Annotated in this window: 56 protein-coding genes (2 of these 56 cut by a window edge); 34 read left to right on the top strand and 22 right to left on the bottom strand. The window is 68.1% G+C overall.

Going from position 1 to position 54,861, the window contains the following annotated elements:
• The 10 genes from BLT64_RS08740 to BLT64_RS08695 all read left to right on the top strand — a co-directional run.
• Positions 1-1,036 carry the 3' portion of an NAD-dependent epimerase/dehydratase family protein gene (locus tag BLT64_RS08740; protein ID WP_041530313.1) on the top strand. Its footprint begins 182 nt before the window's first position, so 1,036 of the gene's 1,218 nt are visible here — the last part of the coding sequence; the start codon falls outside the window, past its left edge; the stop codon is at positions 1,034-1,036.
• Positions 1,033-1,887 carry a glycosyltransferase gene (locus BLT64_RS08735; protein ID WP_011749085.1) on the top strand — a complete coding sequence of 285 codons (855 nt, stop codon included), beginning with the start codon at positions 1,033-1,035 and terminating at the stop codon, positions 1,885-1,887. The genes BLT64_RS08740 and BLT64_RS08735 overlap by 4 nt, the downstream gene beginning before the upstream one ends.
• Positions 1,884-2,705, top strand: coding sequence for an NAD-dependent epimerase/dehydratase family protein (locus BLT64_RS08730; RefSeq protein WP_011749084.1), 822 nt, complete (start codon positions 1,884-1,886; stop codon positions 2,703-2,705). The genes BLT64_RS08735 and BLT64_RS08730 overlap by 4 nt, the downstream gene beginning before the upstream one ends.
• A gap of 222 nt (positions 2,706-2,927) precedes the next feature.
• Entirely contained in the window at positions 2,928-3,185 is a 258-nt protein-coding gene (locus tag BLT64_RS08725) for a hypothetical protein (protein WP_230999618.1), read from the top strand.
• 47 nt (positions 3,186-3,232) lie between these two features.
• Positions 3,233-3,685 carry a GAF domain-containing protein gene (locus BLT64_RS08720; RefSeq protein WP_011749082.1) on the top strand — a complete coding sequence of 151 codons (453 nt, stop codon included), beginning with the start codon at positions 3,233-3,235 and terminating at the stop codon, positions 3,683-3,685.
• Complete coding sequence (locus BLT64_RS08715) at positions 3,663-4,058, top strand: GFA family protein (protein WP_011749081.1); 396 nt, start codon at positions 3,663-3,665, stop codon at positions 4,056-4,058. The genes BLT64_RS08720 and BLT64_RS08715 overlap by 23 nt, the downstream gene beginning before the upstream one ends.
• A gap of 49 nt (positions 4,059-4,107) precedes the next feature.
• Complete coding sequence (locus BLT64_RS08710) at positions 4,108-4,734, top strand: LysE family translocator (RefSeq protein WP_011749080.1); 627 nt, start codon at positions 4,108-4,110, stop codon at positions 4,732-4,734.
• Entirely contained in the window at positions 4,731-5,378 is a 648-nt protein-coding gene (locus tag BLT64_RS08705) for an RluA family pseudouridine synthase (protein WP_011749079.1), read from the top strand. The genes BLT64_RS08710 and BLT64_RS08705 overlap by 4 nt, the downstream gene beginning before the upstream one ends.
• 74 nt (positions 5,379-5,452) lie before the next feature.
• Complete coding sequence (locus BLT64_RS08700) at positions 5,453-6,391, top strand: MBL fold metallo-hydrolase (RefSeq protein WP_011749078.1); 939 nt, start codon at positions 5,453-5,455, stop codon at positions 6,389-6,391.
• A 108-nt stretch (positions 6,392-6,499) separates the two neighbouring features.
• Positions 6,500-7,336 carry an isocitrate lyase/PEP mutase family protein gene (locus BLT64_RS08695; protein ID WP_011749077.1) on the top strand — a complete coding sequence of 279 codons (837 nt, stop codon included), beginning with the start codon at positions 6,500-6,502 and terminating at the stop codon, positions 7,334-7,336.
• Here the strand turns inward: BLT64_RS08695 and truB are convergent.
• Genes truB through rbfA form a run of 3 tightly spaced genes read right to left on the bottom strand, consistent with a single transcriptional unit; the run spans position 7,333 to position 9,392 of the window.
• Positions 7,333-8,229 (bottom strand): tRNA pseudouridine(55) synthase TruB, encoded by an 897-nt coding sequence (gene truB / locus BLT64_RS08690; RefSeq protein ID WP_011749076.1) that lies wholly within the window; start codon positions 8,227-8,229, stop codon positions 7,333-7,335. The genes BLT64_RS08695 and truB overlap by 4 nt on opposite strands.
• Position 8,230: 1 nt before the next feature.
• Positions 8,231-8,986 (bottom strand): phosphodiester glycosidase family protein, encoded by a 756-nt coding sequence (locus tag BLT64_RS08685; protein ID WP_011749075.1) that lies wholly within the window; start codon positions 8,984-8,986, stop codon positions 8,231-8,233.
• On the bottom strand, positions 8,976-9,392 hold the full coding sequence (gene rbfA / locus BLT64_RS08680) for a 30S ribosome-binding factor RbfA (protein WP_011749074.1): 417 nt from the start codon (positions 9,390-9,392) through the stop codon (positions 8,976-8,978). The genes BLT64_RS08685 and rbfA overlap by 11 nt, the downstream gene beginning before the upstream one ends.
• A gap of 69 nt (positions 9,393-9,461) precedes the next feature.
• Here rbfA and dapB point away from each other — a divergent pair, with 69 nt between their 5' ends.
• Genes dapB through trxA form a run of 6 tightly spaced genes read left to right on the top strand, consistent with a single transcriptional unit; the run spans position 9,462 to position 19,076 of the window.
• On the top strand, positions 9,462-10,268 hold the full coding sequence (gene dapB, locus BLT64_RS08675; RefSeq protein WP_011749073.1) for a 4-hydroxy-tetrahydrodipicolinate reductase: 807 nt from the start codon (positions 9,462-9,464) through the stop codon (positions 10,266-10,268).
• A 45-nt stretch (positions 10,269-10,313) separates the two neighbouring features.
• Positions 10,314-11,732 (top strand): bifunctional tRNA (adenosine(37)-N6)-threonylcarbamoyltransferase complex ATPase subunit type 1 TsaE/phosphotransferase, encoded by a 1,419-nt coding sequence (locus tag BLT64_RS08670; RefSeq protein ID WP_011749072.1) that lies wholly within the window; start codon positions 10,314-10,316, stop codon positions 11,730-11,732.
• Positions 11,729-12,400, top strand: a complete 672-nt coding sequence (locus BLT64_RS08665) for a nucleotidyltransferase family protein (protein ID WP_011749071.1) — start codon at positions 11,729-11,731, stop codon at positions 12,398-12,400. Before BLT64_RS08670 ends, BLT64_RS08665 begins: the two co-directional genes overlap by 4 nt.
• Positions 12,393-15,335, top strand: a complete 2,943-nt coding sequence (gene addB, locus BLT64_RS08660) for a double-strand break repair protein AddB (protein WP_011749070.1) — start codon at positions 12,393-12,395, stop codon at positions 15,333-15,335. The genes BLT64_RS08665 and addB overlap by 8 nt, the downstream gene beginning before the upstream one ends.
• Positions 15,325-18,699: a double-strand break repair helicase AddA gene (addA, locus tag BLT64_RS08655; protein WP_011749069.1), complete on the top strand. Its 3,375-nt coding sequence runs from the start codon at positions 15,325-15,327 to the stop codon at positions 18,697-18,699. Before addB ends, addA begins: the two co-directional genes overlap by 11 nt.
• 53 nt (positions 18,700-18,752) lie before the next feature.
• Entirely contained in the window at positions 18,753-19,076 is a 324-nt protein-coding gene (gene trxA, locus BLT64_RS08650; protein WP_011749068.1) for a thioredoxin, read from the top strand.
• Positions 19,077-19,079: 3 nt separating this feature from the next.
• On the opposite strand, the gene BLT64_RS08645 is transcribed toward trxA, so the two are convergent.
• Positions 19,080-20,000 (bottom strand): hypothetical protein, encoded by a 921-nt coding sequence (locus tag BLT64_RS08645; protein WP_011749067.1) that lies wholly within the window; start codon positions 19,998-20,000, stop codon positions 19,080-19,082.
• Between the two features lie 103 nt (positions 20,001-20,103).
• Here BLT64_RS08645 and hslV point away from each other — a divergent pair, with 103 nt between their 5' ends.
• The 4 genes from hslV to BLT64_RS08625 all read left to right on the top strand — a co-directional run bounded on the left by hslV (position 20,104) and on the right by BLT64_RS08625 (position 23,530).
• Positions 20,104-20,658 (top strand): ATP-dependent protease subunit HslV, encoded by a 555-nt coding sequence (gene hslV / locus BLT64_RS08640; protein WP_011749066.1) that lies wholly within the window; start codon positions 20,104-20,106, stop codon positions 20,656-20,658.
• 194 nt (positions 20,659-20,852) lie between these two features.
• Positions 20,853-22,160 carry an ATP-dependent protease ATPase subunit HslU gene (hslU, locus tag BLT64_RS08635; protein WP_011749065.1) on the top strand — a complete coding sequence of 436 codons (1,308 nt, stop codon included), beginning with the start codon at positions 20,853-20,855 and terminating at the stop codon, positions 22,158-22,160.
• 57 nt (positions 22,161-22,217) lie between these two features.
• A complete protein-coding gene (locus tag BLT64_RS08630) occupies positions 22,218-22,394 on the top strand; it encodes a PLD nuclease N-terminal domain-containing protein (RefSeq protein WP_011749064.1) in 177 nt (58 codons plus the stop codon).
• A 62-nt stretch (positions 22,395-22,456) separates the two neighbouring features.
• The gene (locus tag BLT64_RS08625; protein ID WP_011749063.1) at positions 22,457-23,530 is read left to right on the top strand and encodes an alpha/beta hydrolase; all 1,074 of its coding nucleotides are present in this window, start codon (positions 22,457-22,459) and stop codon (positions 23,528-23,530) included.
• Here the strand turns inward: BLT64_RS08625 and BLT64_RS08620 are convergent.
• Both BLT64_RS08620 and BLT64_RS08615 read right to left on the bottom strand, forming a co-directional pair.
• Positions 23,527-24,135 (bottom strand): Smr/MutS family protein, encoded by a 609-nt coding sequence (locus BLT64_RS08620; protein WP_011749062.1) that lies wholly within the window; start codon positions 24,133-24,135, stop codon positions 23,527-23,529. The genes BLT64_RS08625 and BLT64_RS08620 overlap by 4 nt on opposite strands.
• Positions 24,136-24,138: 3 nt before the next feature.
• Positions 24,139-24,795, bottom strand: a complete 657-nt coding sequence (locus tag BLT64_RS08615) for a Tim44/TimA family putative adaptor protein (RefSeq protein ID WP_011749061.1) — start codon at positions 24,793-24,795, stop codon at positions 24,139-24,141.
• A gap of 111 nt (positions 24,796-24,906) precedes the next feature.
• Between BLT64_RS08615 and BLT64_RS08610 the strand changes: the two genes are divergently transcribed.
• The 3 genes from BLT64_RS08610 (at position 24,907) to BLT64_RS08600 (ending at position 26,824) form a co-directional block, all read left to right on the top strand.
• Positions 24,907-25,485 (top strand): FxsA family protein, encoded by a 579-nt coding sequence (locus BLT64_RS08610; RefSeq protein ID WP_011749060.1) that lies wholly within the window; start codon positions 24,907-24,909, stop codon positions 25,483-25,485.
• Between the two features lie 49 nt (positions 25,486-25,534).
• Positions 25,535-26,068 carry a protein-export chaperone SecB gene (gene secB / locus BLT64_RS08605; protein ID WP_011749059.1) on the top strand — a complete coding sequence of 178 codons (534 nt, stop codon included), beginning with the start codon at positions 25,535-25,537 and terminating at the stop codon, positions 26,066-26,068.
• 147 nt (positions 26,069-26,215) lie between these two features.
• Positions 26,216-26,824: a YfbR-like 5'-deoxynucleotidase gene (locus tag BLT64_RS08600; protein WP_011749058.1), complete on the top strand. Its 609-nt coding sequence runs from the start codon at positions 26,216-26,218 to the stop codon at positions 26,822-26,824.
• A gap of 45 nt (positions 26,825-26,869) precedes the next feature.
• Here the strand turns inward: BLT64_RS08600 and BLT64_RS08595 are convergent, their stop codons facing one another.
• From BLT64_RS08595 to BLT64_RS08585, 3 genes are all read right to left on the bottom strand, one after another.
• Positions 26,870-27,178: an H-NS histone family protein gene (locus BLT64_RS08595; RefSeq protein ID WP_011749057.1), complete on the bottom strand. Its 309-nt coding sequence runs from the start codon at positions 27,176-27,178 to the stop codon at positions 26,870-26,872.
• A gap of 83 nt (positions 27,179-27,261) precedes the next feature.
• Positions 27,262-27,810, bottom strand: coding sequence for an ActR/PrrA/RegA family redox response regulator transcription factor (locus BLT64_RS08590; protein WP_011749056.1), 549 nt, complete (start codon positions 27,808-27,810; stop codon positions 27,262-27,264).
• 52 nt (positions 27,811-27,862) lie between these two features.
• Positions 27,863-28,513 (bottom strand): SCO family protein, encoded by a 651-nt coding sequence (locus BLT64_RS08585; RefSeq protein WP_011749055.1) that lies wholly within the window; start codon positions 28,511-28,513, stop codon positions 27,863-27,865.
• Between the two features lie 81 nt (positions 28,514-28,594).
• Between BLT64_RS08585 and BLT64_RS08580 the strand changes: the two genes are divergently transcribed.
• The 3 genes from BLT64_RS08580 to BLT64_RS08570 all read left to right on the top strand — a co-directional run bounded on the left by BLT64_RS08580 (position 28,595) and on the right by BLT64_RS08570 (position 32,353).
• Positions 28,595-29,938, top strand: coding sequence for an ActS/PrrB/RegB family redox-sensitive histidine kinase (locus tag BLT64_RS08580; protein WP_041529999.1), 1,344 nt, complete (start codon positions 28,595-28,597; stop codon positions 29,936-29,938).
• A 75-nt stretch (positions 29,939-30,013) separates the two neighbouring features.
• Positions 30,014-31,609 (top strand): PAS-domain containing protein, encoded by a 1,596-nt coding sequence (locus BLT64_RS08575; RefSeq protein ID WP_011749053.1) that lies wholly within the window; start codon positions 30,014-30,016, stop codon positions 31,607-31,609.
• Between the two features lie 105 nt (positions 31,610-31,714).
• Entirely contained in the window at positions 31,715-32,353 is a 639-nt protein-coding gene (locus BLT64_RS08570) for a 5'-methylthioadenosine/S-adenosylhomocysteine nucleosidase (protein WP_011749052.1), read from the top strand.
• 187 nt (positions 32,354-32,540) lie between these two features.
• Here the strand turns inward: BLT64_RS08570 and BLT64_RS08565 are convergent, their stop codons facing one another.
• From BLT64_RS08565 to BLT64_RS08535, 7 genes are all read right to left on the bottom strand, one after another.
• On the bottom strand, positions 32,541-34,178 hold the full coding sequence (locus BLT64_RS08565; protein WP_011749051.1) for a DUF4139 domain-containing protein: 1,638 nt from the start codon (positions 34,176-34,178) through the stop codon (positions 32,541-32,543).
• Positions 34,179-34,272: 94 nt separating this feature from the next.
• The gene (locus BLT64_RS08560; RefSeq protein ID WP_011749050.1) at positions 34,273-35,295 is read right to left on the bottom strand and encodes an aspartate-semialdehyde dehydrogenase; all 1,023 of its coding nucleotides are present in this window, start codon (positions 35,293-35,295) and stop codon (positions 34,273-34,275) included.
• Positions 35,296-35,396: 101 nt separating this feature from the next.
• A complete protein-coding gene (locus BLT64_RS08555; RefSeq protein WP_011749049.1) occupies positions 35,397-36,011 on the bottom strand; it encodes a glycosyltransferase family 29 protein in 615 nt (204 codons plus the stop codon).
• Positions 36,008-37,054: a glycosyltransferase family 4 protein gene (locus tag BLT64_RS08550; protein WP_011749048.1), complete on the bottom strand. Its 1,047-nt coding sequence runs from the start codon at positions 37,052-37,054 to the stop codon at positions 36,008-36,010. The genes BLT64_RS08555 and BLT64_RS08550 overlap by 4 nt, the downstream gene beginning before the upstream one ends.
• Positions 37,047-38,240, bottom strand: coding sequence for an MFS transporter (locus BLT64_RS08545; protein WP_011749047.1), 1,194 nt, complete (start codon positions 38,238-38,240; stop codon positions 37,047-37,049). Before BLT64_RS08545 ends, BLT64_RS08550 begins: the two co-directional genes overlap by 8 nt.
• 151 nt (positions 38,241-38,391) lie before the next feature.
• Positions 38,392-39,168, bottom strand: coding sequence for a 5'-nucleotidase, lipoprotein e(P4) family (locus BLT64_RS08540; RefSeq protein WP_011749046.1), 777 nt, complete (start codon positions 39,166-39,168; stop codon positions 38,392-38,394).
• Positions 39,169-39,257: 89 nt separating this feature from the next.
• Positions 39,258-40,502 carry an MFS transporter gene (locus BLT64_RS08535; protein WP_011749045.1) on the bottom strand — a complete coding sequence of 415 codons (1,245 nt, stop codon included), beginning with the start codon at positions 40,500-40,502 and terminating at the stop codon, positions 39,258-39,260.
• 121 nt (positions 40,503-40,623) lie between these two features.
• Here BLT64_RS08535 and BLT64_RS08530 point away from each other — a divergent pair, with 121 nt between their 5' ends.
• On the top strand, positions 40,624-41,211 hold the full coding sequence (locus BLT64_RS08530; protein ID WP_011749044.1) for a glutathione S-transferase family protein: 588 nt from the start codon (positions 40,624-40,626) through the stop codon (positions 41,209-41,211).
• On the opposite strand, the gene BLT64_RS08525 is transcribed toward BLT64_RS08530, so the two are convergent.
• The 5 genes from BLT64_RS08525 to BLT64_RS08505 form a co-directional block, all read right to left on the bottom strand.
• Positions 41,187-42,383 (bottom strand): BaiN/RdsA family NAD(P)/FAD-dependent oxidoreductase, encoded by a 1,197-nt coding sequence (locus tag BLT64_RS08525; RefSeq protein ID WP_041530309.1) that lies wholly within the window; start codon positions 42,381-42,383, stop codon positions 41,187-41,189. The genes BLT64_RS08530 and BLT64_RS08525 overlap by 25 nt on opposite strands.
• A 5-nt stretch (positions 42,384-42,388) precedes the next feature.
• Positions 42,389-43,417, bottom strand: coding sequence for a DNA polymerase III subunit delta (holA, locus tag BLT64_RS08520; RefSeq protein WP_011749042.1), 1,029 nt, complete (start codon positions 43,415-43,417; stop codon positions 42,389-42,391).
• Positions 43,414-43,899 (bottom strand): LPS assembly lipoprotein LptE, encoded by a 486-nt coding sequence (gene lptE, locus BLT64_RS08515; RefSeq protein WP_011749041.1) that lies wholly within the window; start codon positions 43,897-43,899, stop codon positions 43,414-43,416. The genes holA and lptE overlap by 4 nt, the downstream gene beginning before the upstream one ends.
• Positions 43,886-46,420, bottom strand: a complete 2,535-nt coding sequence (leuS, locus tag BLT64_RS08510) for a leucine--tRNA ligase (RefSeq protein ID WP_011749040.1) — start codon at positions 46,418-46,420, stop codon at positions 43,886-43,888. Before leuS ends, lptE begins: the two co-directional genes overlap by 14 nt.
• A 75-nt stretch (positions 46,421-46,495) precedes the next feature.
• Complete coding sequence (locus BLT64_RS08505) at positions 46,496-47,005, bottom strand: DUF3576 domain-containing protein (protein ID WP_011749039.1); 510 nt, start codon at positions 47,003-47,005, stop codon at positions 46,496-46,498.
• Positions 47,006-47,319: 314 nt separating this feature from the next.
• Here BLT64_RS08505 and BLT64_RS08500 point away from each other — a divergent pair, with 314 nt between their 5' ends.
• The 7 genes from BLT64_RS08500 to BLT64_RS08470 all read left to right on the top strand — a co-directional run bounded on the left by BLT64_RS08500 (position 47,320) and on the right by BLT64_RS08470 (position 54,717).
• The gene (locus BLT64_RS08500; protein WP_074810417.1) at positions 47,320-48,267 is read left to right on the top strand and encodes a porin; all 948 of its coding nucleotides are present in this window, start codon (positions 47,320-47,322) and stop codon (positions 48,265-48,267) included.
• Positions 48,268-48,336: 69 nt separating this feature from the next.
• Positions 48,337-48,990 (top strand): YggS family pyridoxal phosphate-dependent enzyme, encoded by a 654-nt coding sequence (locus BLT64_RS08495; RefSeq protein WP_011749037.1) that lies wholly within the window; start codon positions 48,337-48,339, stop codon positions 48,988-48,990.
• 127 nt (positions 48,991-49,117) lie between these two features.
• Positions 49,118-50,026: a calcium-binding protein gene (locus BLT64_RS08490; RefSeq protein WP_049792338.1), complete on the top strand. Its 909-nt coding sequence runs from the start codon at positions 49,118-49,120 to the stop codon at positions 50,024-50,026.
• 145 nt (positions 50,027-50,171) lie between these two features.
• Positions 50,172-50,441: a 30S ribosomal protein S15 gene (gene rpsO, locus BLT64_RS08485; RefSeq protein WP_011749035.1), complete on the top strand. Its 270-nt coding sequence runs from the start codon at positions 50,172-50,174 to the stop codon at positions 50,439-50,441.
• A gap of 492 nt (positions 50,442-50,933) precedes the next feature.
• Positions 50,934-53,027 (top strand): polyribonucleotide nucleotidyltransferase, encoded by a 2,094-nt coding sequence (gene pnp, locus BLT64_RS08480; protein WP_074810414.1) that lies wholly within the window; start codon positions 50,934-50,936, stop codon positions 53,025-53,027.
• Between the two features lie 158 nt (positions 53,028-53,185).
• On the top strand, positions 53,186-53,932 hold the full coding sequence (locus tag BLT64_RS08475; protein WP_041530308.1) for a hypothetical protein: 747 nt from the start codon (positions 53,186-53,188) through the stop codon (positions 53,930-53,932).
• On the top strand, positions 53,929-54,717 hold the full coding sequence (locus BLT64_RS08470) for a glycosyltransferase family 25 protein (RefSeq protein ID WP_011749032.1): 789 nt from the start codon (positions 53,929-53,931) through the stop codon (positions 54,715-54,717). The genes BLT64_RS08475 and BLT64_RS08470 overlap by 4 nt, the downstream gene beginning before the upstream one ends.
• A 39-nt stretch (positions 54,718-54,756) precedes the next feature.
• On the opposite strand, the gene BLT64_RS08465 is transcribed toward BLT64_RS08470, so the two are convergent.
• Positions 54,757-54,861 carry the final stretch of a peroxiredoxin gene (locus BLT64_RS08465; RefSeq protein WP_011749031.1) on the bottom strand. The gene runs 552 nt beyond the window's last position, so only the last 105 of its 657 coding nucleotides appear in the window; its start codon lies off the right edge, out of view — the gene reads right to left on this strand; the stop codon is at positions 54,757-54,759.

Below are 54,861 nucleotides of genomic sequence, written 5' to 3'. Positions count from 1 at the left end.
TCAGCAGACGGGGCGCAGGATCCATTTCCACCTGCTGAACCTGGCCACGGAATACGAGCGGCTGAAATCCTGGCTGGCCGAGCATCGCCCCGATGCGGTGATCCATTTCGCCGAGCAGCGCGCCGCGCCCTATTCGATGAAGACCGACCGCCACAAGGTCTATACCGTGGGCAACAACATCAATGCGACGCATAACCTGCTGGCGGCGCTGGTCGAAACCGGCATCGACGCGCATCTGGTGCATCTGGGCACCATGGGGGTCTATGGCTATTCCACCGTCGGCGCGCCGATCCCCGAGGGCTATCTGGACGTGTCGATCGACACGCCTGCCGGCCCGCGCGCGCAGCAGATCCTGTATCCGACCCGGCCCGGCTCGGTCTATCACATGACCAAGAGCCTCGATCAGATCCTGTTCCAGTTCTATGCCCAGAACGACGGGCTGCGCATCACCGACCTGCATCAGGGCATCGTCTGGGGCACCCATACCGACCAGACCCGCCGCCACGAGCAGTTGATCAACCGCTTCGACTATGACGGCGACTATGGCACGGTGCTGAACCGTTTCCTGATCCAGGCCGCCATCGGCTATCCGCTGACCGTGCACGGCACCGGCGGCCAGACCCGCGCCTTCATCCACCTCCAGGATTCGGTGCGCTGCATCGAGCTGGCGCTGAAGGATGCGCCGCAGGCGGGCGAGCCGGTGCGCATCTTCAACCAGATGACCGAGACGCATCGCGTCCGCGACCTTGCCGATCTGGTCGCCCGCATGACCGGGGCCGAGGTCGCCTATCTGCCGAACCCGCGCAAGGAGGCCGACGAGAACGAGCTGGTGGTCAAGAACGACCAGTTCCTTGCGCTGGGCCTCAAGCCGATCACCCTGGCCGAAGGATTGCTGTCCGAGGTGGTCGAGGTGGCCAGGAAATATGCCCATCGCATCGATCGCTCGCGCGTGCCGGCCGTCTCGGCCTGGACCAAGGACATCGCCCGGCGCGTCGAGCACGACCCCGAGGGCAAGAGGCTGCGTTCGGTATCGTGACCCCCGAAGGCATTCACCCGGCAGGCAAGGCGCGGTCCGACCGCGCCTTTGTCACCCTGGCGACCAATCCCGACTATGCGACCGGGGCGGCGGCGCTGTTCCGCTCGCTGCGCCGCACCGGGACGACGGCCGATCTGGTCCTGCTTTATACCGACCTGCCCCAGGCGACGGTGGACGGGCTGCGCATGCTGGACGTGCGCGCGGTGCGGGTGGACCTGCTGCCGACATCGGACGGCTTCAACGCCTTGCATGCCCGCGACCGGCTGCACGGCGCCGCGCCCTTTACCAAGGGCGAAAAGCCGCCCTTCCACACGCCGCTGGACAATTTCGCCAAGCTGCGGCTGTGGCAGCTGGACTATGACCGGGTGGTGTTCATCGACGCCGATGCGCTGGTCTTGCAGAACATCGACCGGCTGTTCGACTATCCCGAGTTTTCCGCCGCGCCGAACGTCTATGAAAGTCTGGCGGATTTCCACCGCCTGAACTCGGGCGTCTTTACCGCGCGCCCCTCGCAGGCGACGTATCGGGCGATGCTGGCCCGTCTGGACCAGCCTGGCCAGTTCTGGCGCCGCACCGACCAGACCTTTCTGGAAAGCCATTTCCCGAATTGGCACGGGCTGCCGGTCTTTGACAACATGCTGCAATATGTCTGGCTGAACCTGCCGCAGCTATGGCGCTGGCAGGATATCCGCGTGCTGCATTACCAGTATGAAAAGCCCTGGCGGGATCATGCCAAGGTCGAGCAGCTGCGCCCGCTGATCGAGCTGTGGCTGGCCCATGCCGGCGATGGGCCGGTGCCCGATCCGCGCGACCTGCCGCCCCCGCCCGGCAGCGTATCCGGTGCGGCATGAGGATCGCGCTGACCGGCGCCTCGGGCCTCGTCGGGCGCTGGATCCACCGCGCCGCGGTGCAGACGGGCCATCAGGTCACGACCCTGCCCGGTTGGCGCCTGGGCGGCGTGCCCGGCCTGACCGGATGCGACGCCTTGATCCATGCCGCCTTCCAGCACGCCCCCGGCCGCTATCGCGGCGGCGAGGGTGCGGACCCCGAGGGCTTCATCCGCGCCAATCTCGACGGCTCGCTCATGCTGTTCCGGGCGGCGCGGGACCAGGGCGTCGGGCGGGTGATCTTTCTGTCCTCGCGCGCCGTGCATGACGGCCACCCCGAGGGCATGGCACTGCCGGACGAGCTTTCGCCCCTGCCGACAAGCCTTTACGGCCGGGTCAAGGCCGATGCCGAGGCGGCGCTGGCTGCCATGTCGGGACCCGGCTTCCTGACCGCCAGCCTGCGCCCGACCGGCGTCTATGGCCCGGGCCTGCCGCAGAAATGGGCCGGGCTGATCGGCGATTTCCTGCACGGCATCACCCCCGCCCCCCGCGTCGCGACCGAGCTGCATGGCGCCGACCTGGCCCAGGCCGTGCTGCTGGTGCTGGCCGATCCGGCCATGGCGGGCAGCTACAACGCCAGCGATCTGGTGCTGGACCGCAGCGACCTGCTGGCCGAGGTCGCCCGCCTGACCGACTGCGCGACGCCCCTGCCCGCGCCTGCCGATGCCGGGGCGCTGCGCCGCCCCCTCTGCGCCAGGTTGCAGGCGCTGGGCTGGCGACCCGGCGGCATGGCGCGGCTGCGCCGGGATCTGCCGGAGATACTGGGTGATCTGCAACCATAGGCAGAGATACGCCGACCCGGACCCGCTCGCGGTGTGGAGATCTTCCTTTGCGCAATCGTTCAGGTATTTGTTCGTTTTGTCCTTTTATGACGAGCCTCCCTGATGCGTATCCTTTCGATTTTTTGCGGTTTGTCCTTTGCGGTGATGGCAGGCTATTTTCTGGCCTTCGCGACCCTATCCATGCTCGCCACTGCACCCATGCCGGCAACCGATTCCCTGCCGTTGGACCGTTCCTTCGGACCAATATGCTGGGTGGCGCTGGGGCTGGCACTGCTGAGCGGCGGGCTCGCCTGCCTTTCGCGCTGCGAGGGCTGGGCGGCGCTGGCCATCGGCTGCGGCATCTTCGTGCTCTGCCATCTGGCCATGCTGGCCGGGCTGGGCGGGACCGGGGTGCCGGCGCTGTTGTGCCTGATCGCTGCGGGCTTTGCACTGGTGCCGCTGGTGCATACGCCAAGCAGCTATTGGCGCGTCGCGGGCTGAAGACGGCGCGGGGTGACAGGCCGGCAAGCCGCCGCTAATCTGGCGCCATGCCCGATTACGACGATCTTGCCGCCCGCATCCAGGCCCTGACCCATGACGAGACCGACGAGGTCGCGCTGATGGCGACGCTCGCCTGCGAGATCCACCACTCGGACGAGCGATTCGACTGGACCGGATTCTATCGCGTCACCGCGCCCGAGCTGCTGAAGATCGGTCCCTATCAGGGCGGCCATGGCTGCCTGGTGATCCCGTTTTCGCGCGGGGTCTGCGGCGCGGCGGCGCGGACGCGGCAGGTCCAGCTGGTGCCGGATGTCGACGCCTTTCCCGGCCATATCGCCTGCGCCAGCTCGACCCGCTCGGAACTGGTGATCCCGGTGATCGGCGGAGGCGAGCGGCTGATCGGCGTGCTGGATATCGACAGCGATCAACCCGACGCTTTCACGCGGGACGATGCCGACCGCCTGCAGGAGATCCTGGATGCCACATTCGGACGCGACTGAATTCACCGGCCATTGCCTTTGCGGCGCCATCCGGTTTCGCGGCACCTATGACGCGACCAACGACCTCAAGGCCTGCCATTGCGGCCAGTGCCGGCGCTGGTCGGGGCATTACTGGGCCGCCATCCTGCCGAAATCGCTGGAGATCCAGGGGCAGCCGAAATGGTATCGCGCCTCGGACATCGCCCGGCGCGGCTTTTGCCCGGAATGCGGCAGCTCGCTGTTCTGGCAGCGCGACGGCTCGGACATCATCGACGTGGCGGCGGGCGCCATCGACAGCCCGACGGGGCTGCGCCTGCTGGGCCATATCTTCGTCGCCGACAAGGGCGACTATTACGAGATCGCCGACGGGTTGCCGCAAGATCCGCGCGAATAGTTGACGCCGTGCGCCGCCCGTCCTAGGCGGCAGGAAAAGGGGGCGCGCGATGATCTGGGACACCTTGGCGAATTTTCCGCTGCAGCAGTTGCTGGCCTTCATGGCCGGGGCATTGGTGCTGAACCTGGCGCCGGGGCAGGACGTGTTCTTCGCCAGCGCCTGCGGCATCCAGAACGGCCCGCGCGCCGGGGCTTTGGCCGGCTTCGGCGTCGGGCTGGGCGTGATCTGCCATGTGGCGATGGCGACCGTGGGCCTTGGTGCGCTGGTGGCCGCCCATCCCGGCGCGCTGGTTGCGATCAAATATGCCGGCGCGGCCTATCTGCTGTTCCTGGCCTGGAAAAGCTGGAACGCGGGCGAGGTCGATCCCCGCGCCCGCGCCGCCAGCCGGCCCTGGAACATCATCCGGCGCGGGGCGCTGTCGAACCTGCTGAACCCCAAGCCGGTGCTGTTCCTGCTGGCTTTCCTGCCGCAATTCACCAAGCCGGAATATGGCCCGATCTGGCAGCAGATCCTGGGGCTGGGGCTGATGTTCACCCTGTCCGGCACGCTGGTCACCATGGGTTACGGGGTGGTCGGCGGGTTGGCCGGCCAGGTGATCGGCAAGCGGCTGGGCATCGTGAACCGCATTGCGGCGGTGATGTTCGCGGGCCTTGCCCTGCGGCTGGTCTGGAAATGAGCTTTCTCTACCAGCCGACGGCCGAACAGCCGCGCGTGATCCATGCCGATCACGAGATCCTGGTGGTCGAAAAGCCGGCTGGGCTGCTTTCCGTTCCCGGCCGGGGCGAGGATCGCGCCGATTGCCTGATCGAGCGGCTGCGCGGCGCCTTTCCGACCGTGCTGCTGGTGCATCGGCTGGACATGGACACATCGGGCGTGATGGTCTTTGGCCTGACCCCGCATGCGCAGCGCCACCTGTCCAGGCAATTCGAGGACCGGCGGACGAAAAAGACCTATGTCGCGCGGCTCTGGGGCCGGCTGGAGCCGAAAACAGGCATGGTGGACCTGCCGCTGATCGTGGACTGGCCGAACCGTCCGCGACAAAAGGTCGATCATGCCGAGGGCCGGCCGGCGCAGACGGAATGGCGGGTGGTCAAGGCGACGGATGCCGAGACGCGGGTGCGGCTGATGCCGATCACCGGCCGCAGCCATCAGTTGCGCGTGCATATGGCCCAGCTTGGCCATCCGATCCTGGGCGATCCGCTTTATGCGGCCGGTGCGGCGGCGGATTTCCCGCGGCTGATGCTGCATGCCGAAAGCCTGCGCTTCAAGCATCCCGAAACCGGGGTGATGCAAAGCTTTACCGCGCCCGCGCCCTTCTAGCCGGTCACGCAGGTTTCATGCCGGAACCCGCCGCCCTCGCGTAAGGTTGCAGAAGAACCAAGCAGGAGGGAGAGATGTTCAGGACCGATATCAGCCGCCGCCAAGCCATGCTCATCGGCGGCGCGCTGCCCATGGCTCTGGTGCTGCCCGCGCATGCCCAGACCGCCCCCGCCCAGCCGGCGGGCGAGGCGCCCGCCTTTCTCGGCCGCGCCAACACGATCCAGCTGGGCGGCTTCGAGGTGACGACGTTGTTCGGTGGCGGGAGCATGAGCGACAATCCGATCGAGACCTTCGGCCTCAATGCCGATCCGGCCGAGTTCGAAAGCCTCAGCGCCGAGAATTTCATCCCCGCCGACCGCAGCGGCGGCTCCTATACGATGACGCTGGTGCGCACGCCCGATGCGCTGGTGCTGTTCGACACCGGCATGGTCCCGGCCAACAACGCCGCCTCGATGGCGCAGGCCGGGGTCAAGCCCGAGGACGTGACCCATGTCGTGCTGACCCATATGCACGGCGACCATATCGGCGGGCTGATGGATGGCGAGGCTCCGGCCTTTCCCAATGCCGAGCTGATCCTGCCCCGCCCCGAGAACGACTATTGGGCGGCCAATCCCAGCGAGGCCTATACCGCCAAGGTGGTACCGCTGCTGGACAAGGCGCGGCAGATCGAGGGGACCGAGGAAATCCTGCCCGGCATCAAGGCCGAGCAGGCCCACGGCCACACGCCCGGCCACACCACCTATCTGCTGGAAAGCGACGGGCAGCGGCTGCTGATCACCGGCGACAGCTTCAACCACTATGTCTATTCGGTGCAGCGCCCGGCCTGGCATGTGCGCTTCGACGTGGACAAGGAACAGGGCGCGGCCACGCGCCAGGCGGTTCTGGCCCGGCTGGCCGAGGAAAAGATCCCCTTCATCGGCTATCACATGCCCTTCCCGGGCTTGGGCTTCATCGCCCCGAACGGCGAGGGTTCCTGGCGCTTCGTGCCCGCGACCTATCAGTTCGCCGGCTGACGGCCTTCGCGCCACGGCAGGCCCGTGGCGCGACAGGGTCGAGAAAATCGTTCATAATTTGTTCCGGCCTGCTAGGGTGGCATCAAGAGTCCTTGCAGGAGAGGCGCGATGCCGGATCAACAGGCCAAGTTCGAGAAGCTGAAGGCGTTGCACCAGACGGAGAGCGCCTTTGTCATGCCCAATCCCTGGGATGCGGGTTCGGCCCGGCTGCTGGCCAGCCTGGGGTTTCAGGCGCTGGCAACCACCAGCGCCGGCTATGCCTTTTCCAAGGGCAAGCTGGATTCCATCGCCGACCTTCAGCGCGACGAGATCCTGGACAACGCAGCCGAGATCGTCGGCGCGACCGACCTGCCGGTCTCGGCCGATCTTCAGGACGGCTTTGGCGCCGCGCCGGAAATCTGCGCCGAAACCATCCGGCTGGCCTGCTGGGTGGGGTTGGTCGGCGGCTCGATCGAGGATGCGACGGGGGACGCCGGCGATCCGATCCACGACCTGTCCCTTGCGGTCGAGCGCGTCCAGGCGGCGGCAGAGGCGGCGCGGGGCCTCCCTTTCCTGCTGACCGCACGGGCCGAGAACTTTCTTTGGGACCGGCCCGATCTGGATGACACGATCAGGCGGCTGCAAGCCTTTTCCGCCGCCGGGGCGGATGTGCTCTATGCGCCGGGACTGCCGGATCTCCAGGCGATCCGCACCGTCTGCGCCGCGGTGGACAAGCCCGTCAACGTGGTCATGGGACTGGCGGGTCCGACCTGGTCGGTTGCCGAACTGGCGCAGGCCGGGGTGCGGCGGATCAGCGTCGGCGGTTCTTTCGCGCGGGCGGCGCTCGGCGCGCTGATGCGCGCCGCCGAAGAGGTGAAAACGGCCGGCACCTTCACCTATGCCGCCCAGGCGCTGCCCGGTGCCACGGTCGCCCGGATCATGGCGCCCGGCGGCGAGGGGGTCTAGCCCAGGTTGAACACGCGCGAGGGCTGCACCTCGCCGCCCATGTAGCGACCGATGCACAGTGCGCGGCCGTTGCGGCTGACCCAGACTTCCTCGCCGAATTCGGCATGGCCCAGCACCTGGCCGGGATTGCCGTTCAGGATGCGGGTGGCGCCGATCTCGGTCGCCTGCATCTCGGGCAGGTCGGCCAGCGCGGCTTGCAGGGGCAGCAGCGCCGCCTCGATCTCGGCCTGGTTGGCACGGTCGATGCGGTCGAAGGCAAAGCCGTCCCCGGCCTCGAAGGGCCCCGACCAGATGCGGCGCAGTTGCGCGACATGGCCAAGGCAGCCCAGCTTGCGGCCAAGGTCGCGGGCAATGCTGCGCACATAGCCGCCCTTGCCGCAGACCATGCGCAGCTCGGCGCTGTCGCGGGCCGCGCCCAGCAGCTCCAGCGATTCCACCCAAAGCGGACGGGCGGCAAGCTCGACCACCTCGCCCTCTCGCGCGAGGTCATAGGCCCGCGCGCCATCGACGCGCACGGCCGAGACGGCGGGGGGAACCTGCATGATCTCGCCGGTGAATTCCGGCAGGGCGGCGCGGATCGCCGCCTCGTCCGGGCGCGCGTCGCTGGTTTTCACCACCCCGCCCGAGGCATCGTCGGTCGAGGTCTCGGCGCCCCAGCTTACCGTGAAGTCATAGGCTTTCAGCGCGTCGGTCAGGATCGGCACGGTCTTGGTCGCCTCTCCCAGCGCCACGGCCAGCACGCCGGTCGCATCCGGGTCCAGCGTCCCGGCATGCCCGGCCTTCTTCGCGTCCAGTGCCCAGCGGACCTTGCCGACCACGTCGGTCGAGCCGATACCGGCCGGCTTGTCCACGATCAGCCAACCGTGGATCTCGCGTCCCTTTTTTCGCGCCATTCTAGTTCTGTCCTACATATCCGATGATCGGCCCCAGCCGCCGCCCGAAATCGGCGCGGCCCAGGCCCGGGGCGTATAGCCGCGAAATCGAGCCGTCGAAATACAGCGCATCCCGCGCCCCCAGCCCGTCGCGGAACAGCCGGCCGAACTGGTGAAAGGTCACCGCCCGGTCCGAGATGGCGAACCATGCCGTCTGTCCGTCGGGCGAGACGCCGACGCCGTTCCTGATATAGCGGCTGTCGCTGTCCACCAGGAAACGCGGGTGCAGCGCGCCGTCGATGACCAGCATCGGCCCCGATTGCGTGGCGAGGCGGCAATCCGGGGCGGCCTTGGCAAAGGCGCGGCTTTCGATCACCTGATAGGGCCGCGCGCCGCCGGCGCAAAAGACGCCGTTCGGCAACATGCCGAAATTGCCGCCGCCGCCGGCAGTGACCAGGTCGTGCTGGCTGACGCCGTCGCTGACGTAAAGCCCGACCGGGGTGAAATCCGGGTGATACATGCCGGCATTCATGGCGAAACCCAGGCTTTCGCCTTGGGCCAGGGTGCGGCGGACGGCGGTGAAATCGCCGAGCGTCCGGCCATCCGGGCCGTTCAGCCACAGCCGCAGGCCCGGCTCCTGCCCCGCCGTCAGCGTGCAGATCACATAGCCCTGCCCGTCGAAGTCGCGCTTTTCGCAGATCCCGGCCAGGGCGGGCAGGGTCATGGCGATCAGCGCGCCAAAGGCCAGGCCCAGCCGGCGCTTGAGATCAATCTTCATCGTCTTCCGGGTGCGATTCGACGTCGCGCCGCACCCGGTCCTCGGACAAGAGGCGGCGGGTGTCGTCCATGCGGTCGAAGGTCTCGTCCAGCACGAATCGCAGCTGCGGCGCGTATTTCAGCGTCATCGCCTTGGCGACCAGATGGCGCAGCTCGCCCGCGTTGCGGCGCAAGGCGGCCAGCGCCTCTTCGGCATCATGCCCGCCCAGGGGCAGCACATAGGCCGTCGCGACCTTGAGGTCGGGCGAGGTCCGCACCTCTCCGACCGTGATCGAATGCCGGTTCAGCTCGGGGTCGTGGACATCCCCCCGCAGGAGGACGTCGGAAAGCGTGCGGCGGATCAGCTCGCCCACGCGAAGCTGACGCTGCGAGGGGCCGGTGCCGGAATGAAAGCGGTTCTGTGCCATGCGCGCAGATGTAGGGGGTCGCGGCCCGCGCCGCAACGGGATAGACATGCCGGAAACGGGGGATCGAGCATGGAAAAACCGGGAATCGTCATTACGGGTGCGTCGGGCCGCATGGGGCAGATGCTGGCGCGCACCGTTCTGGGGTCGGATCAGGCCCGTCTCGTCGGTGCAATCGAGCGCGAGGGCAACCCCTGGGTCGGCCGCGACCTGGGCGAGGCGATGGGGGGACCGGTGCTGGGAATCACGGTCACCGACGATCCGGTCGAGGCGATCGCCAAGGCGCAGGCGGTGATCGACTTCACCGCCCCGGCGGCGACGGTGGCCTTCGCGGAACTGACCGCGCAGGCCCGCGCCGTGCATGTGATCGGCACCACGGGGTTCGAGCCGGCCGACCTGGACAAGCTGAAGGCCGCCGCCCGCCACGCCCCGATCATCCGCGCCGGCAACATGAGCCTGGGCGTCAATCTGCTGGTCGGGCTGACCCGCAAGGTCGCCGCCGCGCTCGGCGAGGACTGGGACATCGAGGTGGTCGAGGCGCATCACAGCCGCAAGGTCGATGCGCCCTCGGGCACCGCGCTGATGCTGGGCGAGGCCGCCGCCGAGGGGCGGGGCCACGGCCTGGACGATCTGCGCACCCCGGCGCGCGAGGGCATCACCGGCGCCCGCGCGCCCGGCAGCATCGGCTTTTCCGCCATCCGCGGCGGCGACATCGTGGGCGAGCATGACGTGATCTTCGCCACGGCGGGCGAGCGTGTGATCCTGCGCCATGTCGCCACAGATCGCGCCATCTTTGCCCGCGGTGCGCTGCGGGCGGCGCTTTGGGGGCAGGACAAGGGGCCGGGCGAATACGACATGGCGGATGTTCTGGGGCTTTGACAGACCCGCATCTCGCATTAGGCTTCCCGCATTAGGTTTTCCGTGATGACCCTGCTTGCGACGCTTGACGATGCCGATGCCGACCTGACCGCCTGCCTGGCGCGGGTGATGGCGGCTGTCCTGAAGCCCGGCGACGTGGTGGCGTTGCAGGGGCCGGTCGGTGCGGGCAAGACCCATTTCGCCCGCGCCTTCATCCGAGCCCGGCAGGGCGAGGCGGCCGAAGAGGTGCCCAGCCCCACCTTTACCCTGGTCCAGACCTATGCCGACCCGCTGGGGACCGAGATCTGGCACGCCGACCTTTACCGCCTGACCCATCCCGAGGAACTGGCCGAACTGGGCCTTGACGAGGCCATGCGCGAAGCCGTCGTGCTGGTCGAATGGCCCGAGCATGGCAGCCCGCTGGAGGGCGCGCTGACCATCGGGCTGGAGCCGATGGCGGATGCGCCCGACCTGCGCCGCATCACGCTGGCGGGCTCCGAGCCGCATTGGGGCCTGATGACCCGCCTGCCCGCCATCGCCAAGCTGATCCATCGCGCCGGGTGGTCTGGGGCGCGGCTAAGGCCGCTGGCGGGCGATGCCTCGTCGCGGCGCTATTTCCGGCTGGTCGAGGATGACGGGCGCAGCGCCGTCCTGATGGATGCCTCGCCCGGCGTGACCGCGCCCTATGTCGCCATGACGCAATGGCTGAGGGCGCTGGACCTGCATGCGCCCGAGATCCTGGCCACCGACCAGGCGCAGGGGCTGCTGCTGATCGAGGATCTGGGCGACGATCTGGTGGCCCGCGTGCTGGAATCGCGGCCCGAGCTTGCGCTGCGCATCTATGACCGCATGACCGACCTGCTGGTGCAGTTGCACGGCCGCGAGTCGCCGGATTTCGTGCCGCGCCTCGATGGGCCGGAACTCGCGCATCAGGTCGGGCTTTTCGCCGAATACTACCCCCCTGCCGTCGGTGCGCCCGGCAAGGGGGCCGAGGTCGCCGCGGTGATCGAGCGGCTGCATGCGGAACTGGCCGCCGACCTGCCCCCGGTGCTGGGCCTGCGCGATTTCCATGCCGAGAATGTCGTCTGGCGGGACGAGGCGCCGCTGGGCCTTCTGGACTTTCAGGACGCGGTGGCGGTGCATCCGGCCTATGACCTGGTCTCGGCGCTGCAAGATGCGCGCCGCGACGTCGCCCCCGAGATCGAGGCGGCGCAGGTCGCCCGCTATATCGCCGCGACCGGGGTGGACGAGGCGCGTTTTCGCGCCGCCTATGCGCTGCTGGGGGCGCAGCGCAACCTGCGCATCATGGGCATCTTTACCCGGCTGGCGCAGCGCGAAGGCAAGCGGCGCTATCTGGCGATGATGCCGCGTGTCTGGGCGGCGATCCGGCGCGACCTGGCCCATCCGGCGCTGGCCCCGCTGGCCGCCGCGCTCGAAGGCATCCCCGCCCCCACGCCCGAGGCGATCGAGGGCATCGCCGGATGAGCCTGCCGATGATGATCTTTGCCGCGGGCAAGGGCACCCGCATGGCGCCGCTGACCGATGCGGTGCCGAAACCGTTGATTCCGGTCGGCGGCCAGACGCTTCTGGACCGCGCGCTGGCGCTGGGGCGGCAGGCGGGCGTCGGTCGGGTGGCGCTGAACATCCATCATCTGGGACACCAGATCCGCGATCACGTCGCAGGTCGGGACATTGCCGTTTCCGACGAATCCGACCTGCTGCTGGAGACGGGGGGCGGCTTGCGCAAGGCGCTGCCGCTGCTTGGCCCCGGCCCTGTGGTCACGATGAACCCGGATGTGATCTGGACCGGGCCGAACCCGATCCGCGCGCTGCTGGACGGCTGGCGCGAGGACATGGACGCGCTCTTGATGCTGGTGCCGCTGGACCGGACGCATGGCCGGCAGGGCGGCGGCGATTTCAGCCTTGGTTCCACAGGCCGGCTGATCCGCAAGGGCGATCTGGTCTATGGCGGGGCGCAGATCATCCGGCCCGACCGGCTGGCCGAGATCCCCGAACCGGCGTTTTCGCTCAACCGCCTCTGGGATCTGATGATCGCCGAGGGCCGGGCTTGCGGCCTGATCCACCCCGGCGCATGGTGCGATGTTGGTCGCCCCGACTGCATCCCGCTGGCCGAGGCGCTGCTCGATGCCTGACTGGCAGAACGGCGTCTTTGCCCTGCCTTGCGGCGCCGATTTCCCTGGTGCCTTTGCCGAAGGACTGATCCGGCGCATGCGTCACCACCCGCCGCAAGAGATGGCGCGGGTCACGGTCTATGCCAATTCCGGCCAGTCGCTGATGGCGCTGCGCCAGGCGCTGATCCAGCGCGGGCCGCTGCTTTTGCCCCGGCTGCGGTTGATTGCCGATCTGGGCGGCGGTGCGGCCACCACGCCCCTGGCGCGCCGACTGGAACTGGGCCGGCTGATCGACGCAGCGCTACGCGCCCAGCCGGATCTGGCTCAGGGGCAATCGGTGCCGGAACTGGCTGCCTCGCTGGCTGGGCTGATGGCCGAGATGCAGCTGGAGGGGCTGGACGCGCAGGCGCTGGACCGCATCGACGCCAGCGAACACGCCCAGCATTGGGGACGGGCGCTGGCGTTCCTCAAGATCGCCGCCGGCTATTACCTGTCCGACCCGCCCCAGGATCGCGAGGCCCGGCAGCGCGCCGCGGCCGAGGCGCTGGCCGCAGCCTGGGCGCGGGGCGAGATGCTGCCGCAGGGCCCGGTGGTCGTTGCCGGCTCGACCGGCTCGCATGGCGCGACGCGGGACTTCATGCGCGCCGTCGCCCGGCTGCCGATGGGCGCGGTGGTGCTGCCGGGTTTCGATGCGGACCTGCCGCAGGGGGTCTGGGACGGGCTCGACCAACGCTCCGAGGATCACCCGCAGGCGCGCTATGCGCCGTTGGTGGCCGAGTTCGGCGCACCGGCGGAATGGCTGGCGGACACCGCCCCCGACCCGGCGCGCAACCGGCTGATTTCGCTGGCGCTGCGACCGGCCCCGGTCACCGACCAGTGGATCGAGGAAGGCCCGCGCCTTGGTCCGCTGGCCCCCGCGACCGAACGCCTGACCCTGATCGAGGCCGAACAGCCCGGCGAAGAGGCCGAGGCCGTCGCGCTGATCATCCGCGAGGCGGTCGAGCGCGGCCAGCCGGTGACGCTGATCGCCGCCGACCGCATGCTGACCCGCCGCGTGCAATCGGCGCTGGATCGCTGGGGCATCATTCCCGACGATTCCGCCGGCCAGCCCTTGCCGCTGACCGCGCCCGGCCTGTTCCTGCGCCATGTCGCCGACCTTTTCGGCGCCGAGATGATGCTGGACGCGCTCTTGGTGCTGCTCAAGCATCCGGTCACCGCCACCGGCCTTGGCTCCGATTACCGGCGCGAGCATAACCGCCATACCCGCGATCTGGAGCTGCATCTGCGCCGCAATGGCCCGGCTTTTCCCGACGGCGCGGCCTTGCGGGAATGGGCGGACCGGGGCGACGCCTCCAGCAAGCCCTGGGCGCTGTGGCTGGCCGGGCTTCTGGACCGCATCGTGCCACTGGCCCAGGACCGTGCCCCGCGCCCGCTGGCTGATCGGTTGCGCGATCTGCGGGCCTTGGCCGAGGATCTGGCAGCCGGCCCGGGCGGCGATGCCGGTGCGTCCGAACTGTGGGCCAAGGCCTCGGGCGGCCTGGCGCGTTCGGTGCTGGACCATCTTGCCGCCCATGCGCATCTGGGCCACGACCTGCGGCCGGGCGAGTTCTGCGACCTGCTTTACGACGAATTGCAGGGCCAGGCGGTGCGGCAGGACGTGGCCGCGCATCCGCTGGTGCGGTTTCGCGGCCCGCGCGAGGCGCGCACCGAAGCCGTGGGTAAGGCCGCCGGGCTGGTGATCCTGTCGGGGTTGAACGAGGGCGGCTGGCCGCAGGCGCTGCCGCCCGATCCGTGGCTGTCGCGCCCGATGCGGCTGGCTGCCGGGCTGACCCTGCCCGAGCGCCGGGTGGGCCTTGCCGCGCATGACTTCCAGCAGGCCGTCGGCGCAGGCGCGGTGGTGCTGACCCGCGCCCGTCGCGATGCCGAGGCCGAGACCATCCCCTCGCGCTGGCTGAACCGGCTGGTGAACCTGCTGGGCGGGTTGCCGGACCAGCAGGGGCCGCAGGCGCTGGCCGAGATGCGCCGGCGCGGCCGATACTGGCTGGACCTGGCTGAATTGCAGGCCCGGCCGCGGATACGCCTGGCGCCGGCGCCGCGCCCCTCGCCCATCCCGCCGCCGCCCGCCCTGCGCGAGCTGTCGGTGACCGAGGTCAGGACGCTGATCCGCGACCCCTATGCCGTCTATGCCCGCCGGGTGCTGGGCCTGCGCGCGCTGGACCCGCTGCGCCCCGAGCCGGATGCGGCCGAACGCGGCAACATGCTGCACCACATCATGGACCGTTTCTTGCGGGGGCTTCCCGACCTGCCCGAGACGCCGCAGGCGATGAAGGCGCGGCTGCTTGCCATTACCGACGAGGTGCTGGAGGCCGAGGTGCCCTGGCCCTCGGCGCGGCTGTTCTGGCGGGCGCGCATCGCCGGCATCGCCGACCGGCTGATGGCGGACGAGGCCGAAAGGCTGGCCCGCGGCACGCCCACCGTGGTCGAGGAATATGGCGAGCAGGGCATTCCCGGCCTGGATTTCCGGCTGATCGCCCGGCCCGACCGGCTGGACCGGCTGCATGACGGCCAGGTGCATGTCTATGACTACAAGTCCGGCAAGCCGCCGACCGACAAGCAGATCGCGCATTTCGACAAGCAGTTGCCGCTGGAGGCCGCCATGGTCCGGCACGGTGCCTTCAGGACGCTGGGACCGGCCGAGGTCGAGGGCATCAGCTATATCCAGCTTGGGGGTGAGGGCAGGACCGAACCCCGCGAATTCTCCGCCGGCTTCGCCGAGGAGACCTGGGCCGGCTTCGTCACCCTGATTCGCCGCTATCTGGGCGGCGAGCGCGGCTTTACCGCGCGGCTGGCCATGGAGCGCAGCGATCACGCCAGCGATTACGACCACCTGTCGCGGCATGGCGAATGGGACACGACCGAAACCCCGCAACCGCAAAGGTTCGGCGATGATGGATGAGGCCACCCTTGCGCAGGTGCGGGCGGCTGACCCGCATCGCTCGACCTGGCTGACGGCCAATGCCGGCTCGGGCAAGACGCGAGTGCTGACCGACCGGGTGGCGCGGCTGCTTCTGGCCGGGACGGCGCCCGAGCGCATCCTGTGCCTGACCTATACCAAGGCGGCGGCGAGCGAGATGCAGAACCGCCTGCTGGCGCGGCTGGGCCGATGGGCCATGCTGCCCGAGGCGGAACTGCGCGCCGAACTGGCGCGGCTGGGCGAGGCGGGCGCCCCCGACCTGCCCGCCGCGCGCCGGCTTTTCGCCCGCGCCATCGAGACGCCGGGCGGGCTGAAGGTCCAGACCATCCACAGCTTCTGTGCCGGGGTCTTGCGCCGCTTTCCGATCGAGGCCGGCGTGCCGCATGGCTTTACCGAGCTTGACGACCGCAGCGCCGCCCTGATCCGCGCCGAGATCATCGAGGAAATGGCCCGCGACCATGCGCCCGAGTTGCAGGACCTGCTGGCGCTGCATTCGGGCGAGAGGCTCGACGCCTTCCTCGCCGGTCTGCGCGGGTTCGAGGCCCCTGCGGACCGGGACGCGCTTTGGGCGGCCTGCGGGCTGGCGCCGGGCGAGGATATGCAGTCGCTCTTGGCGGAATGCTTTGCCGCTGGCGCTACGGTGATCGCCGCGCTGGTCCCGCATCTGCTGAAAAGCGGCGCGAACGACCAGAAGGCGGCGGCGAAGCTTGCGCCCGGCAATTGGGTGCAGCCTGGGCCGGCGGAACTGGCGATCCTGGAATCCGTGCTGCTGACCGGGGCAAGCGCCAAGGAACCCTTTACCGCGAAATACGACAGCTTCCCCACCAAGGCGCTGCGCAACGGTCCTTGCGCGGAACTGCTGGACGACCTCGCCATCCTGATGGAGCGGGTCGAGGCCGCCCGCCCGCGTCGCATCGCACTGGCCCATGCCGAACGGACGCTGGCGCTGAATCGCTTCGGCCATGCCTTCCTGAACCGCTATCGCGCGCAGAAGGCGGCGCATGGCCGGCTGGATTTCGACGACCTGATCGACCGCACCGCGCGGCTTCTGTCGGAAAACAGCATGGCGCAATGGGTGCTGTTCCGCCTGGACGGCGGCATCGACCATATCCTGGTCGACGAGGCGCAGGACACCAGCCCCGCGCAATGGCAGGTGATCGAGCGGTTGACCGACGAGTTCACCTCGGGCCAGGGCGCGCGCGACCAGACCCGCAGCCTGTTCGTGGTGGGCGACCCGAAACAGTCGATCTACAGCTTCCAGGGCGCCGACATCGCGGTTTTCGAGGCTCGCCGGACCGGCTTTGCGCAAGCCTTCGACGCTGTGCAAGAGCCGATGCAGGTGCTGGAGCTGCGGCATTCCTTCCGCAGCTCGACCGCGATCCTTGCGCTGGTCGATCAGGTCTTTGCCGGCGATGCGGCGCGCGGCCTGGGCGATCCGCCGCAGCATCGCGCCTTTCGCACCGACATGCCGGGGCGCGTGGACCTGTGGCCGGCGATCCCCAAGCCCGAAAAGCCCGAGCCGGGCGATTGGACCGACCCGGTGGACCTGCCGGCCGAGAACTCCGAGACGGTGCAACTGGCCCGCGCCGTCGCCCGCGCCGTCGGCGAGATGCTGGGCCAGCCGATCTTCGACGCCAAGACCGGCAGGCTACGCCGCATCCGCGCCGGCGACGTGCTGATCCTGGTCCAGCGCCGCTCGGAACTGTTCGCCGAGATCATCGCCGCGCTGAAAGCCGCGAACCTGCCCGTCGCCGGCGCCGACCGGCTGAAGTTGGCCGGAGAGATGGCGGTGCAGGACATCCGCGCCCTGCTGTCGGTGCTGGCCACGCCCGAGGACGACCTGTCGCTGGCCGCTTGCCTGCGCTCGCCGCTGTTCGACCTGTCCGAGGAGGAGCTTTACCGCCTTGCTGCCGGGCGCAAGCGCGGCCAATACCTGTGGCGGCGTCTGCGCGAGTCGCATCATCGCCATGCGGTCGAGGTGCTGGCCGACCTGATGGGCCAGACCGGCTTCATGCGCCCTTATGACCTGATCCAGCGCCTGCTGATCCGGCATGGCGGGCGCGAGCGTCTGGTCGCCCGGCTTGGCCCCGAGGCGCAGGACGGCATCGACGAACTGCTGTCGCAGGCGCTGAGCTATGAAAGCTCGGAAACGCCCTCGCTGACCGGCTTCCTGGTCTGGCTGACCGGCGACGATGTCGAGGTGCGCCGCCAGCCGGGCTCGGCCGGGGATGGCGAGGGGCTGATCCGGGTGATGACCGTGCATGGCTCGAAGGGCCTGGAAAGCCCCATCGTCATCATGCCCGACGCGGCCAAGCGCAAACCCCCGCGCGAGGCGCCGGTGCTGCCCGGCCCGGACGGGCTGTCCCTGTGGCGCGGCAGGAAGGGCGAACGGCCCGATCCGGTCGAGGAACTGGCGGCGATGCAGACCGAGCGGCAGTTGCAGGAACGCAAGCGGCTGCTCTATGTCGGCCTGACCCGTGCCGAAAGCTGGCTGATCGTCGCGGCGGCGGGCGAGACCGGCGCGGGCGAGGACAGCTGGCACGCCATGGTCGAGGCCGGCATGGGCCGCGCCGATTTGACCGAGACGCGCCTGCCCGCCCCATGGGGTGGCGAGATCCGACGGCTGTCCTTTGGCGACTGGCCTGAAACCGCGCCGGATGCGGTGCTGGCGGAAAGACCCCTGCCGGCCGAGCCGGACTGGCTGCGCGCCCCGCCGCCGCCCGCGCCCGGGAAGGTCCGACCCGTCGCTGCGACGGCCTTGGGCGGTGCCAAGGTGATCGGTGCGGCGGGCGAGGGCGATGCCGAGGCGGCGATGCTGTTCGGCACCAGGCTGCATCTGCTGCTGGAGCATCTGCCGGGCCGCGACCCTGCGGATTGGCCCGAACTGGCCCGCGACGTGCTGGCCGATGCCGAGGGCGGCTTGCCCGGCCCCAACGAACTGGCCGCGCTGCTGACCGAGGCCCGCGCGGTGATCGAGGCGCCGGATCTGGCACAGGTCTTTGCGCTCTCCGACACGGCCGAGGTGCTGGCCGAGGTGGCGCTGGCTGCGCCCGTTCCGGGCATCGGCACCATGACGGGGGCGGTGGACCGGCTGGTGGTGGAACCGGGGCGGATCCTGGCGGTGGACTACAAGTCGAACCGCGAGGTGCCGGATACACCCGACGCGGTGCCGCTGGGCATCCTGCGGCAGATGGCGGCCTATCGCGCGGCGCTGCGGCTGATCTGGCCGGCCATCCGGGTCGAGGTCGCGGTGCTGTGGACGGCCTCGCGCAGCCTGATGGCGCTGCCCGACGACCTGCTGGATCGGGTGATGGCGGGCCTTGACCCCAACCGCCCCGGTGCCTAGCTGTTGACGCATATGCCCCGCCGGTGCCAGCCGGCACATCGCAGGAGAGCCCCATGGCCAACACCCAAGCCGTATCAGACGCCGAATTCGACAGCGAAGTCCGTCAGTCCCCGACCCCGGTCGTGGTCGATTTCTGGGCCGAATGGTGCGGGCCCTGCCGCCAGATCGGTCCCTCGCTGGAAGAACTGGCTGCCGAATACGAGGGCCGCGTCAAGATCGTGAAGGTCAATGTGGACGAGAACCCCGAAAGCCCCGCCGCGCTTGGCGTGCGTGGCATTCCGGCGCTGTTCCTGTTCAAGGACGGCCAGGTCGTGTCGAACAAGATCGGCGCCGCCCCCAAGGCCGCGCTGAAGGCCTGGATCGACGAATCCATCTGATCCCTAGGTGCCGGGGGCGGTGCCGATCGGCCAGCCGCCCCGGCGCATCGCCGCCAGGATCCGCGCCCCCGCATCGGGCCGCGTGGCGTTGATGGCGTTCTGCTGAAGAAACCAGAACAGGTAGCGGTCGAAATCCGGCGCATGGCTTTCCGCCTGCGCCAGCGCTTCCCGTGCGCCCAGATCGGCGACGTTCAGGCCGATGTGGTGAAAGTCGATCTGCCCGAACAGCACCACGGGCTTGCCCAGCAGGTAGCCGTCGAAGGCCACCGCGCTGTTTTGCGTCGCGACAAAGGCGCAGTCGCGGATCAGCCGCGCGGTGTCGCCGCCGATCCGCAGGTTAGGGTAAAGGGTCGCCAGCCGGGCCAGCGCGGCATGGTCGGCATCGTCGTAGCTTTCCCTTGGGTGCAGCGTGGCGATGGTGGGCCTGCCGGTGGCGGCGACCGCTTCCAGCATTTCGATCGGGCTCATGGTCTGGAACGAGCGGCAGCGGCGGATATGGCCTTGCAGCGGCACTAGGACCGTATCGCCGCGCCGGGGCGGCGGGCCGGGCAGCACGCGGTCGCGCAGCCGCTGGGTAAAGGTGTGGGCGGCCTGCGAGTCGACCGTGCCGGGATCGTAGCGGCTTTGCGCCACGGCAAAGCGCCAGCGTTGCTGCACCGGCTCGATCTGCCAGAACGGATAGTGATAGGCGCGGCGAAAGGTCAGCGCGCGGTCATGCGTCGGCGCCTCCATGTGAAACAGCGCATATCCGTCCCGCAAGGGCGCGGCCATGCGGGCCATGGCGCCGGTCTGGTGCCATTCGATGCGCCAGCCCGCGCCCTCCACCGCCTGGCGCAGCACGTTCATGAAGTTGAAGCTGCCGGCGCGCGCGGTTTCCAGCATCGAGCCTTCCAGATAGACGCGCAGGACGGGGGCATGGGTCATGGCCGGCAAGCTAGCGGGTGGCGCGGCGTGGCGGAAGGGGGCGGGTTGCGAAAGCGTGGCCCGGCCCATATCTGACGCGGCAGGGCTGAGATCGGAGAGAAGCATGTCCGAAGACAAATTTCCCGGCTGGCACGGCACCACCATCCTGGCCGTTCGGCGGGCCGGCCGCGTGGTCGTCGCCGGGGACGGCCAGGTCAGCGTCGGCCAGACGGTGATGAAGGGCACGGCGCGCAAGGTGCGCCGGCTGAACCCCGGCGGACATGAGGTGGTGGTGGGCTTTGCCGGCTCGACCGCCGATGCCTTCACCCTGCTGGAGCGGCTGGAGAAGAAGCTGGAGGCGGCGCCCGGCCAGCTGGCGCGGGCCTGTGTCGACCTGGCCAAGGACTGGCGCATGGACAAGTATCTGCGCAACCTGGAGGCCATGCTGATCGTCACCGACGGGCGCGACATCTTCGTGGTGACGGGGGCCGGCGACGTGCTGGAGCCCGAGCATGACGTGGCCGCCATCGGCTCGGGCGGGAATTTCGCGCTGGCCGCGGCGCGCGGGCTGATGGAGAGCGACCTGGATGCCGAGGCCGTGGCGCGCAAGGCCATGGCGATCGCGGCGGATATCTGCGTCTATACCAACGGGAACCTGACCGTCGAGGTTCTGGGGTAGTCAGGGGGCTCCGCCCCCCGCCCTTGCAGGGCGTCCCCTGGGGTATTTGGAAAACGGAAAGAGCCGGGATGGGGCGCTTTTCGGTGCCGGAAGACGGCGTCGGGTCCGTTGCGGTTTGCGGTCCTTGCCGGCGGCTTGGTTGAAACGGCGGCGGGGCGGCTCTAAGTGATGCCGGAATGAGACAGGAGCCCCGAATGTCCGACCTGACCCCGCGCGAAATCGTGTCCGAACTGGATCGCTTCATCATCGGGCAAAGGGATGCCAAGCGCGCCGTGGCCGTGGCGTTGCGCAATCGCTGGCGCCGGCGGCAGCTGGGCGACGACTTGCGCGACGAGGTCTATCCCAAGAACATCCTGATGATCGGCCCGACCGGCGTCGGCAAGACCGAGATCAGCCGCCGCCTGGCCAGGCTGGCGCGTGCGCCCTTCCTGAAGGTCGAGGCGACCAAGTTCACCGAGGTCGGCTATGTCGGCCGCGATGTCGAGCAGATCATCCGCGACCTGGCCGATGCCGCCGTCATCGAGACCCGCGAGCGCATGCGCGACGAGGTCAAGGCGCGTGCCCACAAATCGGCCGAGGACCGGGTCGTCGCCGCCTTGGCCGGCGAGGGTGCGCGCGAGCAGACCCGCGAGATGTTCCGCGACAAGCTGAAGCGCGGCGAACTTGACGACAAGGTGATCGAACTGGAATTGCAGGACAATTCCAGCCCCTTCGGCATGATGGAGATTCCCGGCCAGCCGGGGCAGCCCATGGGCGGCATGATGGACCTGTCGGGGCTGATGAAGGCTTTCGGCGGGCGGCGGGTCCGTCGCAAGCTGAGCGTCGCGGAAAGCTATGACCTGCTGATCGCGGAAGAGGCCGACAAGCTTCTGGACGACGAGGCCGTCAAGGCCGCGGCGCTGGAGGCGGTGCAGGAGAACGGCATCGTCTTCATCGACGAGATCGACAAGGTCGCTGCCCGCACCGATGCCCGCGGCGGCGATGTCAGCCGCGAGGGCGTGCAGCGCGACCTGTTGCCGCTGATCGAGGGCACCACGGTTTCCACGAAATACGGGCCGGTCAGGACCGACCATATCCTGTTCATCGCCAGCGGCGCCTTCCATATCGCCAAGCCCTCGGACCTGTTGCCCGAGCTTCAGGGCCGGCTGCCGATCCGGGTCGAGCTGCGGGCGCTGACCGAAGAGGATTTCATCCGCATCCTGACCGAGACCGACAACGCCCTGACCCGGCAATATACCGCGCTGATGGCCACCGAGGGCGTGACGGTCCAGTTCATCCAGGACGGCATCCGGGCGCTGGCGCGCATCGCGGCCGAGGTGAACGGCTCGGTCGAGAATATCGGTGCGCGGCGGCTTTATACCGTCATCGAACGGGTGTTCGAGGAGCTTTCCTTCAGCGCGCCGGACCGTTCGGGCGAGACGGTGGTGGTGGACGCGGCCTTCGTCGAGAAGCATCTGGGCGATCTTTCGCGCTCGACCGATCTTTCGCGCTATGTGCTCTGAGGGAACCGCGGCGTGGTCCCGTCCGTTGTGCCGGCAGGTCAACGGACGGGAACGCCCATGAGTTATATATTTGGAATCATCATCTTCGTGCTGGATGTCTGGGCCATCGCCTCGATCATCAACACGAACGAGACCATGACCACCAAGCTGGTCTGGATCGCGCTGGTGGCGATCCTGCCGGTTCTGGGCTTCATCATCTGGTGGTTCGCAGGGCCCAAGGCGAATTACGGCTGAGGGCTTTTCCGCCGTGCGCGGCGGTGGCATTGTCGCCCGCATACCACCAAAGGGCGGGGGACATGCCGGGGCGGATTCTTGTTGCGTTGCTGTTGTTGCTGCCGGCCTGCGCGCCGCGGGGCGAGATCACCGTCGCACCGGAGGCGGCGCGGGTGGGCCATGTCGAGCGCATCTATGTCGCCACCAACCGCACCCCCGACGGCAGCCGGCAAGAGGGGGTCAGCTTCGGCCGGGTCGATGTCTCGGTCCCGCCCGAGCGCCGGCCCGGCTCGATTACCTATCCCCGCCAAGGCGCGAAACCCGATCCGCAGCGGGATTTCCTGGTCGCGGAATATGCCCGCTTTGCCCGGCCCGCGGATTTCCAGGCCGATCTGCGCCGCGCCATTGCCGCGCGCCCTGCGGGCGACCGCGATGTGGTGCTGTTCGTGCATGGCTACAACAACACCTTTGCCGAGGGGCTGTATCGCTTTGCCCAGATCGAGCGCGACCTGAGCCTGCCCGGCGTGCCGCTGCATTTCTCATGGCCATCGCGCGGGCAGCCGCTGGCCTATGCGGCGGATCGCGACAGCGTGCTTTATTCGCGCGACGGACTTGCACGCAGCATCGGCATCGCTGCCGAAGCCGGCGGCGGCAAGGCGATCCTGGTCGGGCATTCCATGGGCGCCCTGCTGCTGATGGAGAGCCTGCGCCAGATGGCCATCGCGGGCGAGCGCCGCACCCTGGACCGGATCGGCGCGGTGGTGCTGTTGTCGCCCGATATCGATGTCGGGGTCTTTCGCACACAGGTGCGGGCCATCGGCAGGCTGCCGCAGCCCTTCGTCATCTTCACTTCGGGGCGGGATCGGGCGCTGAACCTTTCGGCGCTGATCTCGGCCGAGCCGGTGCGGCTGGGCAGCCTGACCGATGCCGGGCCGGTGGCGGACCTGCCGGTGATGCTGGTCGATGTCGGCGCCTTTTCGACCGGGGACGGGCATTTCAATGTCGCGACCTCGCCGGCGCTGCTGCGCATCCTGTCGCAGGCGCAGGAACTGAACAGCGTGTTTTCCTCGGACGTGGGCGGTGGAGTCGGGCCGCTGACCCGTGCGGCGCTGCATGCCGAGCGGGCGGCGCAGATCGTGATCTCGCCGGCCTTCTAGCGCCGCAGATAGACGTAATATGCGCCCTCGCCGCCATGGCGGCGATGCGCGGGGCGGACTTGCAGCACCATGGCATTCAGTGGCGGCATGTGCAGCCAATGCGGCACGTTGTGGCGCAGCGCGCCGGGCCTGACCGGCAGCGGCGCGTCCGGCCCGCCCTCGCGCCCCTTGCCGGTGATGACCAGGACCAGCCTCCGTCCCTCGGCCCGGGCCTGCAGGATGAAGCGGGTCAGCACCGGCTGGGCAACGGCCAGCGTCATGCCGTGCAGGTCGATCCGAGCCTCGGGCGCGAGCTTGCCGCGGCTCATCTGGCGATGGGTCTTGTGATCCATGCGCAAGGGCTGGGCGTGCAGCGCCTCGCGCGGGGCCGGCGACAGGTCGAGACGGGTCGTGCCGGCGCCGGGCTTGCCGCCGATCCGCAGCCCGGCCAGCGGCAGGGGTGCGACTTGCGGCATGGCGGGCGGCATGGCGGGCGGCTTTTTCAGCGGTCTGGGCTCGGGCGCAGGTTCGGCCTGCTTGCGTGCCGGGTGCAGCGGCACGGCCGTTGCGGCGACGCGGGACCACAGGGCCTTGTCCTCGGCCGAGAGTCCTCGCCGGCGTGCCATGGATCAGGCCGTGGCGACCAGTTGCCAGTTCGGGTCGTCCTGACCCATGCGGCGGGCAAAGGTCCAGGTGTCGCGCTGCTTGCGGGCGGCCTTGGGATCGCCCTCGATCACATTGCCGTCGGCGTCGCGGGTGGCGACGATCATCTCGCCGACGAAGCGCACCGAAAGCTCGGCCATGCCGGTGGCGGGGGTGAACTCGGCCCCGGCCAGCGCGGTTTCGCGGGTGCCCAGGAACTGCGCCTCGGTGGTCAGGTTGCGGGCCTTGCGATCCTCGATCACCGACTCGAAAGCCTCGGCCACCGGCGGCGCCAGAAAGCCGCGCACCTCGGACAGATCGCCGCGCTCGAAAGCCATCAGGATCATCTCATAGGCGGATTTCGCGCCCGACAGGAACGGACCCACGGCGAAATCGGGCTCGATCCGCTTCATCTCGGCCAGGGCCTTGGCTGCGGGGCTGCCGGGTTCGGCATGGTCGGTGATGTCGCTGTCGCCCGCCTCGGCGGTCCCGTCGATCACGTCGAAGCGGCGGCGCTGCACCGGCTCCTCGGGTATGCGCGGCGATTCGAACCCGTCACGCGTGCCAAGAACCCCGCGCAGGCGCAGGATCAGGAATACGGCAATCGCCGCGAGGACGAGCAGTTGCAGCAGGGGGTTCGACATCAACGGACCTAACGAGCTTTGTATCGGCGCTTTCGCATGCTTATGTAGGGTGGAGACCGGCCCAAGTCCAGTTTTGTGCCGGAAATAGAAGTGCCGGAGGAAAAAGGCGTTATGTGGCTGCTGTTGCCTTTCGTGATCCTGCCGATCGTCGAGATCGCGCTGTTCATCCAGGTGGGGGGCGTGATCGGCGTCCTGCCCACGATTGCGCTGGTCCTGGCCTCGGCCGTGGCCGGTGCGGCGGTGATGCGGCATCAGGGTGCGCGCGCGGCGCTGGACGTGCAGCGCGCCATGCAGGAATTCCGCGATCCGGGCCGGCCGATGGCGCATGGCGCGCTGGTCATGATCGCAGGGCTGCTGATGGTGGTGCCGGGGCTGTTCACCAGCGCATTGGGGCTTTTGCTGCTGATTCCGGCAGTGCGCAGCCTGATCCTGCGGCAGATGGCGTCGCGGGTGCAGGTTTCGGGCAGCGGCTTCAGCTATCGGCAGGGCTATGGTGCCGAAGGCGATTTCGGTGCCGATCCAGCGGGCTTTCGCCGCGGTCCCGGCTGGCGCGACGAAGGGGTGATCGACGGCGAATACTCGGTGCAGGACGACCCGCCCGGCCCGGTGCGCGAAGGGCTGACCGACCAGGGCGACGGCACGGGCGAGCAGTCTCCGCGGCGCGGCAATTCGGGCTGGACCCGGCATTGAGCGCCGGGCGGCGGGGTGCTAGAACCCCGTCAGATCCGAGGAGAATTCCATGAGCGACGAGAACAACAGCGGCGCCGCCGCGCCCGAGGCCCAGAATCCCGGGCAGAATGCCGCCCAGCCGGCCGTGCGGTTGCAGATCCTGACGCAGTATATCCGCGACCTGTCCTTTGAGAACGCGGTGGCGCAGAAGGGCCTGCCCTCGGGCGAGGTGCAGCCGGAAATCAGCGTGCAGGTCAGCCTGGATGCCCGCAAGCGCCCGGCCGAGCACCAGTATGAGGTGATCAGCAAGTTCCGCGTGCAGTCCTCGAACGCCACGGACAAATCGCCCTTGTTCCTGTGCGAGCTGGATTACGGCGGCATCTTCCATGTCGAGGGCGTGCCCGAAGACCAGTTGCACCCCTTCCTGATGATCGAATGCCCGCGCATGATGTTCCCGTTCGTGCGGCGCATCGTCTCGGACATGACCCGCGACGGCGGCTTCCCGCCCTTCAACATGGACCCGGTGGATTTCGTGGCGCTTTACCGGCAAGAGATCGCGCGCCGGACGCAGGCCCAGCGGCCCGCCGACCAGCCACTGTCCTGAGACGATCACTTCTGCGTGAGATCGACCCGTTTCGGCCCGCGGTCCCCAAGGCCGCGGGCTTTTCGCTGTCCGGCGCCGCTGCCGATGCGGTGCTGGCGCGGGCTGCGCGAAGGGGCTAGCTTCGCGGGGAAAATGACGGAGAACGGCATGGCGAAAGGCGCGAAACGGGCCTGGCAAAGGATGCTGTCGGGGCGCAGGCTGGACCTTCTGGACCCGACGCCGGTGGATATCGAGATCGGCGACATCGCCCATGGCCTGGCCTTCGTCGCGCGCTGGAACGGCCAGACCCATGGCGACTGGGCCTATACCGTGGCCGAGCATTCGCTGCTGGTCGAAGAGATCCACACCCGTGCCAATCCCGATTGCGAGCCGCGCTGGCGGCTGGCGGCGTTGCTGCATGACGCGCCCGAATATGTGATCGGCGACATGATCTCTCCGGTCAAGGCGGCGCTTGGCCGGGAATACGGCGAAATGGACGCGCGGCTGGCGGCGGCGATCCACCGCCGTTTCGGCCTGCCGGCGCAATTGCCCGCGACGGTGAAGCGCGCGATCAAGCGCGCCGACCGGATCTCGGCCTGGCTGGAGGCCGTGCAGATCGCCGGGTTCTCCAGGGCCGAGGCGGATCGCCTGTTCCCCATGCCCCGCCCCGAATTGTTGCAGGGGTTGGAAATACGGCTGCGCCCGCCACTGGAAACCCGCAACGCCTATTTGTCGCGCTTTTCCCAGCTTATTGCGGAAATGGACCGGAAATCGTGATCCCGGAAAGAAAAACCCCGCATCAGGGATGCGGGGGAAACGGGCTCAGATTTCCATCTCTTCCAGTTTTTTGCCGGTATCCAGCGCCTCCTGCACCCAGCGCGGTTTGCGGCCACGCCCGGTCCAGGTTTGTGACGGATCGGCGGGATTTGCGTATTTGGGCGCAACCTTGCTGCGTGCTTGCTTGGCGATCGTCAGCTCGGCCAGGTTGAAGCCGTATTCGCGCGCGGCACTTTCGGCCGCCGCCAGCGCCTCGCGCTTGCGACGATCCTCGAAGGTGGAAATGGCGCGGTCGAGCTTGTTGCGCAGATCCCGGAGTTCGCGCAAGGACATGGCGTCCAGTTCGATGCTCATATCGTTATCCTTGGTTTTGGCAGTCTGTGTCCCCAATATTTGCATTCCAATATGAATTGCAATCTTTTTTGAGAACCAGATTATTAACGCGGGCTGCGTTTGGCCAAAATCCGCTGCAAGGTCCGTCGGTGCATATGCAGGCGCCGCGCCGTTTCGCTGACATTGCGGTCGCATTGCTCATAGACGCGCTGGATATGCTCCCAACGCACGCGGTCGGCCGACATCGGCGTTTCCGGCGGGGGCGGCAATGTGTCGCCCCGCGCCAGAAGCGCGCGGGTCACGTCATCGGCATCCGCCGGCTTTGACAGATAATCCGTCGCACCCATCTTGACCGCGGCCACCGCCGTCGCGATGGCGCCATAGCCGGTCAGGACGACGATCCGGGTATCCTCGCGCGCCTCGCGCAGGGCATCGACCACATCAAGCCCATTGCCATCCTCAAGCCGCAGGTCGACGACCGCATGGGCGGGCGCGTGCTCGGCCACCGCGGCGCGGGCCTCGGCGACCGAGGCGGCGCGGGTGACGGCGAAGCCGCGTTTTTCCATCGCACGGGCCAGACGGTTCAGAAAGATCTCGTCGTCATCGACCAGCAGAAGGCTGGGGTCGGGGCCGATTTGGTAATCCTCTGCCATATTCACTTGCCCTTGAAAGTTCACTGTTGATTAGAGTGTTTTGCCCATTCGGTCAAACCCCGGTGCTTGACGCAGCGTCAATGAAACAGGCGGCGCGTTCCGCCAGATCCTGGGCGGAAAGCTCACGGCCGAAGAGTTCGACGGTCCCGGAGCCGGGAATCACAAGATAGGTATTGGTCATGTGATCGACCAGATAGTTCTCGGGGTCCTCCTGATCATTCAGCTTGTAATAGTTCCGCCAGGCTTTCGATACGGCATCGATTTCCGCTGCGGTTCCGGTCAATCCGATCATTCGCTCATGCATGGCCCCGGCAAAATCGCGCAGCACCTCGGGGGTGTCGCGTTTCGGATCGACGGAAATGAAGACCGGCGTGACCTGCATTCCCTGTTCTTCCAGCATCGCCACCGCCTCGGCATTGCGGGCGCTGTCCAGCGGGCAGACATCCGGGCAATAGGTATATCCGAAATACAGCAGCGCCGGTTTTGCCAGCACTTGCCGGTCGCTGACCCGACGGCCGTTCTGGTCCGTCAACTCAAAGGGTGCGCCCAGACCGTCCAGCCCGCCCTGCGTCACGTCCTTGCGGCAGGGGGCGAAGGGATCGGCCTCGCCGCGCGACAGCCACAGCCAGCCCGTCACCAGCACCGTCACCGCAGCGAGGCTGCCGAGGATCAGGATCGTTCTGTCTTTGCCCATCCGGCGCATCTCCAGTCCGTGGGCGCATTGATCGCGCATCCGGCCATGGGTATCAATGCAAAAGCCCGTCCCCCAACAGAAAGACCCAGCGTGCCATTCGGCCTTGTTTCCCACCGCATCGACCTTTTTCCCGGCCAGCCGGCCCCCGAGCCGATCCGCCTGCGCACCCTGATCCTGTTGCGCTGGGTGGCGATCGCGGGCCAGTTGGCGGCCGTGGGCGTCGCGCTGCTGATCGGAGCCGGCTTCCCGCTGGCGGCGGTGCTGGCGGTGATCGGGCTGGCGGTGGCGCTGAACCTGGCGCTGACGGCGCGGCCGGACCGGCGCATCTCGGCACGCGAGGCGGCCTGGCAGCTGGGTTTCGACCTGGGGCAGGTGGCGGCCTTGCTGGCGCTGACCGGCGGGCTTGCCAATCCCTTCGCGTTGCTTTTGCTGGTGCCGGTGACGGTCGCGGCGACCGCCCTGCCGCCCCGGCATTTGCTGGCGCTGGGCGCCGCCACCTTCCTGATGGTGACGCTGGCGGCGGTCTGTGCCCAGCCGCTGACCTTCGGGTCGGGCGGGCTGGTCACGCTGCGCGAGCCGCTGCTGGTCGGGCACTGGTTCGCCATCGTGATCGGCGCGGTGTTCTTTTCCGGCTATGCCCGGCTGGTCGCCGCCGAGGTCAGCGCCACCTCGGATGCGCTGTTCGCCGCCCGCCTGGCACTGGAGCGGGAACAGAGGCTGCAACATCTGGGCGGCGTGGTCGCCGCCGCGGCGCATGAACTGGGCACGCCGCTGGCCACGATCAAGCTGGTCGGCGCCGAACTGGCCGACGAACTGGCCGAGGCCCTGCCCGAGCGCGAGGATCTGGCCGAGGATGTCACCTTGCTGCGCCAGTCGGCGGACCGTTGCCGCGACATCCTGAAATCCATGGGCAGCGCCGGGCGCGACGACCTGCTGATCCGCTCGGCTCCGCTGATCGAGGTGCTGGCCGAGGCCGCTGCGCCCCATCACGGACGCGGCGCCGAGATCGTGGTGCTGCCCGCCTCCGAGCCGCTGATCGTCCAGCGCGATGCCGCCGTGATCCACGGGCTGCGCAACCTGATCCAGAACGCCGTCGATTTCGCCGCCCGCAGCGTGACCGTCGAGACCGGCGCCGACCGCCGCGATCTTTGGGTGCGGGTCGCCGATGACGGGCCGGGCTTTCCGCCCGCGCTGTTGCCGCGCATCGGCAGCCCCTTCCTGACCACCCGCCCCCGGGCCGAGGACGGGCGCAGCTATGAAGGCATGGGCCTGGGCCTGTTCATCGCCAAGGCGCTGCTGGAGCGCTCGGGCGCGCGGCTGCGCTTTGCCAATAGGGCAGAGGGCGGTGCCGAGGTCGTCGTCACCTGGCCGCGCGAGGTGATCGAGACCGGGAATCGCGCGCCGCTTGGGCCGAACCCCGAGATACTGGCCTGATCTCCGGTCGCGTTAACCACTTCTTAAAACATCCCGCTATAGTTGTATCCGACTGTATCGTTCAGGGATGTTCCGATGGTTGCGCATTTCCTTATCGCCTTTGCGGCGGCGGTGCTGGCGGTCTTGCCGGCCTTGGCCTTGACCCGGCTTATGGATCGGCGCCTTGCCGGGGCAGGCACGGCGCGCGGGCTGGAACGCGGGCTTGAGCCGACCGTCTTCCTGTTTCGCGACGGGGTGCTGGTCGATGCGACCTCGCCGGCCCGCGCCCTGTTGGCCAGCTTGCCGGGCGAGGGGGACTGGCAGCGGCTGAGTTCATGGCTGTGCATGCGCCTGCCGGAATTCGGCGCGCTGCTGCCCGATCTGGGCGACGCCGCGCGGATCGAGCTGAAGGAGCGCGCCGGCGACAGCCCGTTGCGGCTCTTGGCCGATGATCTGGGCGATGGCCTGCTGCGCCTGACACTGGCCGACCCGGCGGCCGAGGATGCCGGTATCCTGGTCGATTCCCTGTCCCTGCGCGCCATGGAGCAAGAGCTGGAAATCCTGCGCAGCGCCATGGACCACTCGCCGATGCTGGCCTGGCGGCAGGATCCGCAAGGTCAGGTCACCTGGGCCAATTCGGCCTATCTGAACCTGGCCGAGGTCAAGGCGCGGGGACAGACGGTCTGGCCCCTGCCCCGGATCATCGACCTGTCGGCGCGGCCGGTCCAGCCCGCCACCTCGGGCGGGGCGCGGCGGATGCAGGTCGACCATGACGGGCAAAGCCGCTGGTATGATTGCCACCTGCACGAAATCGGCGGGCAGACCGTTGCCATCGCCCTGCCCGCCGATGCGGCGGTCCGGGCGGAACGCTCGCTGCGCGAATTCGTCCAGACCCTGACCAAGACCTTTGCCGACCTGCCCATCGGGTTGGCGATCTTTGACCGCGATCGCAACCTGCAACTGTTCAATCCGGCACTGATCGACCTGACGGGGCTTGCGACCGGGTTCCTGACCGCGCGGCCGACGCTTTACGCCTTTCTGGACCGGCTGCGCGAGGCGCGGATGGTGCCCGAGCCCAAGGATTATCGCAGTTGGCGCAACCAGATGAACACGCTGGAGGCCGCGGCGTCCTCGGGGCATCACGTCGAGATGTGGTCGCTGCCCGGCGGGCAGACCTATCGCGTGACCGGACGGCCCCATCCCGACGGCGCGGTGGCCTTTCTGTTCGAGGACATCACCTCGGAAATCTCGCTGACCCGCAAGTTCCGCGCCGACCTGTCACTGGGTGCCGAGGTGCTGGATGCGCTGGAGGATGCGGTGGCGGTCTTTGGCGCCAATGGCGATCTGCTGATCTCGAACCGCCGCTATGCCGATCTGTGGGACGCGGCGGCACCCGGCACGCTGGAGGGACATGTCCAGGTCTGGACCGATGCCTGCGGTGCAAGCCCCGGCCTTGCCGCCCTGCGCGAGGCGCTGAATGCTGCCCTGCCGGACGAGCCTTTGCGCGGTGCCATGGCCGGGCCGGCGGGTGGGCTGTTGTCCTGGGGACTGCGCGGGCTGTCCGGTGCCCGCCTGCTGCTGAGCTTTGCCGCCCCGGTGCCGAGCCTGCCGGTCGGGCGCGATGCGCCCCGCGCCGCACATGATCCCGAGCCGGCCGAACGTGCCGCGATGTCACGCGCCCTGACCGGATGATCGCGCCGCTCTTGCCCTGCCCGCCCGGCTGCGCTTCCCTTGGCAAAACCTGTCGGAGGGGATCATGGTGGCAATCGGACGAATGGCGGGCACGGGACTATGGTCATGACGGTGGACCCCGATCTTCTGGCCGGGCGGCGGGTGCTGTTCGTCATGGCGCTGGATGCGGAATATGGGCCGCAGCTGCGCGCGCGGATCTCGCCGCTGATGACCGGCGTCGGGCCGGTCGAGGCGGCGGTCGAACTGACCGCGGCGCTGTCGCGGCTGGCCGCGCGGGATGAGTTGCCCGAACTGGTGGTCTCGCTGGGTTCGGCCGGCTCCCGCCGGTTGCAGCAATTGGGCGTCTATCAGGTCGCTTCGCTGGAATATCGCGACATGGACGCCTCGGCCCTGGGTTTCGCCCGGGGCGAGACGCCGCTGCTGGGCCTGCCCGTGCGCGTCGACCTGCCCTTGCAAATTCCGGGCATCGCCTCGGCCAGCCTGGCAACCGGGGCCAGTATCGTCAGCGGTGCCGGCTATAACGCGATCGCCGCCGAGATGGTCGATATGGAAAGCTTTGCGGTGCTGCGCGCCTGCCAGCGCTTCGGCCTACCGCTGATCGGGCTGCGCGGCATTTCTGACGGGGCCGAGGAACTGGCGCAGCTCTCGGACTGGACGCAATATCTGCATCTGGTCGATGAGCGCCTGGCCGAGGCCGTGGACCGGCTGGCCGAGGCGCTGGAGCGCGGCGAACTGGCGCTTTAGGCGTGCCAGGGCTGCCCTTCGCGGCTTTTCGCCGGCGCGACGTGGGCCAGCCCACGCCAGATGTCGCAGGGGGCATTCGCGGCGGGTGCCGGCGACATCGGGGGCAAGGCGCGGCTCGTGGCATGCGCTGGCCGCCGCCCTGCGGGGTGGGCCTTGCAATCCCTTGCCGGCGGCAGGCGAAGTGCCGTCAGTCGCCGGCGATCAGCGTCTGCCCCTCGGGCCAGCGCAGCGAGGTGGTCAGGGTGATGACGCGTTCCTCGCCCGCGGCGATCTTGCCGTTCCAGACCAGCAGCCCGCGCTTGCCGTCGGGATCGGTCTCGTCGGGGCTGGGATCGGAGGACCAGTCGATGCGCAGGTTTTCCTGGGTCGAGACCGGCACGCGGTCGATCACCCGCAGCGGCCATTCCTCGCCCGTCAGGTTGCGCAGGCGCAGGATCGCGGTTTCCCGGCGCTCCGAGGATTTCGAGATCAGCCCGCGATTGCCCTCGATCTCATCGGGAATGCGACGCTCCAGCTTGATGCCGGTCAGCGGCCCGAAGCCCAGCTTCATGTCGTCGCCGGCGGCGGTCAGCTCCAGCGCGCCGCGTCCGACCATGGCGCCATCGGCATAGAAGGTTGCGTCGCCCGGCAGGATCACCGCCCCGGTCGAATTCACCGTATCGGCAACCAGATAGGCGCTGTCGTCGCGGCGCGGCACCGCCTCGGCGACGATCTCGGGCGCCAGTTCGTGCGAATCCAGCGGCAGGCGCAGCGCATCGGCGCCGTCGCGCATGTCCACCGGCGTCGGATAGTCATAGACCACGGTCTCGCCCACCATGCCGGCCAGGGCCGAGCCGGTGATCCCGGGCTCGGGTGCCGATGCGGGATAGGCGCGCTCCATCGAATCCATGACGGCCTGTTCGGCCATGGGCGCGGCCGAGCGGCTGTAAAGCTTGGCCTCGGGATCGCCGATGCGCGGGAAATCGGGCTGCAATTCGCTGGGCGCCGACTGGTCCATCGGTCGCGCAGTGGACAGCACCAGATGCACGCCGCGCCAGTCCTCGCCGGTATTCTGCCGCACCAGCAATTCGCGATCCAGCCGCAGCTTGCCTTCCTTGCGCTGCAAGGACAGGTCATAGACCGGCTCCCAGCTTGCCTGGCCGGTCAGGCTGGTGATGCGGATGCGCGCAGGCTGGCCCTGCCCCTGCACCGCGATCACCAGCGCGCCGCGTTCGGAATCCGGGCCGCGCAGGGCCTCGAGCCGGGCTTCGGCGCGGGCGAGTTCCTCGGCCAGTTCCTCGCGCCCCGCATCGGCGGCCTCGGCCTCGAGTTCGGCGCGGATCGCGGTCTGGCGCGCTTGCAGCAACTGCTCGCCCACCGAGCGGGTCAGCGCCGCGATGTCGCCGGTGCCGGCGGCGTCGGATTCGGCCAGTTTCATCAGGAATGCGATGGTGTCCTCGGCCGCCTCGGCCCGGGCCTTGATCTCGGCCACGCCGGCATCGCGTTCGGCCAGCGCGGCTTTCAGGCGGCGGACCTCTTCCTCGGCGGTGCGCAATTCGGGGGATTTCGCCGGGGTTTCGGGCAGGGCGCGTTCCTGCTGGAAGCCGGTCGCGCCGATCACCGCACCCTCGGCCGAAATGCGCAGGCTTGACGCGTCGATGCCTTCCGGGATGCCGGGGATCACCAGCTCATGCGCGCCGGCGGGCAGGTCCAGGCTGGCCTCGCGCGTGACGCCGGCACCCCAGGGATAGACGGTGACATCGGTGACGCGGGCGGTCGTCTCGATCCGGTCGGCCAGCGCGGGACTGGCCAGCAGGATGGCGGTGGATATCAGAAGATGGCGCATCGGACCCCCTTGTCATGACCGGGCCAAGGTCAGCGAGGGGCGCCGGAAATGCAAGAGGGCGCCCCGGGGGACGCCCTCACATATCCGTTTGGGATCAGCCCTTCTTGAGGCAGCGATTGCCCAGAAGCTCGGCGATCTGCACCGCGTTCAGCGCCGCGCCCTTGCGCAGGTTGTCGCTGACGATCCACATGTTCAGGCCGTTTTCCACCGTCACGTCCTGGCGGATGCGGCTGACGAAGGTGGCGAAATCGCCCACGCATTCCACCGGGGTCGAGTAGCCGCCCGGCTCGCGCTTGTCGATGACCAGGATGCCCGGCGCCTCGCGCAGGATGTCGCGGGCCTCGTCCTCGTCCAGGAAGTCCTCGAACTCGATGTTCACCGATTCCGAATGGCCGACGAAGACCGGCACGCGCACGCAGGTCGCCGTGACCTTGATCGCCGGATCGACGATCTTCTTGGTCTCGGCCACCATCTTCCATTCTTCCTTGGTGTCGCCGCTGTCCATGAACACGTCGATCTGCGGGATCACGTTGAAGGCGATCTGCTTCTGGAACTTCTTCGGCTCGACTTCCTGACCCGGGACATAGACGCCCTTGGTCTGGTTCCACAGCTCGTCCATGCCCTCCTTGCCGGCACCCGAGACCGACTGGTAGGTCGAGACGACGACGCGCTTGATGCGGGCGCGATCATGCAGCGGCTTCAGCGCCACCACCATCTGCGCGGTCGAGCAGTTGGGGTTCGCGATGATCATCTTGTTGCGGTAATCCTCGACCGCATCCGGGTTCACCTCGGGCACGACCAGCGGGATCTCGGGGTCGTAGCGGTAAAGCGACGAGTTGTCGATCACCACGCAGCCCTGCGATGCGGCGATGGGCGCATAGGTCTTGGTCGCGTCCGAGCCGATGGCAAACAGCGCGATGTCGTAGCCGGTAAAGTCGAACCCCTCGATATCCTTGCATTTCAAGGTCTTGTCGCCATAGCTGACCTCAGTGCCAAGGCTCCGGCGCGAAGCCAGAGCGACAACCTCATCAGCAGGAAACTGGCGCTCGGCCAGGATGTTCAGCATTTCACGGCCCACGTTCCCCGTGGCGCCGGCGACAACGACCTTGTAGCCCATTGGGGTCTCCTTCAACAAAGGACGCCGCGATATAGGGGGTATTGCGGAAAAGGGAAAGCGAGATTTCGTCAAAACGCCCGCTGATCTGGCAGGATTTCGGCTTAATGCCGAGCAATTCGGCGATCTGCCAGCATCAACTTATGCACCCATTCGGATTCCCCTTTGAAATCATGGGGAACCTGGTCGGCGGTTCGCCGGCCCGACAGCGAGAGCGAAGCGAAGAAATCGAAGCCGTAAAGCTCCAGCCGTGCCATGTCCGAGCGCGCGATCAGGTCGATCATCATGGCGCCGGTGGTGGGCGGGGCGCCCAGCCGGGCCTTGAGTGCCTGATAATCCGCAAGCGGATGCAGGTAGAAGCCGGGGCTGGTCGCCGTCCGCCAGTCCAGCCGCTTGCGCTTGGGCGACATCCACAGGACGCGGGTGGGTGCCAGGCGGGTGCGGTCGGCTTCGGAAAGCCGCACGGCCAGCGCCAGCCAGTCCGTGCGGCTGCCATGGCTTTCGGCCGAGGGTATCGGCGCGCGGTTGATGCGGATCACCAGATCGGCGGCGTCGATCTGTGCGCCGTGCCGGGTATCGGCCAGCGCGCGGGCATTGCCGACCAGCGCGATGCGCTTGCCCGCCAGATCGCCCAGCACTGCGGATTGCGGCGCCGAGAGGCGTTGCAGCGCGCCCTCGTCCCGCAGGGTGCGGGCAATCAGGAAGCCGAGGCGGTTCACGAAAGCAGTCCGCGATAGACTTCGACCAGGGCGCGGGCCTCGGTTTCGATGGCGTGATTCGCCTCGACATGGGCGCGTGCCGCCTGTCCCGCGGCATGGCGGGCGGAGGGATCGTCCAGCCAGCGCGCGATGGCCGCCTGCATGGCGGGCTGGTCCTCGGGCGGGATCAGGCTGCCGGTCACGCCGTCCGCGACCAGTTCCTCGAAGGCGCCGACGCGCGTCGCCACGACCGGCACGCCGCAGGACATGGCCTCCAGCGGGGTCAGGCCGAAGCCCTCCCATCGCTGAGGCGCGACATAGAGGTCCAGCGCGCCATACCACGCCGCCATCCGGTCCACCGGCACCTCGGGCGGAAACAGGATGCGCTGGGACAGGCCCGCCTCGGCCACCTGCGCCTTGAGCGCGGCCAGATAGGTGCGGTGCTTTTCCGTCGCCCGGCCCATGACCAGCGCGGTCACGCCGGGGCGCGAAGGCAGCAGCGCCAGCATCGCCTGCACGAAATCGCCGGTGCCCTTTTGTGCGCGGATGCGGCCGTAGCAGCCGACCAGCACCTGATCCGGCGGCAGGCCCAGGCTTGAGCGCAGCGCGGTCCGGTCGGCCGGGGGGGCAAAGCCGTCGATGTCGATGCCGTGGTGGATGACGCGGGCGGGGCGCTCCAGATAGGCCGCGCCCCTGGCCGAGGTCGCGACCAGCGCGTCCATCTGCGAGATCAGCCATTTCGTATAGCGGCTGTGCCGGCGCTGCGAGGCCGAGGTGAAGAGCAGCCGATAGCGCCGCCGCAGCACATGCCGCAGGATCAGCCCCAGCGCCATCTCGGTATTGCGGCGCGCGTGCCAGACCCGCCAGCGGTCGCGCGGCAACAGCGCGGCGCGGGCCAGCGGGATATGCGGCAGGCCGGACGGCAGGCCGGGGCCGGTGGTGGCGATGCCGATCATCCCTGCCTGCACCGGGATCAGCCGCACCACGGTCGCCGTGACGCCCGACAGGCGGCGCTTCAGGTTAGGGGCGACCACGTCGATCCGGTCGGCGGGCATTTCAGGCATCGGGCGTCTCGGGCGTCAGGAAATACAGCAGGAACCCCACCGTAAGCGGAATCAGGAAGAACAGGAACAGGGTCGAGTATGCCTCGGCCGCGCTGCCTTGCGCGCTGGCCCAGCGATAGACCGGGCGCGAGGTGAATTGCAGCACCCCTGCCCCGCCGATCGAGAACATGTTGAGGAAGGTCACGCCCCGCCCCACCAGATGCGGGGGCAGAAAGGCGCGGCCATGCGCCATCAGCACGGTATAGGTCGCACCCGACAGCCCGACCAGAGCCAGGAATGCCACCGACAGCGCGACGCCCTCGGCGGGAAACAGCCACAGCCCGGCCATCACCGCCACGCCGGCGCCGTTGGCGATCAGCGCCAGCCTGCGGATCGAGCCCACCAGCCGCGTCGCCGGCCCGACCAGGAAATTGCCGACCACCATGGCGACGCCCATCGCCAGCGTCGCCCAGCCGATCAACTGGTCCGAGGCGCCATGCACCTCGGCCATGTAGGGGCCGGCCCAAAGGCCGCGGATCGCGGCCGAGGCGGCATAGTTCACCGAAAACAGCGGCAGGATGAACCATAGCGGCCGCAGCCGCAGGATCTCGGCCAGCGATCCGCGCGGCGCGGTGGCGGCCAGCCGCTCGGGGTCGCGGGTAAAGGCCAGGATCGCCAGCGCCACCGCCAGCGTGACCGCGGCCAGCGCCCATAGCGTCTCGCGCCAGCCGAAGGCCTCGGTCGCCCAGACCAGCGGCGCGGCGCCCAGGATATTGCCCAGCGAGCCGAAGCCCACCGCCGCCCCGGCCAATGTCCCGAACAGCGCCGTAGGATAGTTGCGGGCAAAGATGTAATAGCTGCCCATCAGCGCCGGCGCGCAGCCGATCCCCATCAGCGCCAGCGCGACATGCAGATGCCACGGCGCCTGCGCCAGCGCAAAGACCGCCGCCCCGCCCGCGCCGCCCAGGGCCAGCAGCACGGCCACCGTGCGGCGCGGGCCGATGCGGTCCAACGCCCCGCCGATGGGGATCTGCATCAGCGCGAAGGTCAGGAACCACATGCCCGAGGAAATCGCCAGATCCTCGGGCCCCGCGCCCAGTTCAGCCTGCAGGACCGGCGACAGCACGGCCAGGAAGGCGCGATAGAACTGACTGAGCGTATAGGCCAGGATCAGGCTGATGATCCCCCCCGACAGCAATGCGCGCATGAAGCGCCCCCCTCCGATCCGACGGGCCGAGACTTGTCGATTGCCGGGCGGGACGCAATGGCCCCGCGGCGGATTTGCCGCGGGGTTGCCCGAACGCTTCACGACCCGCCCGCCTACCCAAGCCGGATCGGGCTGAACTGGGCGGATGCGGCTATTCGGTCTTCAGCTCGGCGTCCCAGGCGGTCAGGGGCGCCTCGCTCCATTCGCCATAGGTCGCGTTGGGCAGCACGATCCAGTCCACGCCGAAATGCGCCCGGTTCTCGTCCACCTTTTCGCGCTTGGTCGCGGTATCGGCCTTGTGGAACACGCCGTCGAAATCGTGCAGCGTGTCGCCCAGCAGCAGGACGATCTCGTGGTCCTCGGACACCACGCCGCGCCGCTCGACCTTGGTGGTGCCGTAAAGCAGCACATGATCCTCGGAAACCTGCGGCAGGCCCAGTTCGTTCAGCGTGGCGATGGTCGAGGGCTTGTTCTCGCCGAAACGGTCCGAGATGTAATAGATCGCCACCCCGGCCTTGTCGGCATGGTCCAGGAACTCCCCGGCGCCGGGGATGAGCGTGGGCTTGCCGTCCCGCTCCCAGAAGCCCCAGGTGTCCCAGGTGTCATATTGGTGGCACGCCTGCATGTCGCGCACCAGAAGCGGAGTGTTGTCGATCACCGTCTCGTCCAGGTCGGTAACGACGGCCAGCCTGGCCGGATCCTCGGCCTTGGCGACGGCGGCGTCCAGCCGCTCGGTCGCCAGCGCAAAGGCCTGCAATTGCAGCGCCCGGACCTCGGCCGATTGCTGCTGATAGCGCAGGCCCATGGCGAATTCGCCGACCTGGCATTGCGGCATCTGCGCCGCGTCCTGCGCCACGGCGGCAGGCGCGATCAGGGCGGATGCGATCAGGCCCAGCAGCAGGCGGCGGGCGATGTGGTCGTGGGTCATGGAACTCTCCCTGTTTTCTGGCGGGCGTTTTGGGCGCCCCGGCGGAAGCGTCGGGATTGTTGATTGACCAGTCAAGCAAAAACCTGTCGTCAGGCCGAAGCCAGCCGCGCCGGCGCCTCGCGCACCGGCAGGTGGATCAGCGCGCTGAAGGCGCCGACGCCCACGCCGACCCACCAGACCAGCGTGTAGTCGCCGTAGATGTCATACATCTTGCCGCCCAGCCAGACGCCCAGGAACGAGCCGATCTGGTGGCTCAGGAACACGAAGCCGTAAAGCGTGCCCATGTAGCGCAGCCCGTAGATATAGGCGACGAGGCCGGAGGTCAGCGGCACCGTGGCCAGCCACAGCCCGCCCATCACCAGAGAAAAGACAATGACGCTGGTGGGCGTGATCGGCATCAGGATGAACGCGGCGGCGGCGATGGTGCGCAGGGTATAGATCCCGGCCAGCAGGTATTTCTTGGTATAGCGCTTGCCCAGCCAGCCGGCAAAGATCGCCCCGGCGATATTGGCCAGCCCGATCAGCGAGATCGCCGCCGCCCCCAATGCCGAGGTGGTGGTGATGCCGATGCTGGCCAGCGTGCCCATCGGACTGATCGGCCCGCACATCTCGGTCACCATGGCGGGGAAATGCGCGGTGATGAAGGCCAACTGGTAGCCGCAGGAAAAGAAGCCGGCAAAGATCATCAGGTAGGACGGGTCGGTAAAGGCGCGCTTCAGCACCGAGCCCATGCTTTCCTCCAGCTCGCTGCGGCTGGCGGGCTTGCCGCCGCCCAGCAGCGGCAGGAAGAACAGGCAGGCCAGCACGATCACGCCGAAGATGACGAACACCGTCTGCCACGGGTAATGGACCAGGAGCACCTCGGCCAGCGGCGCGCCGAAGACCTGTCCGGCCGAGCCGGCGGCGGTGCCGATCCCCAGCGCCAGGCTGCGGTTCTCGTCGCTGGCGGCGCGGCCGATCACCGCCAGGATGACGCCGAAGCCGGTGCCGGCGATGCCGAAGCCGACCATGACCTCCAGGAGCTGCATGGCCAGCGGGTCGGTGGCATAGGCGGTCAGGATCAGCCCGGCGGAATAGAGAAAGGCGCCGATGATGACCGACCAGCGGTCGCCCCAGCGTTCGGCCAACGCGCCGAAGATCGGCTGGCCGATGCCCCAGGCCAGGTTCTGGATGGCGATGGCCATGCTGAACTCGGCCCGCGGCCAGTCGAATTCCTGTGCGATCGGGATCTGGAAGACGCCGAAGCTGGCCCGCAGGGCAAAGTTGATCAGCAGGATGATCGAACCGCCGATCAGCACCGGCGTGAACAGCGGCGCGCGCATTGCCTTGGTCATGAACCTCTCCCTTTCGCAGCCTGCAATTCCTGCGCCCGGCCGGCGGTCGCGTCAATGGCGCTGATTGCCTGAATCGGGCGGCGGCGCTAGCCTTGGGGTTCAAGGCGATGCGGGGAACTGGATGTATCAGGTGATCGGAACCGGCAAGAGCCGCGCCATGCGCGTGCTCTGGATGCTCGAGGAATTGGGCCAGCCCTATGAACATGTCGCCGTCAATCCGCATTCCGAAGGCGTCCGGCCCTTCAACCCCGCCGGCAAGGTGCCGGTGCTGGTGGTGGACGGCACGCCCATCACCGATTCGACCGCTATCCTGACCTATCTGGCCGACAAGCATGGCGCGCTGACCCATCCGGCCGGCAGCCTCGACCGGGCACGGCAGGACAGCCTGACGCAATTCGTGCTGGACGAATTCGACGCGGCGCTGTGGCTGGCGGCGCGGCACAGCTTCGTGCTGCCCGAGGAAATGCGGCTGGCGGCGATCAAGAACACGCTGCGCTGGGAATTCGAGCGCAGCCAGCGCACCCTGGTGCATCGTATCGCCGAGGGGGGCTTCCTGATGGGCGATCGCATGACCGTGCCCGACATCATCCTGGCGCATTGCCTGACCTGGGCGCTGACGGCACGCTTTCCGATCACCGAGCACCGGCTGACGGATTATCTCCAGATGATGCGCGCCCGCCCGGCCTATCTGCGCGCGACGGCCAGATAGGCGGCGGCGCCCTGCCCGGCCAGCCGCCCGGTGGCAAGGCAGCCGGTCAGCAGATAGCCGCCGGTCGGCGCCTCCCAGTCCAGCATCTCGCCGGCGGCAAAGACGCCGGGCAGCGCTTTCAGCTCCAGCGCATCGGTCAGGCTTTCGGCGGCGATCCCCCCGGCCGAGGAAATCGCCCGCTCGATGCCCATCGGCCCGTCGTGCCGCAACCGCAGCGCCTTGGCGCGCATGGCCAGCCGCTCGGGCTCGGCAGGCAGCGGTTGGCCCCACTCCATCAGCAGCGCCGCGCGGACCGGATCGCCCAGAACCCGCCGCAGCCGGTTGCCGACCGACAGCTTCGAGGGCGCGCGCGCAAGGCGCCGCGCCAGTTCCCCGGCATCCAGGTCCGGCGCCAGATCGACGAAAGCCTCGGCCCCGTCGCGCATCGCGGCCGAGACCTCATAGATCCCGCCGCCCTCGATTCCTCTGGCGGTGACGACCCATTCGCCGCGTCCGACCCGGCCGGCGACATGCAGGGCCACGCCCTTGACCGCCTGGCCGAAATGCCGCGCCATCTGCGCCGACCATGTGACGCGGAACCCCATGTTCGCCGGCCGGAACGGCGCCACCGCCACGCCCCGCCCAACCAGCCAGGGCACCCAGGCCGCATCCGAGCCCAGCCGCGGCCAACTCGCCCCGCCCAGCGCCAGCACCACGGTGCGGGGCGCCAGCACTTCGATCCCGTCCGGCACCTCGAAGCGCCAGCCTTCGCCCAGAAAACCCGTCCAGCGCCAGCGCGTCCGCAACTCGACCCCCATCGTCGCAAGCCGTGCCAGCCAGGCCCGCAACAGCGGCGACGCCTTCATGCCGACCGGAAACACCCGCCCGGTCGAGCCGGTGAACAACTCCACTCCCAGCCCACGCGCCCAGGCCATGACCTCCTGCGGCCCGATTTCTCCGTTCTCCAAATACTCCGGGGGAGGCCGAAGGCCGGGGGCAGCGCCCCCATATCGCGTCACGAACAGTTCCCAGGCTTCATCCCGCGTCAGGTTCAGCCCGGATTTCCCCGCCATCAGGAACTTGCGCGCCGGGGTCGGCATGGCCTCGGCCACCACCACCCGGGCGCCCTGCCCGGCCAGCACCTCGGCCGCCATCAGCCCGGCTGGCCCCGCACCGATCACCAGGGCCTCGATCTCGGTCACCGCCCGCCCCGCGGCATCATGCACAGCCGCAACAGCATCCGCTCCATCAGCGCCATGGCCGGCGCCCGGGACGAGGATCGCAGCACAAGGTCGGTCTCGATCAACTGGTGGATCGCATCCTCCAGCGCCCGCATCCCCCAATCCTGCGCCTGGCGAATCATCCTGTCGCGGCGCGGACCAAAAACCGGCGGCCGCAGCCGCGAAAGCCCCGCTCCCGGCCCGCCCGGGTCCGAGGCCCCGGCATGCAGCGCCCGGAAATGCCGCAGCGCCGCGATGCACAGCGTCACCGGCACCGTGCCCTGCCCCTCGATCCGCCGCATCAGCGTGCCGAACTCTCGCGCGCGGCCCTCGGCCACGCAATCGATCAACTCGTCCACCTCGGCCTCGATGGTGGCGGGCGCCAGGGCGGCGATCTCGGCGGGGGTCAGCGGCTCGGGGTCGCCATGCTTGTAAAGCCCGATCTTTTCCACCGTCTGCCGGAAATCCCCCGGATCCAGTGCGCGGGACAGCGCCATCAGGTCGCGCATGGCGTCGCGCGGCACCTCGCGCAGGCCGGCATCCTTCAGCCAGCGCCCGATCTCCTCCTCGCCGGGCGGGTCGTCGTAGATCGGCGCCGTGACGGCGGCGGGATGCGGCTCGAACAGCTTGCGCAGCGCCGAGGACTTGCCCAAGGCACCGCCTGCGACCACGATCACCGCATCGCCCGGCTTCCATTCCGCGATTGCCGAGGCGACGGCGGGCGCGGCGGCGTCCGGCGCGTCATCGACCAGCACCACGCGCTGGCCGGGAAAGAAGCCCACCGCCTTGACCGCATCCAGAAGCGCTGCCGGATCCTTGCGCAGATCGGCGCCGGGAATGCGGGTCAGGCGCATCTCTTCCTCGGCGCCCTCCCCGACCAGCGCCTTGACCGCCTCGGCGCGCTTCAGCGCCACGCGCATCGCGTCCTGCCCATGGAGCAGCAGCGCCGGCCGCGTCGGATCGGGCCGCGCCAGGTAGCGTCCGATCTCGGCGCCCTTCAGGATCATGGCACCGCGTCGGGCTGGACGGCCAGGAGCCGCGTCACCACTTGGTCGGCCAGCATCCGCGCCAGCCGTTCATGCGCGTCCTGCTCGGCCGCCATGGTCGCGATGGTGGTGCCGGTCGTGGAATACGAGGTAAAGCTGCTGACCTGCCCGTGCGTCACCTCGCGGCCGGTTCCGGCTTCGGTCAGGGTAAAATCGGCGCTGCCGTTCAGGGCATAGCGCGTCGTTACCTCGTCGGGGGTGATCGCCTGCGGCACCACGGCGATGCGCAGCCTGTAGTCTAGCAGGAAGCGGGCATTCGCTTCGGGCCCCAGCCGTTCGGCGATGCGGCCGGCAAAGGCAAAGTCGTCCGGCGTGCGCGGATCGGCGGTGCGGACCTGGCCGAACAGCTTGCCGCCCGTGCCCCCCGGCCCGTAGACCGGGGAAAAGCCGCAAGCCGCCAGCGCCAGCGCGGCCAGGATGACCGCCCGCCTAGACCACGACATTGACGATCCGCCCCGGCACCACGATCAGCTTCTTCGGCGCCTGCCCCTCCATGAAGCGCCGCACGGTTTCGTCGGCCAGCACGATGGCCTCGATCTGGTCCTTGGGCATGTCCTTGGGCACCTCGATCTCGGCCCGGCGCTTGCCGTTGATCTGGATCGGCAGCACCACGCTGTCGGAAACCAGCAGCGCTGGATCGGCCTTGGGCCAGGTGGCATCGACCACCATGCCCTGCCCGCCGGCCTTCATCCAGATCTCCTCGGCCAGGTGCGGCACCATGGGCGCCATCAGTTGCGCCATGATGCGCAGCGCCTCGCGCCGGCTTTCGCCGCCCGCGCCCGACTTGGCGATGGCATTCGCCAGCTCATAGATCTTGGCCACGGCCTTGTTGAAGGCAAAGCCCTCGATGGCGCGCGTCACCTCGTCGATGGCGCGATGCGCGGCGCGGGTCAGGTCGGGGTCGGCCCCGTCCTCGGGGATCTCGTCGGCCAGCCGCCAGACCCGGGCAAGGAAGCGGTTCGCGGCCTCGGCCCCGGCGGCGGTCCATTCCACGTCGCGCTCGGGCGGGCTGTCCGAAAGCATGAACCAGCGCGCGGTATCGGCGCCGAAGCCTTCGACGATGTTCACCGGATCGACGACGTTCTTCTTGGACTTCGACATCTTGGCCGAGGGAATCACCTCGACCGGCGTGCCGTCGGCCAGCTTGCCGTCCACCACGTCCTCGGGCAGGTGATAGACCGGGCGGCCGCGCTCGTCGCGGGTCATGTAGATCTCATGCGTGACCATGCCCTGCGTGAACAGCGCGTCGAAGGGCTCCTTGGCGCTTTCCGGCAGGTGGCCGGTCTTGACCATGGCGCGGGCGAAGAAGCGCGAATAGAGCAGGTGCAGGATCGCATGCTCGATGCCGCCGATATACTGGTCCACGTTCATCCAGTAGTCGGTCTCGGGCCGGTCGGTCGGCGTGGCTGCGTGCGGCGAGGTGAAGCGCGCGTAATACCAGGACGAATCGACGAAGGTATCCATGGTGTCCGTCTCGCGACGGGCCGGGCCGCCGCATTTCGGGCAGGTCGTCGCGGCCCAGGTCGGATGCCGGTTCAGCGGGTTGCCGGGCACCTCGAAGCTGACGTCCTGCGGCAGCAGCACCGGCAGGTTCGCCTTGGCCTCGGGCACGGTGCCGCAGGCGTCGCAATGCACCACCGGGATCGGGCAGCCCCAGTAGCGCTGGCGCGAGATGCCCCAGTCGCGCAGGCGGAACTTGGTCACGCCCTCGCCGTAGCCGGCGACCTCGGCATGCCGGATGGCGGCGTCCACCGCCGCCTCGCCGGTCTGGTCGGCTGCGCCGGCAAAGCCGCGCACATAGGTCACGGTCTCGGATTTCAGCGGCACGAAAGGCGCCTTGGCGACCAGCGCATCGGCCTGTTCCAGGTCCATGCCGCGCTCGCCGAAGGTGGCGCGGATCGGCAGCCCGTATTTCGTGGCGAACTCATGGTCGCGCTCGTCATGCGCGGGCGAGCCGAAGATGGCGCCGGTGCCGTAATCCATCAGCACGAAATTGGCGATCCAGATCGGCAGTCGCCAATCGGCATCCAGCGGGTGGCGCACCGTCAGGCCGGTGTCGAAGCCCATCTTGGGCGCGGTCTCGATGGCTTCCTCGGTGGTGCCGATGCGGCGGCACTCTTCGACGAAAGCCGCGACCTTGGGGTCCGAGGCGGCCAGCGCCTTGACCAGCGGATGATCCGGCGACAGCGCCACGAAACTGGCGCCCATCAGCGTGTCGGGCCGGGTCGTGTAGACCTCGATGGTCGGGAAATCGGGCAGGTCGACGGTGTGGAAGCGGAATTGCAGCCCGCGCGACTTGCCGATCCAGTTCGCCTGCATCAGCCGCACCTTCTCGGGCCAGCCCTCCAGCCCGTCCAGCGCCGACAAGAGCTCATCCGAGTAGTCCGAGATCTTGAAGAACCACTGCGTCAGTTCCTTGCGCTCGACCGTGGCGCCCGAGCGCCAGCCCTTGCCGTCGATCACCTGCTCGTTGGCCAGAACCGTCATGTCCACGGGGTCCCAGTTCACCTGCGCCGACTTGCGGGTGATGAGCCCGGCCTCCAGCATGTCCAGGAACAGCGCCTGCTGCTGGGCGACATAGGCGTCGTCGCAGGTGGCGAATTCGCGGCTCCAGTCGATGGACAGGCCCAGCGGCTTCAACTGGCCGCGCATGGTGGCGATATTGCCATAGGTCCAGTCGCGCGGATGGCCGCCCTGCTCCATCGCCGCGTTCTCGGCCGGCATGCCGAAGGCGTCCCAGCCCATCGGGTGCAGCACGGAAAAGCCCTGCGCGCGCTTGAACCGCGCCACCACGTCGCCCATCGTGTAGTTGCGCACATGGCCCATGTGGATGCGCCCCGAGGGATAGGGGAACATCTCCAGCACGTAATATTTGGGCCGCTCGTCCCGCACGGCGCGGAACGTATCGGCCTGCTCCCACGCCTCTTGCCAGCGCGGTTCGCTGATTGCGGGATCATAGGGCATGGAAACCTCCGGGCGACAGATTGCCCGCAGGGTATTAGCCGCTTGCCCGATGCAGGTCCAGCGGGGTCGGGTGGATCAGAGGTTGCGGTCCTGGACCCGCAGCTGCCGGGCGCGCGTCAGGATCGCATCCTCGACCGCGCGCACGGTGTCGGGCGCCACCGACGCACCGCCCGCACCCTGCAAGGAAACCTTGAGCGCACGCGCATCCAGCGCCGGGTCGCTGACCTTGATCGTGGCGCGATAGGACCGCCCGCCGCCCGGAGGCGTGCCATAGCCGGTGACGATGACGCCGGTGAACGGGTCGATCGACTGGATCGGCAGGAAGTTCAGCACGTCCAGGCTGGCGTTCCACAGGTATTTGTTCACCGCCACCGTGTCGTTGGGATTGCGGCGGTCCGAGAACACGTCCCAGATCGTCTCGCGCCGTTCGGCGACTTGCGGCTGGGCCTGGCGATTCCCGCCCGGGGCCGAGGTCGCCGAGCCGGCCGAACCCATGGAGCCCATGCCCGAGCCACCGCCCGAACAGGCGGCAAGCCCGGCCGAGATCAGCAGGGCGGCGGTCAGCCGTGCGGCGCGTCTGGTCATCTGGTGTCCCCCGGATCGTCCTTGCGCGAGCCATAGCGCAATTCCGCCCCTTGCGACAAGAGAGGCCGCGCCACGCCGCGCGATCCTTGCCTGTCGGGATGATATGGCTCGCGCGCGTAAAGCCCCCTTTTGCACGGGATCGGCCGGTTGCGGGCTGTTGCAACGGGGTGTGGCCCATGTGCATCACAGGCTTTCGGAATCCGGCTAAGCCGATGCGATTCCGTTGCAATGCGGGGGGGAAAGCGCGACACCACTTGCATACCCCAAACCGGCCCGCCGGGTGGGGCATACGAGAGAGACAAGAGGGAAACATCATGAAAAAGGCTCTTATCGCCTCCACCGCGCTGCTCCTGACCGCGGGCGTGGCTGCCGCCGACGTCAAGATCTCGGGCTACGGCCGGACCGGTGTGATCTATTACGAAAACGACTCGGACGTGAATGAATCGCGGGTTCAAAGCCGCCTGCGGATGAACATCGACGCCTCGTCCTCGACCGATTCGGGCGTTGACTTCGGTGCTCGCTTCCGTCTGCAGTGGGACCAAGGGGAAGAGGGTGAAGCCCAGACCAACGCTGGCAAACTCTGGGTCAGCGCCCAAGGCTTCACCGTTGAAGTCGGTAACGTCGACACCGCCTTCGCCTCGAACGGCCTGATCTACGAAACCGGACTCGGCTCCTATGACCGTTCGGTCGGCTTCAGCGCCGTGACCGGCGCCTTCTTCGCCTATGACTCGAATGGTTATGGCATTGACGAAGTGGATCGCGTCGGCATCCGCGCGCTCTACACCCTGGGCGACCTGACCCTGCAAGCCTCCTATGTCGATCCCGATCAGTCCGGGACGGTTATCGGCGTGGAAGAAGAGTTCGGCTTCTCGGTCGACTACACTTGGAACGAGCGTCTGGAACTGTCCGCTGCCGCCGCGTTCAACGGCGCCGGCATCGACGGCAACGACATCTACTTCCTCGGCGCCCGCTACGCTGTCATGGACAACGCTCGCATCGGTCTGAACTTCGTTGACGCTGGCGACGAAGAAGATGGCTACGACGGCAAGACCATCGCCCTCTACGGCGACTACACCCTGGCTGATGGCCGCACCAACCTGGAAGCCTACATCGCCAACAACGATCGTGACAGCAACGAAACCGACAACGCGTTCGGTATCGGCGTGAACTACGATCTGGGCGGTGCCCGCCTGGGTGCTTCGCTGCAGCGCGACTATGCCGAGAACGTGACCGCCGACTTCGGCGTGCGCTTCGAGTTCTGATCCTTCGGGATACGGAAACAGGAAGAGCGGGCCTTGCGCCCGCTCTTTTCTTTTGGAAATCATGCCGTCATGGGACTGGATGAGATCAGGCGCCGCATCAGCGCGGCCGAGACAGCTTCGGGGCGCGCGGCGGGCGAGGTCACGCTGATCGCCGTCAGCAAGGTGCAACCCCCCGACCGGGTCGAAGCGGTGCTGGACGCCGGCCAGCGCGTATTCGGCGAAAACTACGTGCAGGAGGCGGCGGGGAAATGGCCCGGCTGGCGCGAGCGTTTCGCCGGCATCGAGTTGCACATGATCGGCCCCTTGCAGACCAACAAGCTGAAGCCGGCGCTGGAGCTTTTCGACGCCATCCATACGCTCGACCGTCCCTCTCTGGCGACGAAGCTGGCCCGGCAGGTGCAGGTGCGCGGGGCCTGCCCGCAGCTTTTCGTGCAGGTGAACACCGGCGCCGAGCCGCAAAAGGCCGGCATCCTGCCCGATGAGGCCGATGCCTTCATCGCCCAGTGCCGGGCGCTGGATCTGGCGATCTCGGGCCTGATGTGCATCCCGCCCGAGGATCGCGATCCGGTGCCGCATTTCCGCGACCTGCGCGACATTGCCGCCCGCAACGGGCTTGCCGGCCTGTCGATGGGCATGAGCGCGGATTTCGAAACCGCCATCGCCGAGGGCGCCACCCATGTCCGCATCGGCAGCGCGATCTTTGGCGCGCGCGATTACCGCTAGGCACCCGGGCCGCGAGGGCGGCATCGGCCGGTTGGCGCGTTAACCCTTTATTAATATTGCTGATGCGACCTTGGCGACGGCCGGCTATCCTGCCCGTCAGGTTTGCGTGATTCGTTTGGATAGTGCCATGTTCCTGCTGAGCAGTCTGATCAGCTTTCTGTTCGCGGGCCTTGCTGTCGACGTGGCGTCCACGACCCGCAACTCCGAAGGGGGCGCGAACCCCGACAGGCCCCAAGACCCCGGCGACGACGATCCCGATCAGCCCCAGGGACTTGTGGTCGAGGGCAGCGAGGGTTCGGACTGGCTGGCCGGCGGCTATGGCGACGATCTGCTGATCGGCCATGGCGGCAATGACGATCTGCATGGCGGGCTGGGCAATGACACGCTGCTGGGCGGCGACGGCACCGACTGGATCTATGGCGACGGCGATTATGGGCCGGGCGGCGACGATTCCATCGAGGGCGGCGCGGGCGACGACTATCTGGCCGGGCAGGGCGGCAACGACACCGTGCATGGCGGTCCGGGCGACGATTCGATCTTTGGCGGCGATGGCGACGATTTCCTGACCGGCGGCGATGGCGAGGACTGGATCTCGGGCAATGCGGGCAACGATACGCTGGTGGCCGGGCGCGGCGAGGATGATCTGGACGGGGGCGACGGTGACGACCTGCTGATCGGCTCGGCCCATCCCGACCGGGCCTGGCTGCATGGCGGCGCCGGCCGGGACACGCTGCATCCCGGGCCTGGCGATTTCGCCGAGGGCGGCGAGGGCGAGGATCTGTTCCTGCTGGATGCTCCGGGCGACGATCCGGGCGAAAACCTGCCGGTCATCGGCGATTTCGACCGGCATCAGGACCGCATCGAGCTGCGCTATCACGGCACCGGCGAGGGGGGCCAGCCCCGGATCTCGTTGCAGCGCGAGACCGACGGCTCGGCCGTGATCCGGCTGGACGGGATGGCGGTGGGCCGGATATTGCAGGCCGAGGGGCTGCGCGTCGCCGACATCGCCCTGACCCGTATCGCGCCGCGCGGCTGAACGGCAGAAAACCCTTTCCTTTGCGGCCGTTTCCGCCTATACGCCCGCATCCGCTTGGGTGATTCCGGCGGTATCTCTCCATGGGCCTGTGCTGGACGACATCCCGGCCTGAGCCATAACCCCTTGATCCTGAAAGGAGCCCCCGATGTCGATCACGGTCGAAGAAAAGAACCGCGTGATGACCGAATTCGCCACCAAGAAAGGCGATACCGGCTCGCCCGAGGTGCAGGTCGCGATCCTGTCCTCGCGCATCGCTACGCTGACCGAGCATTTCAAGACCCACAAGAAAGACAACCATTCGCGTCGTGGTCTGCTGAAGCTGGTCGCACAGCGCCGCAAGCTGCTGGACTACCTGAAGGGCAAGGACGAAGCCCGCTACAACGTGCTGATCGCCAAGCTGGGCCTGCGCCGCTAAGGCAGGCTGCTGCGTGCCAGGCACGCTTTCGGAAGTTCGAGGCGCCCGTTGCGAAAGCCGCGGGCGTTTTTCGTTCCGCATCGCGGGCCGCATCGTGGGCCGGTCGATCCGCAAAGCCGGCAAGAGCGGCAGATCGGATCCGGGGGATCGCCGTCATGGATATTCGGCGTTCGGCATCCTTGCGACCCGCTTGCCGGGCGAATATCGCCCTGGCAAGCGGCGCTCTTTCCAAGTCCTCCGCATCGGCGGCGAGCCGGCCTTTCCGTCGGATCGCACGAACGGAGCCGGCATGCAGCCGCACCGGCAATCCGCCTGGGACGGCAGCGACCCAAGACACTTCCCATATCCCTTGTTTTCCTGTATGGGGCGTCTCCATCTGTGACGTGACGCCAGGCCCCGGGGCACATGCGAAGGATAGGGGCGGCGGCAATGGGGCCGCCATTTGACACGGGACGCGACCGGAAGGGCCGGCGCGTCGCCAGAGGAAACCAGATGTTTGATGAAGTGAAGAAATCCATCCAGTGGGGCCAGGAAACGCTCACGCTGGAAACGGGCAAGGTTGCCCGTCAGGCCGACGGCTCGGTCATCGCCACCCTGGGCGAGACCAGCGTCATGGCCAACGTCACCTTCGCCAAGGAACCCAAGCCCGGCCAGGACTTCTTCCCCCTGACGGTGCATTACCAGGAAAAATACTATGCTGCCGGCAAGATCCCCGGCGGCTTCTTCAAGCGCGAGGCCCGTCCTTCGGAAAAGGAAACGCTGACCGCGCGCCTGATCGACCGCCCGATCCGCCCGCTTTTCGTCCCCGGCTTCAAGCATGAAGTGCTGGTGATGTGCACGGTGCTGAGCCACGACCTGGTCAACGATCCCGACATCGTCGCCATGATCGCCGCCTCGGCCGCGCTGACGATTTCCGGCGTGCCCTTCATGGGCCCGATCGCCGCCGCCCGCGTCGGCTTCGCCGATGGCGAATATGTGCTGAACCCCGAGGTCCAGGACATGGACCACCTGCGTCTGAACCCCGAGCAGCGGCTGGACCTGGTCGTCGCCGGCACCCGCGATGCGGTGATGATGGTCGAATCGGAAGCCTATGAGCTGACCGAGGCCGAGATGCTGGGCGCGGTGAAGTTCGGCCACGAAGCGATGCAGCCGGTGATCGACCTGATCATCGACCTGGCCGAGGCCGCCGCGAAGGAACCCTTCGAGTTCGCCTCGCCGGATTACAGCGCGCTTTATGCCCGGGTGAAATCGCTGGGCGAGGCCGATATGCGCGCCGCCTATGCCATCCACGACAAGGGTGAGCGCCGCGACGCCATCGAGGTCGCCAAGGCGAAGGTCCTGGCGGGCCTGTCCGAAGAGGAACTGCTGGACCCGAACCTGGGCTCGGCGCTGAAGAAGCTGGAATCGGGCATCCTGCGTGGCGGCATCATCGACGGCCGTCCGCGCATCGACGGCCGCGACAACAAGACCGTGCGGCCCATCGATTGCGAAGTCGGCTTCCTGCCCCGGACCCACGGCTCGTCGCTGTTCACCCGCGGCGAGACGCAGGCGCTGGTCGTGACCACGCTGGGCACCGGCGACGATGAGCAGATCATCGACGCGCTGCATGGCAACTCCCGCAGCAACTTCCTGCTGCATTACAACTTCCCGCCCTATTCGGTGGGCGAGGTGGGCCGCGTCGGCAGCCCCGGCCGTCGCGAGATCGGCCACGGCAAGCTGGCCTGGCGCGCGCTGCAAGCCGTGCTGCCGGCGCCGACCGACTTCCCCTATACCATCCGCGTGGTCAGCGAGATCACCGAGTCGAACGGCTCGTCCTCGATGGCCTCGGTCTGCGGCGGTTCGCTGTCGATGATGGATGCGGGCGTGCCGCTGAAGGCGCCGGTCGCCGGCGTCGCCATGGGCCTGATCCTGGAAGAGGACGGCCGCTGGGCGGTGCTGACCGACATCCTGGGCGACGAGGACCACCTGGGCGACATGGACTTCAAGGTCGCTGGGACGGAAAACGGCATCACCAGCCTGCAGATGGACATCAAGGTCGCGGGCATCACGCCCGAGATCATGGAACAGGCGCTGGCGCAGGCCAAGGATGGCCGTCTGCACATCCTGGGCGAAATGTCCAAGGCTCTGTCCGAAGGCCGCCGCGAGTTCAGCGCCCATGCCCCGCGCATCGAGACCATGACCATTCCGACCGACAAGATCCGCGAAGTGATCGGCTCGGGCGGCAAGGTGATCCGCGAGATCGTCGAGACCTCGGGTGCCAAGGTGGACATCAGCGACGACGGCACCATCAAGATCGCCTCGGCCAATGCCGATTCGATCAAGAAGGCCTATGACATGATCTATTCGATCGTGGCCGAGCCGGAAGAGGGCAAGATCTATGTCGGCAAGGTCGTGAAGCTGGTCGATTTCGGCGCCTTCGTGAACTTCTTCGGCAAGCGCGACGGTCTGGTGCATGTCAGCCAGATCGCCGGCAAGCGCCTGAACCACCCCAACGAGGTGCTGAAGGAAGGCCAGGAGGTCAAGGTCAAGCTGCTGGGCTTCGACGACCGCGGCAAGGTGCGCCTTGGCATGAAGATGGTCGACTAGGTGTCCGGCGAGGAGATCGCCCCCGAGAAGAAAGAAGAGACCGCCGAAGGCTGAGCCTTTCGCGACATCAGGAGGGACCCGGCATCGTCCGGGTCCTTTTCATGACGGCCCCGGACATCAGCGGATGGACAGGGTTCATTCACGGCGGGAACAGGTGGATGGTCAGGCGCAGGAAATCCCGGATCGAGCGCTTCTTTTCGCTCAACCAGCACCGCAAGCGTTGGGGGGCGTGGCGGCATGTCGCCGCTGATCCCGACCTGGCGGCGATGCGCGAGCGGATCGTCGAGGCCGGCGAGCCGGTGCAGACAGGCCGCACAGAAAAATCTCTCGACTTGCACCTGGCAAATCTGAGGCGCGAATTTTCTGGCCAACCCGAGCTTCTTCTTCATCACGCGACGCTGATCGTGCTTATCCGCCGCGAGGTGCGTCCGGCCGAAAGCCTTGGGCAGTTTCTTGCGCTGTGGGGGGAGGAGGCAGAATTTCTTTGCGGAAATCTGAATCTCCGCTGGCTGATTTCGGCGGCGGATACTTTTGCCGACCACGCCCCTGATGTGCAGGCGCGCGCGGCCGCAATGATGGCCTCACTATTGGGTAATACCGTAAAGATCTACGAATCCGACCGTTATATCCGCGGTGCAGGAGTATCGGCCCCTTTGCCCAAGCGGGTCGAACGGCTTCAAACTGAGCGGGTGACATTGTTCGACGGGATGCTGGTCTTTACCGTCGGAACCGAAGACACTCTTCGAAACATGTACTGGCGGCTGGAGCCTTACTTTGCCGCCGGTCACGCGGGGAAGATCCTCAAGACGGTCTATGACCGGATGCAGGTCAACGACACGGCCTTTGCCCGGCTTCGCGCGCTTCACCGCCGCGACCGCACCGGCTGGTGGGAGGACGAGGCATGAGCGCCCTTGACCCGCCGGACCGCCTGGTCCCGGTCTATCTCATCAACCTCGACGGTTCGGATGAGCGGCTTCGTTCAGCCACCCGGCAACTGGACGAGGCGGGCATCCCTTTCGAACGCGTCCCGGCCTTTGACGGCAGGGCACTGCGGATCGAGGAATTTCCCGATTACGACCCAGCCGGGGCGATGGCCTATATGGGCCGGCCTTTGCGCGGGGGCGAGATCGGCTGTTATCTCAGCCATCTCGATTGCGCGCGGCGGTTTCTGGACAGCGGCGCCGAATATGGCGTGGTGTTCGAGGATGACATGCAACTGAAGCCCGGCTTTGCCAAGGGGTTGCGCATCCTGTCGGACTGGCTGGACCGGCATGATCGCGACTGGGATCTGATCAATATCGGTGCCGGCCAGCACAAGATATTTACCCCGGTCATGGGTTTCGAGGTCGCAGGCCGGCATCATGACCTGACCCGCGCCCATTACTTTCCCATGACAACGACCGGGCTGATCTGGTCGCGGCAGGGGGCCGAGACCTTTGTCAGCACGCATCGACGCATCACTGCCGGGGTGGACAATCATTTCCGCCACTGGCTGACCCGCAGCGACCGGGGACTGGCGGTTTGGCCGCCGCTGGTCACGACGACCGGCGTGGAAAGCCAGATCGAGGACGGCAAGGGCAAGCGGTCGGCAAGCGGGCGGCACCCGCTTTACGGGCTGATCAAACAGCGGCGCCAGCTGATCAACAAGCTGATCGCATGGCGCCACAAGCGGCGGCTGGCGCGAGGGTGAAAAGGCCGCGGGCGGTGCCGCGGCCTTTGCGATTTGGCCTTACGCCGGATCCTTGGCAAAGCGCAGATAGGGCAGTGCCTTGTTCAGCTGGCCGTATTTCGCCTCGGCCGCCGCGTCGTCCAGCGCCAGCGCGACGATCACGTC

Source organism: Paracoccus denitrificans (assembly GCF_900100045.1).
Lineage (GTDB): Bacteria > Pseudomonadota > Alphaproteobacteria > Rhodobacterales > Rhodobacteraceae > Paracoccus > Paracoccus denitrificans.
The sequence above is the reverse complement of the archived record's forward strand: the minus strand, read 5'-3'. Positions and strand labels throughout refer to the sequence as shown.

Coding starts and splice junctions, on each gene's coding strand:
- secB (WP_011749059.1), top strand. CDS start 25,535: ATGAGCGACGAGAACAACAGCGGCGCCGCCGCGCCCGAGGCCCAGAAT.
- BLT64_RS08715 (WP_011749081.1), top strand. CDS start 3,663: ATGCCACATTCGGACGCGACTGAATTCACCGGCCATTGCCTTTGCGGC.
- BLT64_RS08700 (WP_011749078.1), top strand. CDS start 5,453: ATGTTCAGGACCGATATCAGCCGCCGCCAAGCCATGCTCATCGGCGGC.
- BLT64_RS08560 (WP_011749050.1), bottom strand. CDS start 35,295: ATGGGCTACAAGGTCGTTGTCGCCGGCGCCACGGGGAACGTGGGCCGT.
- addB (WP_011749070.1), top strand. CDS start 12,393: ATGCCTGACTGGCAGAACGGCGTCTTTGCCCTGCCTTGCGGCGCCGAT.
- pnp (WP_074810414.1), top strand. CDS start 50,934: ATGTTTGATGAAGTGAAGAAATCCATCCAGTGGGGCCAGGAAACGCTC.
- rpsO (WP_011749035.1), top strand. CDS start 50,172: ATGTCGATCACGGTCGAAGAAAAGAACCGCGTGATGACCGAATTCGCC.
- BLT64_RS08620 (WP_011749062.1), bottom strand. CDS start 24,135: ATGGCACGCCGGCGAGGACTCTCGGCCGAGGACAAGGCCCTGTGGTCC.
- BLT64_RS08695 (WP_011749077.1), top strand. CDS start 6,500: ATGCCGGATCAACAGGCCAAGTTCGAGAAGCTGAAGGCGTTGCACCAG.
- BLT64_RS08545 (WP_011749047.1), bottom strand. CDS start 38,240: ATGCGCGCATTGCTGTCGGGGGGGATCATCAGCCTGATCCTGGCCTAT.
- BLT64_RS08490 (WP_049792338.1), top strand. CDS start 49,118: ATGTTCCTGCTGAGCAGTCTGATCAGCTTTCTGTTCGCGGGCCTTGCT.
- BLT64_RS08550 (WP_011749048.1), bottom strand. CDS start 37,054: ATGCCTGAAATGCCCGCCGACCGGATCGACGTGGTCGCCCCTAACCTG.
- BLT64_RS08710 (WP_011749080.1), top strand. CDS start 4,108: ATGATCTGGGACACCTTGGCGAATTTTCCGCTGCAGCAGTTGCTGGCC.
- BLT64_RS08665 (WP_011749071.1), top strand. CDS start 11,729: ATGAGCCTGCCGATGATGATCTTTGCCGCGGGCAAGGGCACCCGCATG.
- BLT64_RS08615 (WP_011749061.1), bottom strand. CDS start 24,795: ATGTCGAACCCCCTGCTGCAACTGCTCGTCCTCGCGGCGATTGCCGTA.
- BLT64_RS08645 (WP_011749067.1), bottom strand. CDS start 20,000: ATGACCCATGCCCCCGTCCTGCGCGTCTATCTGGAAGGCTCGATGCTG.
- hslU (WP_011749065.1), top strand. CDS start 20,853: ATGTCCGACCTGACCCCGCGCGAAATCGTGTCCGAACTGGATCGCTTC.
- lptE (WP_011749041.1), bottom strand. CDS start 43,899: ATGTCGTGGTCTAGGCGGGCGGTCATCCTGGCCGCGCTGGCGCTGGCG.
- BLT64_RS08595 (WP_011749057.1), bottom strand. CDS start 27,178: ATGAGCATCGAACTGGACGCCATGTCCTTGCGCGAACTCCGGGATCTG.
- BLT64_RS08505 (WP_011749039.1), bottom strand. CDS start 47,005: ATGACCAGACGCGCCGCACGGCTGACCGCCGCCCTGCTGATCTCGGCC.
- BLT64_RS08530 (WP_011749044.1), top strand. CDS start 40,624: ATGTATCAGGTGATCGGAACCGGCAAGAGCCGCGCCATGCGCGTGCTC.
- dapB (WP_011749073.1), top strand. CDS start 9,462: ATGGAAAAACCGGGAATCGTCATTACGGGTGCGTCGGGCCGCATGGGG.
- BLT64_RS08495 (WP_011749037.1), top strand. CDS start 48,337: ATGGGACTGGATGAGATCAGGCGCCGCATCAGCGCGGCCGAGACAGCT.
- BLT64_RS08470 (WP_011749032.1), top strand. CDS start 53,929: ATGAGCGCCCTTGACCCGCCGGACCGCCTGGTCCCGGTCTATCTCATC.
- trxA (WP_011749068.1), top strand. CDS start 18,753: ATGGCCAACACCCAAGCCGTATCAGACGCCGAATTCGACAGCGAAGTC.
- BLT64_RS08585 (WP_011749055.1), bottom strand. CDS start 28,513: ATGCGCCGGATGGGCAAAGACAGAACGATCCTGATCCTCGGCAGCCTC.
- BLT64_RS08730 (WP_011749084.1), top strand. CDS start 1,884: ATGAGGATCGCGCTGACCGGCGCCTCGGGCCTCGTCGGGCGCTGGATC.
- addA (WP_011749069.1), top strand. CDS start 15,325: ATGATGGATGAGGCCACCCTTGCGCAGGTGCGGGCGGCTGACCCGCAT.
- BLT64_RS08575 (WP_011749053.1), top strand. CDS start 30,014: ATGGTTGCGCATTTCCTTATCGCCTTTGCGGCGGCGGTGCTGGCGGTC.
- BLT64_RS08535 (WP_011749045.1), bottom strand. CDS start 40,502: ATGACCAAGGCAATGCGCGCGCCGCTGTTCACGCCGGTGCTGATCGGC.
- BLT64_RS08670 (WP_011749072.1), top strand. CDS start 10,314: ATGACCCTGCTTGCGACGCTTGACGATGCCGATGCCGACCTGACCGCC.
- truB (WP_011749076.1), bottom strand. CDS start 8,229: ATGGCGCGAAAAAAGGGACGCGAGATCCACGGTTGGCTGATCGTGGAC.
- BLT64_RS08625 (WP_011749063.1), top strand. CDS start 22,457: ATGCCGGGGCGGATTCTTGTTGCGTTGCTGTTGTTGCTGCCGGCCTGC.
- BLT64_RS08590 (WP_011749056.1), bottom strand. CDS start 27,810: ATGGCAGAGGATTACCAAATCGGCCCCGACCCCAGCCTTCTGCTGGTC.
- BLT64_RS08610 (WP_011749060.1), top strand. CDS start 24,907: ATGTGGCTGCTGTTGCCTTTCGTGATCCTGCCGATCGTCGAGATCGCG.
- BLT64_RS08630 (WP_011749064.1), top strand. CDS start 22,218: ATGAGTTATATATTTGGAATCATCATCTTCGTGCTGGATGTCTGGGCC.
- BLT64_RS08475 (WP_041530308.1), top strand. CDS start 53,186: ATGGTCAGGCGCAGGAAATCCCGGATCGAGCGCTTCTTTTCGCTCAAC.
- BLT64_RS08540 (WP_011749046.1), bottom strand. CDS start 39,168: ATGACCCACGACCACATCGCCCGCCGCCTGCTGCTGGGCCTGATCGCA.
- leuS (WP_011749040.1), bottom strand. CDS start 46,420: ATGCCCTATGATCCCGCAATCAGCGAACCGCGCTGGCAAGAGGCGTGG.
- BLT64_RS08720 (WP_011749082.1), top strand. CDS start 3,233: ATGCCCGATTACGACGATCTTGCCGCCCGCATCCAGGCCCTGACCCAT.
- BLT64_RS08600 (WP_011749058.1), top strand. CDS start 26,216: ATGGCGAAAGGCGCGAAACGGGCCTGGCAAAGGATGCTGTCGGGGCGC.
- BLT64_RS08500 (WP_074810417.1), top strand. CDS start 47,320: ATGAAAAAGGCTCTTATCGCCTCCACCGCGCTGCTCCTGACCGCGGGC.
- BLT64_RS08565 (WP_011749051.1), bottom strand. CDS start 34,178: ATGCGCCATCTTCTGATATCCACCGCCATCCTGCTGGCCAGTCCCGCG.
- BLT64_RS08570 (WP_011749052.1), top strand. CDS start 31,715: ATGACGGTGGACCCCGATCTTCTGGCCGGGCGGCGGGTGCTGTTCGTC.
- BLT64_RS08685 (WP_011749075.1), bottom strand. CDS start 8,986: ATGAAGATTGATCTCAAGCGCCGGCTGGGCCTGGCCTTTGGCGCGCTG.
- BLT64_RS08705 (WP_011749079.1), top strand. CDS start 4,731: ATGAGCTTTCTCTACCAGCCGACGGCCGAACAGCCGCGCGTGATCCAT.
- hslV (WP_011749066.1), top strand. CDS start 20,104: ATGTCCGAAGACAAATTTCCCGGCTGGCACGGCACCACCATCCTGGCC.
- rbfA (WP_011749074.1), bottom strand. CDS start 9,392: ATGGCACAGAACCGCTTTCATTCCGGCACCGGCCCCTCGCAGCGTCAG.
- holA (WP_011749042.1), bottom strand. CDS start 43,417: ATGATCCTGAAGGGCGCCGAGATCGGACGCTACCTGGCGCGGCCCGAT.